Source organism: Sunxiuqinia indica (assembly GCF_009847015.1).
GTDB classification, from domain to species: domain Bacteria; phylum Bacteroidota; class Bacteroidia; order Bacteroidales; family Prolixibacteraceae; genus Sunxiuqinia; species Sunxiuqinia indica.
The window spans coordinates 57,672-115,342 of record NZ_WVEM01000013.1 but is presented as its reverse complement, the minus strand read 5'-3'; the positions used below and the strand labels follow the sequence as shown (position 1 = coordinate 115,342).

At 41.9% G+C, this 57,671-nt stretch carries 51 protein-coding genes and 1 pseudogene (2 of these 52 cut by a window edge); 27 read left to right on the top strand and 25 right to left on the bottom strand.

Features of this window, described 5'->3' with window-relative positions:
• The 7 genes from GR929_RS17485 to GR929_RS17455 form a co-directional block, all read left to right on the top strand.
• Positions 1–382, top strand: partial view of an efflux RND transporter permease subunit gene (locus tag GR929_RS17485; protein WP_159522206.1) — the 3' portion only. The gene continues 2,873 nt to the left of window position 1, outside the view; the window shows 382 of its 3,255 coding nt (coding positions 2,874–3,255); its start codon lies off the left edge, out of view; the stop codon is at positions 380–382.
• Between the two features lie 6 nt (positions 383–388).
• Complete coding sequence (locus tag GR929_RS17480; RefSeq protein ID WP_159522204.1) at positions 389–700, top strand: hypothetical protein; 312 nt, start codon at positions 389–391, stop codon at positions 698–700.
• A gap of 20 nt (positions 701–720) precedes the next feature.
• The gene (locus GR929_RS17475; RefSeq protein WP_159522202.1) at positions 721–906 is read left to right on the top strand and encodes a YgaP family membrane protein; all 186 of its coding nucleotides are present in this window, start codon (positions 721–723) and stop codon (positions 904–906) included.
• Between the two features lie 427 nt (positions 907–1,333).
• Positions 1,334–3,706, top strand: a complete 2,373-nt coding sequence (locus GR929_RS17470) for a TonB-dependent receptor (protein ID WP_159522200.1) — start codon at positions 1,334–1,336, stop codon at positions 3,704–3,706.
• A gap of 40 nt (positions 3,707–3,746) precedes the next feature.
• Complete coding sequence (locus tag GR929_RS17465; protein ID WP_159522198.1) at positions 3,747–4,982, top strand: DUF4374 domain-containing protein; 1,236 nt, start codon at positions 3,747–3,749, stop codon at positions 4,980–4,982.
• A 119-nt stretch (positions 4,983–5,101) separates the two neighbouring features.
• Positions 5,102–6,271: a PepSY-associated TM helix domain-containing protein gene (locus GR929_RS17460; RefSeq protein WP_159522196.1), complete on the top strand. Its 1,170-nt coding sequence runs from the start codon at positions 5,102–5,104 to the stop codon at positions 6,269–6,271.
• Entirely contained in the window at positions 6,268–7,845 is a 1,578-nt protein-coding gene (locus GR929_RS17455) for a flavodoxin domain-containing protein (RefSeq protein ID WP_159522194.1), read from the top strand. Before GR929_RS17460 ends, GR929_RS17455 begins: the two co-directional genes overlap by 4 nt.
• A 119-nt stretch (positions 7,846–7,964) precedes the next feature.
• Here GR929_RS17455 and polA read toward each other — a convergent pair whose 3' ends face one another.
• The 3 genes from polA to GR929_RS17440 form a co-directional block, all read right to left on the bottom strand.
• Positions 7,965–10,748, bottom strand: a complete 2,784-nt coding sequence (gene polA / locus GR929_RS17450; protein ID WP_159522192.1) for a DNA polymerase I — start codon at positions 10,746–10,748, stop codon at positions 7,965–7,967.
• An 11-nt stretch (positions 10,749–10,759) separates the two neighbouring features.
• Complete coding sequence (locus tag GR929_RS17445) at positions 10,760–11,209, bottom strand: 6-pyruvoyl trahydropterin synthase family protein (protein ID WP_159522190.1); 450 nt, start codon at positions 11,207–11,209, stop codon at positions 10,760–10,762.
• 95 nt (positions 11,210–11,304) lie between these two features.
• Positions 11,305–11,607, bottom strand: a complete 303-nt coding sequence (locus GR929_RS17440; protein ID WP_159522188.1) for an ArsR/SmtB family transcription factor — start codon at positions 11,605–11,607, stop codon at positions 11,305–11,307.
• A 211-nt stretch (positions 11,608–11,818) separates the two neighbouring features.
• Here GR929_RS17440 and GR929_RS17435 point away from each other — a divergent pair, with 211 nt between their 5' ends.
• Positions 11,819–12,793, top strand: coding sequence for a polyprenyl synthetase family protein (locus tag GR929_RS17435; RefSeq protein WP_159522186.1), 975 nt, complete (start codon positions 11,819–11,821; stop codon positions 12,791–12,793).
• A 31-nt stretch (positions 12,794–12,824) separates the two neighbouring features.
• Here the strand turns inward: GR929_RS17435 and GR929_RS17430 are convergent, their stop codons facing one another.
• Together GR929_RS17430 and GR929_RS17425 are read right to left on the bottom strand one after the other, a co-directional pair.
• Positions 12,825–13,862: a dipeptide epimerase gene (locus GR929_RS17430; protein WP_159522184.1), complete on the bottom strand. Its 1,038-nt coding sequence runs from the start codon at positions 13,860–13,862 to the stop codon at positions 12,825–12,827.
• Positions 13,863–14,027: 165 nt separating this feature from the next.
• A complete protein-coding gene (locus tag GR929_RS17425; RefSeq protein WP_159522182.1) occupies positions 14,028–15,473 on the bottom strand; it encodes a sodium:solute symporter in 1,446 nt (481 codons plus the stop codon).
• Between the two features lie 237 nt (positions 15,474–15,710).
• On the opposite strand from GR929_RS17425, the gene GR929_RS17420 reads away from it, so the two are divergent.
• Complete coding sequence (locus GR929_RS17420; RefSeq protein ID WP_159522180.1) at positions 15,711–16,553, top strand: ATPase; 843 nt, start codon at positions 15,711–15,713, stop codon at positions 16,551–16,553.
• An 11-nt stretch (positions 16,554–16,564) separates the two neighbouring features.
• The gene (murQ, locus tag GR929_RS17415) at positions 16,565–17,380 is read left to right on the top strand and encodes an N-acetylmuramic acid 6-phosphate etherase (RefSeq protein ID WP_159522178.1); all 816 of its coding nucleotides are present in this window, start codon (positions 16,565–16,567) and stop codon (positions 17,378–17,380) included.
• 14 nt (positions 17,381–17,394) lie between these two features.
• On the opposite strand, the gene deoC is transcribed toward murQ, so the two are convergent.
• From deoC to dtd, 3 genes are read right to left on the bottom strand one after another with little or no spacing between them, the layout of a single operon-like run.
• Complete coding sequence (gene deoC, locus GR929_RS17410) at positions 17,395–18,225, bottom strand: deoxyribose-phosphate aldolase (RefSeq protein ID WP_159522176.1); 831 nt, start codon at positions 18,223–18,225, stop codon at positions 17,395–17,397.
• A 6-nt stretch (positions 18,226–18,231) separates the two neighbouring features.
• Positions 18,232–18,579, bottom strand: coding sequence for a nucleotide pyrophosphohydrolase (locus GR929_RS17405; RefSeq protein WP_235934447.1), 348 nt, complete (start codon positions 18,577–18,579; stop codon positions 18,232–18,234).
• Between the two features lie 52 nt (positions 18,580–18,631).
• The gene (dtd, locus tag GR929_RS17400; RefSeq protein ID WP_159522174.1) at positions 18,632–19,087 is read right to left on the bottom strand and encodes a D-aminoacyl-tRNA deacylase; all 456 of its coding nucleotides are present in this window, start codon (positions 19,085–19,087) and stop codon (positions 18,632–18,634) included.
• A 121-nt stretch (positions 19,088–19,208) separates the two neighbouring features.
• Between dtd and GR929_RS17395 the strand changes: the two genes are divergently transcribed.
• Both GR929_RS17395 and GR929_RS17390 read left to right on the top strand, forming a co-directional pair.
• Positions 19,209–21,614 carry a TonB-dependent receptor gene (locus GR929_RS17395; RefSeq protein WP_201301048.1) on the top strand — a complete coding sequence of 802 codons (2,406 nt, stop codon included), beginning with the start codon at positions 19,209–19,211 and terminating at the stop codon, positions 21,612–21,614.
• A gap of 15 nt (positions 21,615–21,629) precedes the next feature.
• On the top strand, positions 21,630–22,610 hold the full coding sequence (locus GR929_RS17390; RefSeq protein WP_159522172.1) for a lipoate--protein ligase family protein: 981 nt from the start codon (positions 21,630–21,632) through the stop codon (positions 22,608–22,610).
• A 1-nt stretch (position 22,611) separates the two neighbouring features.
• On the opposite strand, the gene GR929_RS17385 is transcribed toward GR929_RS17390, so the two are convergent.
• Together GR929_RS17385 and GR929_RS17380 are read right to left on the bottom strand one after the other, a co-directional pair.
• Positions 22,612–25,365 carry a DUF3352 domain-containing protein gene (locus GR929_RS17385; RefSeq protein WP_159522170.1) on the bottom strand — a complete coding sequence of 918 codons (2,754 nt, stop codon included), beginning with the start codon at positions 25,363–25,365 and terminating at the stop codon, positions 22,612–22,614.
• Positions 25,366–25,478: 113 nt separating this feature from the next.
• Positions 25,479–26,738 (bottom strand): peptidase U32 family protein, encoded by a 1,260-nt coding sequence (locus GR929_RS17380; RefSeq protein ID WP_159522168.1) that lies wholly within the window; start codon positions 26,736–26,738, stop codon positions 25,479–25,481.
• Positions 26,739–26,973: 235 nt separating this feature from the next.
• Here GR929_RS17380 and GR929_RS17375 point away from each other — a divergent pair, with 235 nt between their 5' ends.
• A complete protein-coding gene (locus GR929_RS17375; RefSeq protein WP_159522166.1) occupies positions 26,974–27,411 on the top strand; it encodes a hypothetical protein in 438 nt (145 codons plus the stop codon).
• A gap of 163 nt (positions 27,412–27,574) precedes the next feature.
• Here the strand turns inward: GR929_RS17375 and sov are convergent, their stop codons facing one another.
• The 5 genes from sov to GR929_RS17350 form a co-directional block, all read right to left on the bottom strand.
• Complete coding sequence (gene sov / locus GR929_RS17370; RefSeq protein WP_235934445.1) at positions 27,575–35,098, bottom strand: T9SS outer membrane translocon Sov/SprA; 7,524 nt, start codon at positions 35,096–35,098, stop codon at positions 27,575–27,577.
• Between the two features lie 30 nt (positions 35,099–35,128).
• Positions 35,129–35,713, bottom strand: coding sequence for a Holliday junction branch migration protein RuvA (gene ruvA / locus GR929_RS17365; protein WP_159522164.1), 585 nt, complete (start codon positions 35,711–35,713; stop codon positions 35,129–35,131).
• 12 nt (positions 35,714–35,725) lie between these two features.
• Positions 35,726–36,826, bottom strand: a complete 1,101-nt coding sequence (gene pdxA, locus GR929_RS17360) for a 4-hydroxythreonine-4-phosphate dehydrogenase PdxA (protein ID WP_159522162.1) — start codon at positions 36,824–36,826, stop codon at positions 35,726–35,728.
• Positions 36,827–36,934: 108 nt separating this feature from the next.
• Positions 36,935–37,468, bottom strand: a complete 534-nt coding sequence (locus GR929_RS17355; protein WP_159522160.1) for a nitroreductase family protein — start codon at positions 37,466–37,468, stop codon at positions 36,935–36,937.
• 101 nt (positions 37,469–37,569) lie between these two features.
• On the bottom strand, positions 37,570–38,094 hold the full coding sequence (locus tag GR929_RS17350) for a hypothetical protein (RefSeq protein ID WP_159522158.1): 525 nt from the start codon (positions 38,092–38,094) through the stop codon (positions 37,570–37,572).
• Positions 38,095–38,243: 149 nt separating this feature from the next.
• Here GR929_RS17350 and GR929_RS17345 point away from each other — a divergent pair, with 149 nt between their 5' ends.
• The 3 genes from GR929_RS17345 (at position 38,244) to GR929_RS17335 (ending at position 39,936) form a co-directional block, all read left to right on the top strand.
• The gene (locus GR929_RS17345; RefSeq protein ID WP_159522156.1) at positions 38,244–38,786 is read left to right on the top strand and encodes a GNAT family N-acetyltransferase; all 543 of its coding nucleotides are present in this window, start codon (positions 38,244–38,246) and stop codon (positions 38,784–38,786) included.
• 98 nt (positions 38,787–38,884) lie between these two features.
• Positions 38,885–39,676, top strand: coding sequence for a DUF2971 domain-containing protein (locus tag GR929_RS17340; protein WP_159522154.1), 792 nt, complete (start codon positions 38,885–38,887; stop codon positions 39,674–39,676).
• A gap of 14 nt (positions 39,677–39,690) precedes the next feature.
• Positions 39,691–39,936 (top strand): hypothetical protein, encoded by a 246-nt coding sequence (locus tag GR929_RS17335; RefSeq protein ID WP_159522152.1) that lies wholly within the window; start codon positions 39,691–39,693, stop codon positions 39,934–39,936.
• A 1-nt stretch (position 39,937) separates the two neighbouring features.
• On the opposite strand, the gene rlmN is transcribed toward GR929_RS17335, so the two are convergent.
• The gene (rlmN, locus tag GR929_RS17330) at positions 39,938–40,963 is read right to left on the bottom strand and encodes a 23S rRNA (adenine(2503)-C(2))-methyltransferase RlmN (RefSeq protein WP_159522150.1); all 1,026 of its coding nucleotides are present in this window, start codon (positions 40,961–40,963) and stop codon (positions 39,938–39,940) included.
• 95 nt (positions 40,964–41,058) lie between these two features.
• On the bottom strand, positions 41,059–41,739 hold the full coding sequence (locus GR929_RS17325; RefSeq protein WP_159522148.1) for a ferredoxin--NADP reductase: 681 nt from the start codon (positions 41,737–41,739) through the stop codon (positions 41,059–41,061).
• Between the two features lie 70 nt (positions 41,740–41,809).
• Here GR929_RS17325 and GR929_RS17320 point away from each other — a divergent pair, with 70 nt between their 5' ends.
• The 6 genes from GR929_RS17320 (at position 41,810) to GR929_RS17295 (ending at position 45,890) form a co-directional block, all read left to right on the top strand.
• Positions 41,810–42,133 (top strand): hypothetical protein, encoded by a 324-nt coding sequence (locus tag GR929_RS17320; protein WP_159522146.1) that lies wholly within the window; start codon positions 41,810–41,812, stop codon positions 42,131–42,133.
• An 87-nt stretch (positions 42,134–42,220) separates the two neighbouring features.
• Positions 42,221–42,502, top strand: a complete 282-nt coding sequence (yidD, locus tag GR929_RS17315) for a membrane protein insertion efficiency factor YidD (protein ID WP_235934441.1) — start codon at positions 42,221–42,223, stop codon at positions 42,500–42,502.
• Positions 42,503–42,613: 111 nt separating this feature from the next.
• Positions 42,614–43,348 carry a sulfite exporter TauE/SafE family protein gene (locus GR929_RS17310; protein WP_159522144.1) on the top strand — a complete coding sequence of 245 codons (735 nt, stop codon included), beginning with the start codon at positions 42,614–42,616 and terminating at the stop codon, positions 43,346–43,348.
• Positions 43,349–43,445: 97 nt separating this feature from the next.
• Entirely contained in the window at positions 43,446–44,306 is an 861-nt protein-coding gene (locus GR929_RS17305) for a metal ABC transporter solute-binding protein, Zn/Mn family (RefSeq protein ID WP_159522142.1), read from the top strand.
• Entirely contained in the window at positions 44,303–45,076 is a 774-nt protein-coding gene (locus tag GR929_RS17300; protein ID WP_159522140.1) for a metal ABC transporter ATP-binding protein, read from the top strand. The genes GR929_RS17305 and GR929_RS17300 overlap by 4 nt, the downstream gene beginning before the upstream one ends.
• On the top strand, positions 45,048–45,890 hold the full coding sequence (locus GR929_RS17295; RefSeq protein WP_235934439.1) for a metal ABC transporter permease: 843 nt from the start codon (positions 45,048–45,050) through the stop codon (positions 45,888–45,890). Before GR929_RS17300 ends, GR929_RS17295 begins: the two co-directional genes overlap by 29 nt.
• A gap of 226 nt (positions 45,891–46,116) precedes the next feature.
• On the opposite strand, the gene GR929_RS17290 is transcribed toward GR929_RS17295, so the two are convergent.
• The gene (locus tag GR929_RS17290; protein ID WP_201301047.1) at positions 46,117–47,871 is read right to left on the bottom strand and encodes a S41 family peptidase; all 1,755 of its coding nucleotides are present in this window, start codon (positions 47,869–47,871) and stop codon (positions 46,117–46,119) included.
• A 309-nt stretch (positions 47,872–48,180) separates the two neighbouring features.
• On the opposite strand from GR929_RS17290, the gene GR929_RS17285 reads away from it, so the two are divergent.
• Positions 48,181–49,242, top strand: coding sequence for a hypothetical protein (locus GR929_RS17285; RefSeq protein ID WP_159522138.1), 1,062 nt, complete (start codon positions 48,181–48,183; stop codon positions 49,240–49,242).
• A 40-nt stretch (positions 49,243–49,282) separates the two neighbouring features.
• Here the strand turns inward: GR929_RS17285 and GR929_RS17280 are convergent, their stop codons facing one another.
• Positions 49,283–49,804: a DNA-3-methyladenine glycosylase gene (locus GR929_RS17280; protein ID WP_159522136.1), complete on the bottom strand. Its 522-nt coding sequence runs from the start codon at positions 49,802–49,804 to the stop codon at positions 49,283–49,285.
• 357 nt (positions 49,805–50,161) lie between these two features.
• Here GR929_RS17280 and rplM point away from each other — a divergent pair, with 357 nt between their 5' ends.
• The 4 genes and pseudogenes from rplM (at position 50,162) to tsf (ending at position 52,798) form a co-directional block, all read left to right on the top strand.
• A complete protein-coding gene (gene rplM / locus GR929_RS17275) occupies positions 50,162–50,620 on the top strand; it encodes a 50S ribosomal protein L13 (protein WP_159522134.1) in 459 nt (152 codons plus the stop codon).
• Between the two features lie 2 nt (positions 50,621–50,622).
• Positions 50,623–50,946, top strand: a pseudogene (gene rpsI / locus GR929_RS17270) (30S ribosomal protein S9); the annotation flags it as partial.
• A gap of 177 nt (positions 50,947–51,123) precedes the next feature.
• Entirely contained in the window at positions 51,124–51,936 is an 813-nt protein-coding gene (gene rpsB / locus GR929_RS17265) for a 30S ribosomal protein S2 (protein ID WP_159522130.1), read from the top strand.
• Between the two features lie 34 nt (positions 51,937–51,970).
• The gene (gene tsf, locus GR929_RS17260) at positions 51,971–52,798 is read left to right on the top strand and encodes a translation elongation factor Ts (RefSeq protein WP_159522128.1); all 828 of its coding nucleotides are present in this window, start codon (positions 51,971–51,973) and stop codon (positions 52,796–52,798) included.
• 84 nt (positions 52,799–52,882) lie between these two features.
• On the opposite strand, the gene atpG is transcribed toward tsf, so the two are convergent.
• From atpG to atpB, 6 genes are all read right to left on the bottom strand, one after another.
• Positions 52,883–53,764 (bottom strand): ATP synthase F1 subunit gamma, encoded by an 882-nt coding sequence (atpG, locus tag GR929_RS17255; protein WP_159522126.1) that lies wholly within the window; start codon positions 53,762–53,764, stop codon positions 52,883–52,885.
• Positions 53,765–53,819: 55 nt separating this feature from the next.
• Complete coding sequence (gene atpA, locus GR929_RS17250) at positions 53,820–55,397, bottom strand: F0F1 ATP synthase subunit alpha (RefSeq protein ID WP_159522124.1); 1,578 nt, start codon at positions 55,395–55,397, stop codon at positions 53,820–53,822.
• Positions 55,398–55,408: 11 nt separating this feature from the next.
• Positions 55,409–55,960 (bottom strand): ATP synthase F1 subunit delta, encoded by a 552-nt coding sequence (atpH, locus tag GR929_RS17245; RefSeq protein WP_159522122.1) that lies wholly within the window; start codon positions 55,958–55,960, stop codon positions 55,409–55,411.
• 4 nt (positions 55,961–55,964) lie between these two features.
• Complete coding sequence (locus tag GR929_RS17240; RefSeq protein WP_159522120.1) at positions 55,965–56,459, bottom strand: F0F1 ATP synthase subunit B; 495 nt, start codon at positions 56,457–56,459, stop codon at positions 55,965–55,967.
• 77 nt (positions 56,460–56,536) lie between these two features.
• Positions 56,537–56,800 carry an ATP synthase F0 subunit C gene (gene atpE / locus GR929_RS17235; protein WP_159522118.1) on the bottom strand — a complete coding sequence of 88 codons (264 nt, stop codon included), beginning with the start codon at positions 56,798–56,800 and terminating at the stop codon, positions 56,537–56,539.
• Positions 56,801–56,824: 24 nt separating this feature from the next.
• On the bottom strand, positions 56,825–57,671 hold the 3' portion of the coding sequence (gene atpB / locus GR929_RS17230; protein WP_159522116.1) for a F0F1 ATP synthase subunit A. 260 nt of this gene lie beyond the right edge of the window; 847 of the gene's 1,107 nt are visible here — the last part of the coding sequence; its start codon lies off the right edge, out of view; it ends in the stop codon at positions 56,825–56,827.

Sequence of the window (57,671 nt, the reverse complement as noted above, 5' to 3'; positions counted from 1 at the left end):
CGCAACATCCATGATTGGTGCGATTGCCCTGGCCGGGATAATGGTTCGAAACTCGATCTTGCTGATCGACTTTATCAACTTGCGGCTTAGCGATGGCGTTCCACTGAAAGAGGCGGTGATTGAAGCCGGAGCTGTGCGGACAACACCAATTTTACTGACAGCGGGAACCGTCGTTATTGGCGCTGTCGTTATTCTGTTCGACCCGATTTTTCAAGGACTGGCGATCTCGTTGATGGGGGGAACCATTGCGTCAACAGTATTAACTCTTGTCATTGTGCCGCTCATTTATTACATGACAGAGAATAAGAAATATCCCGTTGAGGAGGAAGAAGTGGTTGTTACCGAATCAGATGATGAAATTTCTAACGAACCAATAAAATAAACAAGTATGATGAAATTTGTAATTATTCAATGTGTAAAGGCCTACCACCATGAGTTGCAGCAGATTTTTAAATCGATAAAGATTAGTGCTTATAGCGAGATGGATGTGGAAGGTTTTATGGAGCAAGCCGACGGCTATACTGATTTTTCGAACTGGTTTGGCTCCCGGAAAAATCCTTACAACTATATGGTTTCATTTACCTTTTTAGCCGAAGACAAAGCGAATAAGCTGTTGGAACGAATTGATGAATTCAATCACAGTATTGACGCAATGAGCCCGATGAATGCATACATCGTAGGAGTGGAAAAGTTTGTATAATTTTTAAAAATAAAACGGATATGAGAGAACGAATAGTACGGGCTGTTGCCGGTTTTATGGTTTCGCTGAGCTTAATTTTGGCCATCACAGTTGATATCAACTGGCTATTTTTAGCGGCTTTTGTGGGGCTAAACCTGTTTCAGTCGTCGTTTACCAAATTTTGCCCGCTGGAGATGATTCTGAAAAAAGCGGGGGTGAAGGAATAGATTCATACAACTGAGATTTTAAGAAAGCGCGGATGAAAGGTCCGCGCTTTTTTTATGCCGGGGGTTTGGTGATTTGTAGTTACTTTGAGCTGAGATGGGCTCCTGGCAAGTGGCTCGCTAGTTTCTTTTATCCCCAATCATTTGGACCTTACCGATTCAATAAAACCAATCAAAATCCTTAAAAATGATGATCAGCGGCTGTAAAGGATGCTCTTACAATACAGCAATCGCTACTGCAAGATAGATTTCTCACATCTCCTCTTCGTATTTGAATCTGTATAATTAATTCATTGTGAGGTGGTAAGTGTGTATCCATCCTGATGTCCCTGTATCCTCACGCGATAAAATCCCAATTATTGGGGATTGTCGACCATCTCAGATGCCTCTATTTTTGACCCTTGAAAAACTCATCAGCAATTTGACAACTATGATCAGAGGGGGAATTCAGTTAGCCGGAATCTTATTGGCCTTATTCATCAGCAGCATGGCCTGGGCACAAAGCCAACCAGCCGTCATTCAAGGCTTCATTGCCGACAGCCATGGGGAGCCTTTGCCATATTCATCCGTGGCGGTAAAAAACCAGTCGCAGGGAGTGGCTGCCGACGAGGAAGGACGTTTTTCTCTCCGGTTACAGCAAAGTGGACGGATTACCCTGGTTATTCAAAGCATCGGCTACGAATCCAGGGAAGTGGAATTATCCCTCTCACCCGGGAAAACCTATACGGTCAATGAACAGCTCGCAGAAGACCAGGTGGCCCTGAACGAAGTGATGGTCTCCGGCAAAAGTAAAACTACCTTGCTGCGAGAACAGGCGTTTACCATTGCCGCCATTGATGCTCAACCACTGAAGATCCAAAACCTGGATGTGAACCAGGTGCTGGGTCGAATTTCCGGGGTACGCATTCGCGAGACAGGAGGCTTGGGAAGCAGCATGAGCTTTTCGCTAAATGGCTTTACTGGCAAACAAGTCAAGTTCTTTCTGGATGGTATCCCCATGGATCATTTTGGATCATCCCTTTCGCTGAACAATATTCCCGTGAACATGATTTCCGGTATTGAAGTGTACAAGGGAGTGGTCCCCATTCATTTGGGATCCGACGCCCTGGGAGGGGCCGTTAACATTACCACCCAGCAGGACGTGAAGGATTACCTCAACGCCTCCTACAGCTTTGGTTCGTTCAATACCCACCGGGCCTCCTTCCTCGGCGGTGTTCACTTTCCCAAGTCAGACTTGTTTTTAAAAACCAGCCTGTTTTTCAACTATTCCGACAACAACTATATGATGCATGATATGGAGGTGATCCGTGCCGGCAATACCACCGGCAAACCGGAACTGCTGGATGTGCGTCGTTTCCATGATGCCTACCAGTCGCAGGCCGGAACTGTTGAGTTGGGAGTCAGCGACAAAGCGTTTGCCGATCAACTATCACTGGCAATTACTTTATCATCCAACGATAATGAAATTCAGCATGGCTACAACCTGACCAAAGTTTTTGGCGAAGTGCGTGACGAAGAACAACTGGTGATGCCTGTGCTCAAATACAAAAAGCAGGACCTGTTTATTGAAGGGCTGGATGTGACGGCTAACGCCATGATGCTCAACCGACAGTTGACCAATATTGACACCGCTTCGGTGGAATACAACTGGCTGGGTGAAACCATTGAACGCATTGACGCCAACCACGGTGAATTCAGCTATTACAAAACGTCACTGACCTATGATGACTGGGTAACCCAATCGTCGGTCAATTTCAATTACGCGATTAGTCCAGTGCAATCGGTTTCGCTCAATAACAGCTATCATTATTTCAGCCGGCAGGGAGAAAATCCTTTGGTTGACCGTGAGTTTACACCGTTTTACAAACCCAATACCATCGCCAAAAACATTTCGGCGGCAGCCTATCAATTCAGCCTGTTTCAGCAAAAATTGAAAACAGTGGTTTTTTACAAGCTTTTTGCCATCCAGTACCATACCGTGATTGAAGACGAAGAAACGGAAGACTATACCCTCGAGTACGACGAGAGTCAGCTGAAAAACGGGTATGGAGTGGCTTCCACTTTTCACTTCAACGACTGGTCGCAGGTTAAGGTGTCGTACGAACACACTTACCGCCTTCCCGATGGTGAGGAGATCTTCGGTAACGGATTGACCATTAAGCCCAATACCGAATTGAAACCGGAAAGCAGCAATAATCTGAATGCTGGATTCATTGTCTCCAAAAGGTCGAATGAGCACCTTTTCCGACTGGAGGGAGGCTACCTCTACCGGACCGCTAAGGATTACATTCGGCAGGATGCATCCAATCCGGTCAATTCCAATTACATCAACGAGGAGGCGGTGAAGCTGAAGAGCGTTGAGATCAATGCGCAATATCACTACAAACAGCTGATCAACTTTTCGGGGAGCGTGACCCGCCAGCACAACACCAACAACAATAAAAACGATCATTTGTATGGCGACCAGCTACCCAATCAGCCAACCCTGTTTGCCAATGCCAACCTGGGCTTTCAGTTCGACAATGTTGGCCTGGATCGTAGTCGCCTATCCATTTCGTGGAACACCTTGTTTGTGGATGAGTTTTACTGGAAATGGCCCAGCCAGGGCAACGCCCGTTCCAAGTTCACCATTCCCCGGCAGCTATTGCACGACCTATCGGTTTCCTATCAACTGGATGACGGCCGGTATAACATTTCGCTGGCATGTACGAACTTGACTGATAACCTGGCCTACGACAATTTTAATATGCAAAAACCAGGCAGGGCCTTCAATATCAAGCTTAGCTATTTTTTAGACAAATAATAAATCAAATAAATAAATAACCTTTAAAAATTAACACAAGATGAAAATTTTAAATACACAACAAGCCATTTTAGCTTTATCGCTGCTGTTGGGAACGATGGGAATAACCTCCTGTACAGAGGATAACACGGTTGTTGATGAACCAGAGGAAGAAGAAGCAACAGGATATGTCATTGCCTTGCGAGCCAGCGATGGTGATGCTTCAGCTGATTACCTGCTAACACACGACGATTTGATGTCGGGCGTGATTTCTGCAGATGGCCAGGGTGAGGAACAATCCGGATGGTCGTATTTCACTTCAGCCGGCGATAATTATTTCTCCGTAGGCTATACGTTAAATGAGGTGATCTCCTACCAGATACAGGATGGTAACCTAATATTTGATGATAAGTTGCTGTTTGACCGACTGGACATGCTTTATCCGGTGGATGATAATCACATTGTTGGTATTGGAGCTCCCTGGGGGGGCGGTTCTTACGACTGTCAGATTCAGCTGATTGACGTTAATAATGTGGCAATTTCAAGGAATATCTCGCACCCTATTTATGAATCTTACGATGAAGAAGGTGTGCAGCTGAATGCTTGGCCAACGGCGGCCTATGTCGCGGGTGACCAATTGTACGTTTCCAGCTACTCGCTGTACGGCGACACCTGGGAAACACCCAACACAGACTCGGCCATCGTGAGTGTGTTCTCTTACCCTGAGTTTGAGTATCAGGGGTACTTTTCCGACGACCGCACCGGACCTGTTGGCTATTATGCTTCTCAACCGGCCATTCTCGAAAATGAAAACGGAGATCATTACACGCTTTCCTCCAGCTCACTGGCTGCCGGTTTCACACAAACAACCAAACCGTCAGGAATCCTGAAGATTAACCAAGGCGAGCAAGCTTTCGACAGCAATTATTTCTTCAACATCGAAGAACACGGTTACAAGGTATTGAGTGGTGTTTATGTCGGGAACAACAAGGCGGTTGTTAAAGTCGTAAGCCTGGAAAATGATGCCATTGATGCGTCGTGGGCTGCTTTTGGAAATGAACTGGTCATGGAAACAGCAGTCATCGACCTGGAAGCACAAACCTTCGAGTTGGTTGAATCGATTCCTGTCCACCGTGGTCAGTACATGACTCCTTACTATGTTGAAAATGATTTAGTTTACCTGGTTGTTGGTACAGAGAGTGAATGGTACATCTACCAGGTTAATCCAGAAACAGTAACCGCTGAGCGGGGAGCACAAATTGAAGGTATCGACGTTCAGGGAATCTTTAAATATTAAAAACACTTTTCCATATCACTACTAGTTAGAGAATTCTCATATCAATTCATACCACCCGGGAACAAATAGGGTAAGCCCTCATTGTTTCCGGGTATATGAGTCAATAAACCCAACAGATCATGGGGCAATTATTTCGAAAAATACATTTGTGGTTGGGACTCACTTCCGGTGTCCTGATTTTTCTGACTTGCATCAGCGGGGCTTTCTATGCGTTCAAGGAAGAATTGTTCCAGGCCATCCACCACGACCAACTATACAACGCGAATACCAATGAGATGGCCCAGGCGCTGCCATTGAACGAGTTGTGGGCTAACGCCCAACACAGCCTGGGAGAAGAATACCCCATCAGCTATGGGACCTGCTACAAGGATAAAAACCGCAATTGGTCGTTTAAAGCCTACCACTACGACAGCGAAGGAGTGACCTATAATCAATGGCTGAAATACGATTACATAGCCTATGTGAATCCCTACTCGGGGGAAGTCGTTGATGTAATGAATCACAAGTGGGAATTTTTTCATTTGGTCAAAATGTTTCACTGGAGCTTTTTGTTGAATACAGAATACGGTCAGCCCATCGTCGCCTTTACCGTGGTGGTCTTTTTGATTAGCCTGCTTACCGGCCTGTATTTATGGTGGCCTTTCCGCAAGGGAAAAAAAGGCTATGCCATCAATACCCGGTCGAGCCGTAAAGTACTGAATTACGACCTGCACAATGTGTTGGGATTTTACATGCTGCCGGTCAATATCATTCTCTCACTCACCGGTATGGTGTGGGCATTCAAATGGTTTATGATGCTCGTTTATGCGGTAGCAAACCTGAGCACGACACCCCCGGAAAAGGCAACTATTGCATCATCATTTAATGATCAGCAGTTTCGTCCCCAGACCTATTCTGCCGTCTATCAGCAAGTCAGGAAAAAACACCCTGAAGCGTATTCAGTCAATGTCTACCCGGCTTCGACTGACAGTACTGGTCTCATCAGTGTCTTTGTCAAAAACGAGCCCTCAGTTTATTTCCAGGCTTACCAGGAGCAATACGATAAATATTCGGGAGAGCTACTTCATTCCAAGGGTTTTGAAGATTTAAGCCGAGGGGAGAAACTCATTGCCATGAATTACGACATTCATACCGGAGCAATCCTTGGGAAAACCGGAAAAATCTTGGCTTTTATTGCTGCCCTGATTGGTGCTTCACTACCGGTCACCGGTTTCATCATCTGGTACAAGAAACGCCGCAAGAGCAAACAACAACGGTTACGTTTATCCACCCGCTTATCCAATTCATGATGCGTTTTTTAATCAAAAGAAAAAAGAAGCTATCACCAGACACGCTGCTGATCTTGTATGGAACTAAATCCGGAAATTCCAAACAGGTAGCGCAGGAGATGGAGAAACAGCTGAATCATCGACAGCTGAAGACTTACTGCAACAACCTTTCTAATGTCAGTCCGGTTGTCCTCCAGCAAGTAAGCCGGGCGCTGATTGTCATTAGTACCTACGATGATGGTGAGCCACCGGTTAGTGCCCGAAAATTCTTCAGGCAATTGCATGCTGCCGACCAACCCCGGTTATCAGAACTTCAATATTCCATCTGCGCATTGGGTGACTCCAGTTATGAGCAATACTGTGAGGCCGGTAAGATCATGGAGCGCCGGTTAAATGATCTTGGCGCCGCGGCTTTCCATCCTCGTGTCGACTGCGATGAAGCTTTTGCCGATCCCGCAGCAGGTTGGATCAAGCAGGTAACTGAGCTGGTAAGCGGGAAAAAATCCTCTTCGCAACAGGAACAGCTCGTCAGCCTGAGCCAGAAAAATGCCTACACGGGTACCATCAAACGAGCCATATTATTGTCTACCGATGCTGACGATAACCCGACCTACCACATCGAAATCGGAATGGAGGATCAACCATTGGAGTTCATGCCGGGCGACCTGGTTGAGTTGCAGCCGCAAAACCCGGTCTGGCTCGCTATGTCCATCAGCAAGCAATTGGGCACTACCGATTTTCAATCTGCGCTGGTTAATGAAAAAGAGATTTGCAGGCTGAGCATAGCAACCTTGCAGGCATATGCCCACCATACAAACCAGGCAAAGCTGTTGGCTTTTCTCGATCAAAAAGAGGAGCTTGGTCGTTACCTCCAAAAAGCCAATGTGCTGGACATGCTGATGGACTTTCCGGCAGCAATTAATGCTTCCACCTTGCTTAACCTGTTACCTCCCATTCATTACCGACAGTATTCTATTTCAAACTGCCAGTACAAGGGAACTCATCAATTGGAACTGATTGTTAAATCCGTTCGTTTTGAATTCAAAGAGCGGGTGCATGTGGGGGCCGCATCAGCTTACACCAACGAGACATTGGTAGCGGGCGATTCCATCCGGTTCAGGCATGTCAGCAATCCGGATTTCTATCTACCTCAAGACTCCCAAAAACCGTTTTTGTTTATCGGGGCAGGAACGGGGATTGCCCCTTTTCGCGCATTCTTACAACACCTACAGCAAGAAAAGTCACCGGCAAAAGTATGGATGATTTGGGGAGAACAAAACCACCACTCCGGGCATCGGTATTATCAGGAGTTTCAGACCTATGCCCGTGAGGCTGCTTGCTGTGAGGTCGATTTTGTGTCGTCACGAACCGGCGTCAATAAGAAGTATGTACAAGATGTGTTGATGGAAAAACAGCAGCAAGTGGCTGAATGGATCAACCAGGAGGCTCACATTTACGTGTGCGGTTCAAAAGTAATGGGCAAAGGGGTGCGGGAAGCTTTAAAGCAAATCCTGGCTCAAACGAGCAACCAACAACCGGAAGCGTCTTTTGAAAAACTACAATGGTCTGGTTGCTATCGCGAAAGTGTGTATTAGAGCAGTGGTTTTAGCGAGAGCGGATGAAAGAGTGCACTTTTTTTATATCTGGCTTTCAGAGATTCTGATTTGCCGATAATCTTACCTAAGTCAATAAACTTGATCCGCTGGATCCAAAATTAATGGGCTTCCATCCAATTGACTCCGGCGTCCATTTCTACGGTTAGCGGAAGACCAATCTCAACGGCATGCTCCATTTGTTGTTTGACAATTTCTTTCACCTGATCCAGTTCATTTTTAGGTACGTCGAAGTTCAATTCATCATGTACCTGTAAAATCATTTTAGCTTGTAATTTTTGTTCGTTCAGCGCGTTCCAGATGTTGATCATGGCCAGCTTGATGATGTCGGCAGCCGATCCCTGGATGGGAGCGTTGATGGCGTTTCGCTCGGCAACACCCCGAACCACCGCATTGGCCGAATTAATATCTTTCAAATATCGGCGGCGACCTTTGATGGTTTCCACATAGCCGTGATCGCGAGCCACATTAATACTTTCGTCCATGAACTCTTTCACGCGGCTGAAGTTTTCAAAATAACCATCGATCAACTCCTTGGCCTCGGTGCGTGAAATGTTAAGACGTTCAGACAAACCAAAAGCTGAAATGCCGTAGATGATTCCAAAGTTGGCAGTCTTGGCTTTTCGGCGCATATCGGAAGTCACTTCATTCAAAGCAACTTTATAGATTTTTGAAGCTGTTGTTGAGTGAATATCCTGCTTGTTATTAAAAGCCTCCAAAAGATTTTCATCTTTGCTCAATGCAGCCATAATGCGCAATTCAATTTGCGAATAGTCGGCCGACAAAAACACATGGTTTTCATCTGAAGCAGTAAACGCTTTTCTGATTTCACGACCTTCTTCGTCCCGAATTGGGATGTTTTGCAAGTTCGGATTGGTGGAGCTCAATCGTCCTGTTGCAGCAATGGCCTGGTTGTAGCTGGTGTGGATCTTTCCGGTACGGCTATTTACCAATTGTGGCAAGGCTTCAACGTAGGTTGAAAGCAGTTTTTTCAATCCACGAAATTCCAATATTTTGGGAACAATCGGATGTTTGTCAACCAATTTGCTCAGCACGTCTTCGGCAGTGGAATATTGCTTGGTCTTCGTTTTTCTGGCCTTGTTAACGATGTTTAGTTTTTCAAACAGAATGGGTCCCAGTTGTTTTGGCGAAGAGACATTAAAATCTTCGCCTGCCAAATCTTTAATGTCTTTTTCAAGGGTAATTAGCTGTTCGCGAAGCTTGTCTGCAAAAATATCTAATTCTTTGGTGTTGAGCGTTACTCCGGCCATTTCCATGTCAGCCAAAACAGGGATCAATGGCATTTCAATTTCTTCGAAAACAGAGCGAACTCCGGTTTTATCTAATTCGGGATCAATCGCTAATTTTAGTTGCAGGGTCAGGTCGGCGTCTTCGCAGGCATAATCCTTCAACTTTTCAACCGGAACTTGCCGCATGCTCTGCTGCTTTTTGCCTTTTTTGCCAATCAAGGCTTCGGTTTCTACCTTTTGGTACCCCAGGTAAGTTTCGCACAGGTAATCCAGGTTGTGACGCAATTCGGGTTGAATAAGATAATGCGCAATCATGGTGTCGTAAATCGGTCCTTTTACTTCAACGTTGTAATGCTTCAACATCAGGATATCATACTTGATGTTTTGTCCGATTTTACGAACGTTTTCATCTTCAAAAATCAAGCGGAATTCTTCAACTATTTTTTGAGCATCTTCGCGCTTTGTAGGTAAAGTTACACAGTATGCTTCTCCTTTTTTAAAGGCAAATGAAAGACAAACCAGTTCTGCTGTATGCGTGTCCAATCCTGTTGTTTCAGTGTCGAAACAAAACTCTTCCTGCACCGAAAGTTCTGCACGCAGGCTGGCACGTTGCATGGCATTTTCAACCAAAAAATAGTTATGAGGTGTGTTTTCCAAATTCACTAAATCCTTGCGAACAACTTGTTCAGATCCTTCGCTTCCGCCAAATAGTGTTCCTTGCTCAAAACTCGGTTCTGCCTTTTGCGTTGGCGCACCAAGTTTTTGTGCCAATGCCCTAAATTCAAGTTCGTTATATATATTCCGAAGTTCTTCAATGTTAGCCTCATCTTTAGTCAGTGCTTTTTCATCGAACTCAACCGGTACATTCTGAATAATTTCAACCAATTTGCGCGATAACCTGACTTGTTCCTCAAAGTTTACAAGGTTCTCTTTTTGTTTGCCTTTTAACTCATCAATATGCTCGTAAATGCCATCAACAGAGTGATAAGTAGAGATCAGCTTCATAGCAGTTTTCGGTCCTATTCCGGGGCATCCGGGGATGTTGTCCGAACTGTCGCCCATCAAGCCTAAAATATCGATGACTTGCTCCGGACGTTCGATTTCAAATTTCTTTTTCACCTCTTCCACTCCCCACACTTCCACGTCGTTTCCGGCGCGGCCCGGCTTGTACATGAAAATATTTTCCGAAACCAACTGGGCATAGTCTTTGTCGGGAGTCATCATGTAAGTTTTGTAGCCTTCTTTCTCGGCTCTTTTAGCCAATGTTCCAATGACATCATCAGCTTCAAAGCCTTCTTTTTCGAGGATTGGGATGTTGTAAGCTTCAATAATTTTTCGCACCCATGGAATGGCTGTCCGAATATCTTCCGGCATCTCATCTCGGGTACCTTTGTATTCGGCGTACATTTCGTGCCTGAAAGTGGGGGCATGCACATCAAACACAACGGCGATGTGTGTTGGGTTTTCTTTATTGAGCAACATCTCCAGCGAATTGACGAACCCCATCATGGTGGAAGTATTTAATCCTTTGGAGTTAAATCGTGGGTTTTTGATAAACGCGAAATACGAACGATAGATCAAGGCATAGGCGTCGAGCAGAAAAAGGCGATGGTTATTGTCGTTTTGTTCAGGCATAATGTTCTGTTTTACAGGTTGTCGGAAGCAAACCACTCGGCAAATGAATTGGTGGTTTCATAAAGTCGAACGCTAAATAATTCAAGATGTTCAGGCAATAGTTTTTTTAGCTTCTCGGCTATAAAAATAACCATATTTTCGGTCGTTGGTTGAAAGTTGACCAGGTGCTGACGTTCGTACATTTCGCCCAGCTCAATCAGCTTTTCGTGTGCTGAAAGATTATTAATCATGAGTGAATGATCAAAGGGTTCCACAATGTACTTTTTAACCAGCTTTTTCAAGATACTAAAATCGATGACCATTCCGTCCTTTGGATCTCCTTCTTCATTAAGCGGTTCTCCGATGAGCGTAATTTGTAATTTATAGGAATGCCCGTGAATATTACGACATAAGCCATCGTAATTGGATAACGCATGAGACATTTCGAATCCAAATTGCTTGGTAACTCTGATTTTTGCCATGATTCAAATTTGAGAGGGTGAAATTAAGAACTTCCCTCCAATAAATAAAAAAACCGACAAAAAGCCGGTTTTTCAGAATATGTTGTTTGTTGCAATTATTCTCCACAGGTACAGCGTTCCAGACAGTCAACAACCTGACTTAGAACATCGTGCTTCAAATAGTAAAAGGTATTCTTACCTTCGCGGCGTGAGCATAAAACTCCTTTATCTTTTAAAATACCCAAATGATGCGACGTCGTTGACTGCTCAATCCCTAAAAGTTCATGGATTTGGGTAACGGTTAATTTTTTACCCCCTTCAAGATGCTTGAGTATAGCTATACGCATCGGATGCGCAATCGCTTTTAGCATATTGGCAGCGGTATCAAGCCGATCAGCATCTAGTTCTTTAAACTGCATTGTATTATTTATTAATTACAAATGCAAATATATAAATATTTAATTTCTTCTAAAATAAAAATTTAGGTCGTTTTATTTTTAGAATGAATACAAACACTTGATAGCTAACTTTCCGATGAACAAAGAGCTTCTTATTTTGTGTATGACTTTAATATATTAGCCGAAAACCTAATTAATTTGCTATTTTTGAACGGTTCAAAACACGGAACAAATGACCTCTTTGGATATCATTCAGAAACCCATAAAAGATGAATTGGATCAATTTGAAGACTACTTCAAAAAGACTATTCAAAGTGATATCCCCTTGTTGTCATTGATTATCAATTATATTCTGCGGAAGAAAGGGAAGCAAATGCGACCGATGTTTGTTTTTCTTTCGGCTAAAATGACTGGTGAATTTAACGATTCAACCTACATGGCTGCCTCTTCTATCGAGTTGCTGCACACGGCTACTTTGGTCCACGATGATGTCGTCGACGAATCGTATGAACGTCGCGGTAGTTTTTCTATTAATGCTCTTTGGAAAAATAAGCTGGCAGTTTTGGTGGGCGATTATATTTTGGCGAAGGGAATGTTGTTGAATATTGATAATGAGAACTACAATTTCCTGAAGCTGATCAGCCGGTCTGTGAAAGACATGAGTGAGGGGGAAATACTGCAATTGCGCAAAAGTCGCAAACTAGACATTGATTACGATACTTATTTCGAAATTATTGAGAAAAAAACAGCTTCGCTAATTGCAACAAGCATGGCAATGGGAGCAGCATCGGTATCGGATGACGAATTGTTGGTTGAAAAATTGTTTCGGATTGGGATTGACGCGGGAATTGCTTTTCAGATTAAGGATGATATTTTTGATTATCAGGCGAAAGGATTGCTGGGAAAACCAACCGGGAATGACATCAAGGAAAAGAAGATTACGCTGCCTTTACTATATGTGTTGAGCAATTCCGAAGAAAAAGAAAAGCGTCGTATTTTACGGGAAGTAAAGCGTAAAAACAAGAATACCTCAAAAGTGCAGGAACTGGTTAATCTTGTTGTTGAGCGCGGAGGACTGGAATATGCCACCGAGCAAATGAATTTTTACCGCGACCGGGCGATATCCGAAATCAACAACTTCCCGGAAACCGATTCTCGAAATGCGATGATTGAGCTGATCAATTACGTGACGACCCGCAAAAAATAACTTGTGCTGTATTGGTGTGTTTAGGTTTTTATTAAGTCCGCTTTTTTACTCCAATCCCGGGTTTATTTAGCAGGATTACTTTGCCATCGTTAACTTTTACGCCGGTAAACGGATCGTTGTTGATCAACAAGTTCCCATCCAGATCAGCCCAATCAGCTTTTGGCGATAATTGAGCTGCTGCTGAAATGCCACATGATGTTTCGGTCATGCAGCCAATCATTACTTTCATGTTCAATTCCCGGGCGAGCGTTATCATTTTGTGTGCTTCGCGCATGCCCGTAGATTTCATCAATTTGATGTTGATTCCGGAATAAATACCCTTTATCTTCTTTAGGTCATCTAATCGTTGTACGGCTTCGTCGGCAATAATTGGCAATGGGCTGTTTTGGCTGAGCCAGGCTGTTTCTTCCAACGCTTTTTTTGGCATTGGCTGTTCAATAAAAATAACCCCTTTTTCTTTTAACCAGTGGGTCATGTCCAGCGCTTGATGCTTATCTTTCCAACCCTGATTGGCATCAACGCAAATTGGAACACTGCTCATGGAGCGGATCGCTTCAATGATTTCCTTGTCATTATCGAGGCCCAGTTTTATTTTCAGAATCTTAAATCCAGCAGCCTCCTTTAGCTTTTGCTTAATGACTTTCGGTGTATCAATACCTATTGTGAATGACGTATCGGGAGCATCTTTGGGATTGAATCCCCAGATTTTGTAACATGGTTGATCCCTCATTTTTCCAATCAGGTCGTGCAAAGCAATATCGATGGAGGCCTTGGCGGCATAATTACCTTCAGCTATTTGGTCTACATAGCTTAAAATATCGTCTAGCTGAAAAGGATCTTTAAACTGATCCAATTTTAGAGATTGCAGAAACCTGGTTGCTGTATCATGGTTTTCACCTAAGTAAGGAGGCATGGAAGCTTCTCCATATCCCACCATTCCATTGTAGCCTATTTCCGTTAACATGGTTGGTGTGGACACGCGCGTACTTTTAGCAAGTGTAAACGTATGTTTTAACTGGAGATGATATGGCTTAAACCGAAGTTGTAGACATTTGTCTTGTTTGCTCATTGCTACACATTGTATTTTGCATCGATCTTCGTCAGGATAAAGAGAAACTGCACGAATATAATTCTTTTTGTTGAGGAGGTCTTCAGTTCTGCCTCCGGAGATTGTTTTAATCAAATATTTCCACGAGACTCTGTCTCAAAGTTCCATATTCTCTTCTCTGAAAATTCATTCGTCATTCTTTAAATTTGAAAAAATTAGCATCCCCAGAAATGTGAGTGCTCCATTGAGCCAGAGTAGTTCAAATCCAAATTGATAACCATTAAACCAAGCCTCTGAATTGATGTTGATGAAATAAGTTATTAGTGGAGAGGCTATTCCGATAGCAGGAACTAGCCGGTCGTATACTTTCCGTTTCGTTAAAATACCGAAGGCAAAAAGCCCCAGCAATGGACCATAAGTATATCCTGCAACACGGAAAACAGCCGTTACCACACTGTCGTTATTGATGATTCTGAAAAGAACAATAACGACAAACATTAACAACGAAAAGCCAATATGAACAAAGAATCTTGTTTTTTTACTTTTTGGTTCTTTGGCATCAATATTTAAAAAGTCGATGCAAAAAGATGTGGTTAAGGCAGTCAGCGCTGAATCGGCGCTTGAGTATGCTGCCGCCAAAATGCCAAGAAGGAATAAGGCACCAGCAAAAGTTCCAAAATGCTGTAAAGCCAAAAAGGGAAATAAATCGTCGCTACGATCAGGAATAGCAATGCCTTTTTGTTGAGCAAAGGCGTAAAGCATTACGCCCAGACTGAGGAAAAATATGTTGGCAATGATGAAGGCAAAACTAAACCAAAAAACGTTTTTCTGTGCATCTTTTTGTGTCTTACAAGTGAGGTTTTTTTGCATCATGTTTTGATCCAGTCCGTTCATCACCAATACAATGCCTAGTCCGGCAAAAAACTGCTTAAAGAAATTTGTTTTCGATTGCCAGTCCAAATCAAATATTCGGCTATATGGGTGATGCACGACAGTATCTACCAGCTCCTTCGAACTGAGATCAAGTTGCTTTGAAATCATGAAAATTGTAATTCCAACGGCGCCTAAAATAAAAAGAGTTTGGAGTGTATCGGTCCAGACAACTGTTTTTATTCCGGCTTTGTAGGTGTAAATCCAAATCAAAAATAAAGTCATTAATACGGTGAGCCAGAATGGAATTCCAAGCGCTTCGAGAAAGCCAATTTGCAAAACCCCCGCTGCAAGATAAAGCCTAAACGATGCTCCGATTGTTTGCGACAATAGGAAAAAGAAAGCTCCGGTTTTGTATGAGCGGACACCAAAACGCTGATCAAGATAGGTGTAGATTGAAACCAGGTTTAGTTTGTAGTAAAGCGGAATCAAAACCAACGCGATGAGCCAATATCCGAAGAAGTTTCCAATTAAAAACTGCAGATAAGTCCACGCGCTGTTCCCAACTTCTCCTGGCACAGATATAAAAGTAACACCTGAAATGGTGGAGCCAATCATTCCAAAAGCAACAAGATACCAGGGTGAGCGCCGATTTCCGGTAAAGAACGTGTCGTTTGTTGCATGGCGCGATGAGAAATATGAAATAGCCATCAGCAGGGCAAAAAACAACAGGATGATAATAGAAATCAAGGTGGTACTCATGGTTTGGTCTCTGTTTGTTTTCCGTGTGTTTCTTTTATTTTAGATCCAACGTACGAAATCCAATTCGATTTATCTTTTTTCAGCTGCAAATTGAATGTTCGCCGCTAAGATACATTTTTGACGGAAAAAATTTTGGTGTTTAATTCGTATTTGCAGCTATTTGAAAAGAATCAAAATCGATCATACATGTTTTATTTGATTGATAGCATGTGCAGTAAAATTACTTACATTTGTTATATGACTCTATTAATAGCAGATAGCGGATCAACAAAGACCTCCTGGCTCCTTATAAGTGGTAAAAACGGGGAGTCTTCTTCCATTCAGACTACTGGGATTAATCCATTTTTCCGATCAGCTGAAGACATTTATTCAGAGCTTAAAACGGATTTATTGCCAAATGTTTCTGGCAAGGTCAATGCGATATATTTTTACGGAGCAGGTATCATTAACCACGAGCGAGGGAAGGTGATTGAAGATGCGCTTCAGAAATTATTTCCGGAGAGTTCGGTTGAAATGAGTAGCGACTTTGTTGGAGCTGCCCGTGCTTTGTTTGGAAACGATGCAGGAATCACCTGTATTCTGGGAACCGGATCAGGCTCGTGTTTGTACGATGGTAATGAGATCATTGCCCGGGTTCCATCTCTTGGTTTTATTTTAGGTGACGAATGCAGTGGAGCATTTTTGGGTAAAAAGTTGTTAAGCGATTATTTTAAGAATACCATGCCACTAGATGTTCAAAACTTGTTTGAACAAGAATTCGACTTTACAGAATCTGAAGTTTTGAGGCGCGTTTATAAACAGGAACGGCCGAATAAATATTTGGCTGAATTTGCTCCATTTTTATCGAAATATATCGACAAGGAGTATTGCCACCAGTCGGTGATGACAAGCATGGAAGAATTTTTCGAACGCAATGTGATTCAATTACCAGAATATTCTGAGTTTCCGATTGGGTTTGTTGGTTCAGTAGCTTGGGGCTTTCGAATGTTTATTAGCGAACTGGCCGAACAATACGGTTTTGACAAGCCTGTAATTCTAAAAGATCCTATCGAAATGTTGAAGAAATTTCATACGAGCTAAATATAGGAGTAATGAGTTCAGACAGTATTACCGAATCAGAATCATTATACGACGACCTGGAACAAATGTCGGTTCGCCAGTTACTCGAAAGTATTCATGCCGAAGACCAAAAAATACTTCCGGCAGTGGAGAAAACCATTCCGCAAATTCAGCGGTTGGTTGAGCAGGTTGTCGAGCGCATGCAAAAAGGTGGTCGGTTATTTTACATCGGAGCAGGTACCAGTGGTCGACTTGGAATTCTGGATGCTTCGGAGATTCCTCCAACTTATGGGGTAGGCGATGATATGGTAATTGGCATGATTGCGGGTGGTGATCAGGCCATCCGGAAAGCTGTAGAAAAAGCTGAGGATAATGCAGCGTTGGGGTGGCAGGATTTGCAAACCTACAATATTAACAAGTTAGATACGGTGGTTGGCATTGCTGCTTCGGGACGTACGCCGTATGTAATTGGAGCTGTGAAGAAGGCTCGTGAGAATGGTATCCTGACTGGTTGTATCGTCAACAATCCAGAGAGCGAATTGGCCAAACATGTGGATGTTGCTATTGAGGCTATCGTCGGACCTGAGTTTGTTTCGGGCAGTACGCGCATGAAATCGGGCACAGCTCAAAAACTGATCTTGAATATGATTACCACTTCGCTGATGATTAAACTGGGGAAAGTAAAAGGCAACAAGATGGTCAATATGCAGTTGACCAACCAAAAATTGATTGCCCGCGGTACTCAGATGATTGTGGATGAGCTTGGTTTTGAGGAAGCTATTGCCCGCCGATTATTGCTATTGCATGGCTCTGTTAGTAAGGTGTTTGAAGTGGAAAAAAGGAAATAGCCCGGTACATCGGGCTAGAAATACTTCACCTCTTCATCCAAAAGATCGCTCAATAAATTATTCGCCAAACGGCTGGCTCCAATTCGAAATAGGGAAGGAGTCATCCATTTTTCACCCAAGATTTCTTTAACAATAGTCAAGTATAGGATGGCATCTTCTGAAGTTGAAATGCCCCCTGCCGGTTTAAATCCAATTTTCTTACCTGTTTTCTTATAAAAATCTTTAATGGCCAGGCACATTTCCATGGCGGCTTCAGGTGTTGCTGCTGGGCTAGTTTTTCCGGTTGAAGTTTTTATAAAATCAGCACCTGCTTCCATGGCTAAAAACGAAGCATGACGAATTTGCCCCGGTTCGGCAATGGCACCGGTTTCCAATATCACTTTCAAGTGTGCGTCTCCAATGGCTTGTTTGATGGTTGTTACTTCTTCCCGACAAATCAGATCATTGCCATCCATAAACGCCCAGAGTGGCAGCACAATGTCAATCTCATCAGCACCGTATTCAACAGCCATTCGGGCTTCTTTCACTTTCACTTCAATAAAACTCATTGACCCGGGAAACCCACCGGCCACAGCGGCTATATTTACATTGTTATCGTTGAGGTTTTCCTTAACGGTGCGCACCATGTTTGGGTAAACACAAATAGCAGCCACATTGGAAAGGCTCGGATAGTCATTCTCAAAATCATTCACCCGCTCAGTAAAAGCCTTTACATGGCTAACAGTGTCTGTCGAGTTTAATGTCGTTAAGTCAATGCAAGAAAATGCCAGCTCTTGCCAGTCTGAATTGGAATTGTTTTGTGCTGCGACTTTGATCTCTGCTAAGCTTCGGTGGATTGTTTCCATTGGAGACTATTTTAGTTTCGGATTATTTTGATGGCGGTTTTCATCCCGCTTGGTTTTCTTTTCTACGTTGTTTATGAATGCTTTGTTTAGGTCAACCCCGGTTTGATTGGCCAGGCAAATTAAAACCCACAGCACATCGGCCATTTCATCAGCCATTTCATATTTTTCATCACTCTTTTTAAACGATTGGTCGCCGTATTTTCGTGCCATAATACGGGCTAATTCTCCAACTTCTTCCGTTAAAATAGCCATATTGGTTAATTCGCTGAAGTATCGGACGCCTATGGTTTTAATCCATTGGTCAACCATTTCCTGAGCTACAGGTAAACTTATGGCTTCGGGTTTTGTGCTCATGTTAGTTATCATTGATCATATATTAGAAACAAACGCCCGCTGCTTTTTATTGTTAAAACTGCTTGTTTTTTGAGTCGATGATGAGGGTTACCGGACCATCGTTGAGCAAGTCTACTTTCATATCGGCTCCAAACTCACCGGTTTTCACTTCTTGCTGAAGAGTTGCCGATAGTGCATCTACGAATTGCTCGTACAATGGAATGGCAATGGGCGGTTTTGAGGCACGAATGTAGGATGGTCGATTGCCTTTTTTGGTGCTGGCGTGCAGTGTAAACTGACTCACAACCAGCACTTCTCCGTTTACATCCAGCAGCGACTTGTTCATCACACCATCTTCGTCATCAAAAATGCGCAACTGGCTGACTTTTTTCACCAGGTAACTAATATCTTCGCAGGTGTCGGCATCTTCAATTCCGATTAATAGAAGTAATCCGTGTCCAATTTTTGATTTTATTTCTTGGTTAATAGTAACTGAGGCCTTGGAAACCCGCTGTATTACAATTCGCATATTCGTGCGCTATTTTATTAAAAACATTGTTCAATCGAACAAGCTTTCGTTATTTTTGTTTAACTAATTCAGCGATCATTTCAACAGATTTTGCTGAATAAGAACTGAAACATCAAAGGTAATGATTCAAAAACCGATCAGAAACAAATTTTTCTACATCCTCATATTAATATTGTTATTCATTGGGAATGGAGTATTTGCGCAGCGGGCTGTAGTTCATGGGCGTATTTATGATGCCGACAGTAACGAAGGATTACCCTTTGTAAATGTGGTGGTTTCGGGAACAACCATTGGCACAGTTTCCAAAGAGGATGGAAGCTATCATATTACCGGGTTGAAGCCGGGATTCGTGCGGTTGGAAGTATCGTTTGTTGGGTATGAAAATACGATTTCACCCGAAGTAGAGGTGAGCAACTCAAAACCGGTTGATTTAGATATCGCACTCGAAAAAAGCAATACTGAGTTGAATGAGGTGACTGTTTCCGCTTCACTTTTTCGAAAGACAGAGGAGAGTCCACTATCGTTGAAAAATATTGGGATATCTGAGATAGAAAACAGCCCCGGAGCCAACCGCGATATCAGCAAGGTAATCCAGTCGTTTCCGGGTGTGCAGTCAACACCTTCGTTTCGCAACGATATTATTATCCGCGGTGGTGGACCTGCAGAAAGCCGCTTTTTTTTGGATGGTGTTGAAGTGCCCAATATTAATCACTTTGCTACTCAGGGGGCTTCAGGGGGACCGGTAGGAATTATAAATGCTGATTTGTTGCGTGAGGTCAACTATTATTCGGGAGCTTTTCCTGCCGATCGGGGGAACGCATTAAGCGGAGTTTTCGAATTTTATCAGGTTGATGGGAATACCGACAAGTTACGGGCGCAATTTTCAGTTGGAGCCTCAGAAGTTAGCGGCACTTTTGATGGCCCGATTGGCGAAAATACGACTTATATTTTTTCAGCCCGGCGTTCGTATTTGCAGTTGCTGTTTAGCTTATTTGAACTGCCATTTTTGCCAACCTTTAACGATTTTCAATTTAAAGTAAAAACCAAGCTCGATCGGAAGAACGAAATCTCGTTTATTGGACTAGGAGCAATTGATAAGTTTGACTTGAACCTGGATCTTGAAAATCCGGATGCCCAACAGCGGTATATTTTGTCAACAATACCCGAAAATGAGCAATGGAGTTATACGGTAGGCGCAGTTTACAAGCATTATCGCGAAAATGGTTTTCAAACCATTGTTTTTAGCCGTAGCCACCTGAATAATTCGGCTGTGAAATATTTGGATAATGATTACAGCTCTGAGGAAAATAAAACGCTTGACTACATTTCGGAAGAGATTGAAAATAAGTTGCGCTATGAGAATTCAACACGGGTTGGTAATGTCAAGATTAACTATGGCGCGAATGCTGATTTTGTGACTTACACGAATTCAACCCAGCAAAGGCGTTATTATTCGGATGGTATTTTGGATGTTAACTTTGATACCGATTTGAACCTCATAAAGTGGGGTTTTTTTGGGCAGGCGAGTAATAAAATTTTGGATGAACGGTTAACATTGTCGTTGGGTATCCGGCTTGATGCCAACAACTATTCTTCGAGTATGCTGTCGCCCTTTGACCAGCTTTCGCCACGGCTCTCAGCTTCGTATCAGCTATCGCCAAAATGGAGCTTGAATTTTAATACCGGTCGCTATTTCCAGCTGCCACCATATACTGCACTTGGTTATAAAGAAAATGGCGTATTGGTGAATAAGGAGAACGACTTAAAATATATTCAGGCTGACCATTTGATCGCTGGTATTGAGTTTCAGCCACAGCAAAATGTTGTTTTTTCGGGCGAGGCGTTTTATAAAAAATACAGCGACTACCCGTTTTCGGTTAATGATTCGGTAAGCTTGGCTAATCTGGGTGCTGATTTTGGAGTGATTGGAAACGAAGAAGTCCGATCAATTTCGGAGGGACGTGCCTACGGTATTGAGTTACAAACACGAATTGCGTCGTCCAATAAATTCAACCTGAATTTGTCGTATACCTGGGTGCGGAGCGAATTTCAGGACAAAGATAACAACTACATCGTTTCGAGCTGGGATAGCCGACACTTGCTGGTGCTTACCTCGACCAAAAAGTTAAAGCGCAATTGGCGTGTGGGAGCTCGTTGGCGGTTTGTTGGTGGTTTACCGTACACGCCTTACGATTTGGAAAAGTCGGCTTTGGTTGAGGCCTGGAATGTAAATAACGGCCCATATTTGAATACCGACCAGTGGAATACCAAACGATTTGATGCTTTTCATCAACTGGATTTGCGGATTGATAAAGCTTACTATTTGGATAAGATCACAGCCAAATTTTACATCGACATTCAGAATTTCTACAATTTCCAAAATGAAGATCAGGACATTCTTGTTCGGAAACAAAATGAAAATGGCAATTATGTGACTACCGATGGAGGATCCAGGTATGTGCTCGATCGGGTTGAAAATACTTCGGGAACAACGCTTCCTACCATCGGGATCATTCTGGAGTTTTAATTACTTTTGTGGTCTATGACTGTACTTTGCATTCAACAAGAAGGGCTGGATCCATATTTTCACCTGGCAGCCGAAGAATATTTGCTGAAGAATTTCGACGAAGATGTTTTCATGCTTTGGCAAGGTGAAAGTTCCATTGTGGTTGGGAAACACCAAAATGCGCTCGCCGAAATTAATCATCGTTATGTGGCCGAAAATGGAATAAAAATCGCCCGCCGGCTATCGGGTGGGGGCACAGTTTTTCACGATCCCGGAAATTTGAATTTCACCTTTATTAAAACCGTTGAACGGATTGATCAGGTTAACTTCAAGGTGTTTACGCAGCCTATTGTTGAAGTGTTGAAGAAGTTGGGTTTGGATGCTTATACCACTGGCCGCAACGACTTGATGCTGGATGGGAAAAAGATATCGGGCAATGCTGAGCATGTTTTTAAAAAACGGGTGCTGCACCACGGAACATTACTCTACAATAGCGAGTTAGAAAAGTTAAAAAACGCGTTGAAAGTTGATCTGTCGCGTTTCGAGGATAAGGCTGTGCAGTCGAACCGAAGCGAGGTAACCAACATTGTGAATTACCTGGATCGGGAGATGAGTGTGAACGATTTCTCTGACTTTATTTTTGAGGGGATTCGGACCAGTTATCCGGAGCCGAAGGTTTTTCAATTTTCGGAGAACGATATTGAAAGAATTCAAAAGTTGAGGGATGAGAAATATGCAACCTGGGACTGGATTTACGGCTATTCTCCAAAATATAAGTACAGCAACCAGGTTGATGATCTGGAAGGCAATTCTATCCAGTTCACATTGGAGGTAGCCAAAGGTGTTATACACACAATTGATCTTCTCGGTAAAATATCCAATGAACAAGCTATTTTACTAACAAATGCGCTGCTGGACGCTCGACATGATTATCAGGAGTTGACGCAACGACTCAAGAAAATTGAGATTGCGATCAGGCCAATTTCGGTGGAAAGACTATTGACTGTTTTGGTTTAGATTATTCCACCTGATAGTTGTAAAAGCTATTGTCTTGGTTACCAACCACCAAGTTGAAAAAGGGATTTGAGTGATTAAAAAAGCCAATGGTAAAGTCGGTGTTTCCATGCAGCGGAAACCCGTCATAAACAGAACCATCGGAATTGATTAAATAGACCCGGTTTTCAGCTCCACAAACAACACCAATTTTCCGGTCTTTGTTTGAAAACATGTAGCTGTTGGGCTTGCTGGTAATCGGACTGTCAAACTGTCGATCAAAAATCTGCTTTCCCCGATCAGTATATGCAATCAGCTGTTTTTCGTCAGCGAGTATAAAATCAGATTTTCCATCCGCATTTATATCTTCGGCTTCGAAAAAATGGTTTTTACTCAAGCTGGTTGTTTTCACACTTTCTTCTTGGCCGTTAAAGTATTGTAAATGAACAACACCATTCACATCGGTTGAAGCGATCGCCTGCTGTTTGCCGGTTACCAGATAAAATTCATTGTCAGAATGCTCAAAACCGGCCTTCGTATTCACACGTGTATTTCCTCTCCGGTCAAGAATGTAGGTTTTATACTGATCGGCACAAACGATGTAATCTTTTCCGGCTACACGGAAATGTTTTACGGGTGAAGTCACTTTCCCGTCAGTACCTTTAAAATCCCAGCCACGAACCAGGTTGCCTTCGTTGTCGTAGGCATAAACTTCTTTATTTTCGCAGGCAATGAAAAAACGATATTTGCGGTTATTATCGTAGTCGAAAACAGCCAGTCCATTGCTTGCCGGGGCTCGCAAATTGATTGGGTAGCGAGCAACATTATTTCCTTCTCGGTCAATTAAGTGAAGCTGGTTCTTCGTGTTAAACAGGTATTGCAGTTTCCCGTTTCTGTAATAGTCAATCTGGTAAATTTTGCCCATGATTTGACCGGGGAGTTTCACTTTCCAAAGGCTCACCCCTTCTTTGTTAATCAGGTACAGGTTGTTCTTGTTATCCTGAATGATGACCTCTTTGTTGGCTTTGTCGTTGTGGTTGATTACCAGCTGTGGCTTGATCGCAACCGTTGAGTCCAACTTACTTTGCCAAACCGTTTGCGGCTCTTCTTTCAAAACCGGATCAAATTTCAGGTAAACACTATTTAGAAATTGTTCGTTGCTCGGTGAGATTTGCCATCCCAGAGCCTGAAATTTCCGAACGGAAAGTTCATTTTCCCTGATCGATTTTGAGATGTCTTCGTCTAAATAATAGTTGCTTAAATAGAATGATTTTGAAAAATTAAGGTAGAAATAAATACTTGACCTACTCGTTAACTGACTATTAAAATCTTGAAATTGAGTATCATTTTCCAAGGTTTCAGAAAGCACCAGGTCATGGATGTAATTTTTCAGTGCCGTGGAGTTGTCCGCAAAAATCAGGTAGTTGTCGTAAAAGCACATGAAGTTACTTTCGACACCTGAAAAAGCTTGGCCAAATAGTAATTCAGGCAATTTTTTAAACGGAAATTGATAGATGGAGAACGAACGGTCATTTTGAATTTGATAGTCGGATCGCATTGCTTCAAGCGTTGTTTTTTGCGCTTTAGCATAGTTCTGAAGTACTGGCAATAATTTTTCGCGGGCAACCGACTGCCCTTTGATTTGGGTAATGAAAAAGCGATTTTGTGTTGGATTGTTTTGGGTAATAGTGCCAAAGGCTACGGCAAATTCATTTTTTGCAATCTCCTGAAATAGTTTTGTAAAAGGTACTTTGCTGTACCGCTGAATTTTTGATAATTCAGTTTCGCGAGAGTAATACAATCCCTGCTTTTTCAGGTACTCCTCATAGTCAGTATTGAATCGTTCCAGATTTTCGATGGATAAATTGAGAAACAAACTGGTGTTGGCCGAAAGCACTTCGGGAATAGTGACCCGCTCCGCTTTTTGTCTGCGGAAAACATTGAAGTAGTTGTTGTTTGAATCGTTGGAAAAGCTAAATCCGTTCAACAATAATTCCGAGTTTTTGATGTTCACATCCAGTTCCGTCCAGTCAGACAAACTGCCCAGCAACTTGATCTGTTTGCGGAAATCGCGTGGAATAGCTTTTGAAATAAAGCTTGGAAAATGATTATGCTGGACGTAAATGTTGAACTCCGAACCTCCGCTGGCAGTTTTGTGCAGTTCGGTAAGTTGTTGGTCGCCCGTTAAGTTTTCAGCTGAGATTTGACGGATGGCCTCATCAACAAAAAGCGGATAACGGCTGAACAGCAAAATACCTTCTTTAAATGCAATGCTGAACTGCGAGTTGCCTGATTTTAACTGATAAATATCTGTGTTATCGTATTTTCTGGAGCCCAGTTCAATTTGATTATTGGTTGCGAGTGAATTGAAATAATCAGTCAACGCAGACCTTTCTTTGCGATTGTCTAAACTGGTCGCAAAAAGACAACCGATGTTATTTTTACCTTCGGGGTTGAAGGCGACTAAAACGGTTTTGTCCGCAATGACTTCGCGCAGCAACTCATGTGCTTTTAGCTGTTCCTTCAAGTCCCGAATGTCCGTAAAAAAAGAATTCAGACCCTTGATTTGTTTCAGTTCGTTAACAAGTGGATTCTGACTGTCGAGCTCGTCGAGAAGTGATTCCAATTCCGGCACTTCAATGAAGAGGGGAGTTTTTACAGGAATTGCCCGAAAAGCCGAATTTTCGGAGTAGCCTTGGGTTTGTCCGGCAAAGAAAAAGAAGGCAGCTCCGGCAATCACAATCGAAACGAGTACAAGAGGAAGTATTAGCTTGCGCATAAGTTGAATTTTTATCAAAAATAAGAAGAAAGTCAAGCTACTGCTAAATAAATCGAACTTGAATTTAGAATGACTTATTAACGATGCATTCTTAATTTCCTGCTCGATGTCGTTTATTTTCGCTGATGCACCTCATCGGAATTGACAATTTTGTACAATTTATCAGATCGGCGAATGGTTTGATCGAGCTTGATGGAGAACCGCTCCCCTTTTTGGGTCTCATCCACCGGTTTCAGATCGACACGTATTTCGTCTACTTCGGCTTCCACCACTCCGGTTGTTGGTCCGGTAATCAATATTTTATCGCCCACCTGAAGTTTGCCGGTTTCCATTTTAAATTCGGCTACTCCGATTTTTCCGAAATAGTTCATTCCTTTTCCAATGTATAGCTTCCTTTTGGTAGCAACCGAACCGTAGTTTTTGCTCCATTCGCCCAAACGCTGTCCAAGGTAGTAGCCATCCCAGAATCCACGGTTGAAAACGGTTTTCAATCGTTCGTCCCAAGCTGCTATTTTTTCATCGGTGAAATCACCATTAAAATGAGCATCGGCAGCTTCGCGATAGCATTCAACTACCGTTTTTACATACTCGGGAGAACGTGCTCTTCCTTCAATTTTAAGGACTGTTATGCCCGAATCAAGCACTTTATTTAAAAAGTGAATGGTTTTTAAATCTTTGGGCGACATGATGTATTCGTTGTCGATATCCAGCTCCGCTTTCGTTTCGTTATCGATAACCGTATAGGAACGACGACAGGTTTGCATGCAGCTTCCCCGATTGGCTGACGAGTTCATTTCGTGCAAACTCAGGTAGCACTTGCCCGATACGGCCATGCATAAGGCACCGTGCACAAACATCTCGAGTTGAATTAGTTTACCGTTGGGGCCGGTTATGTTTTGCTCTTGAATTTGCTTGCTGATTTCCCAAACGCGACCCATGTTCATTTCACGGGCCAGAACCATTACGTCGGCAAATTGGGCATAGAACTTTACCGCTTCAATATTGGTAATATTTACCTGAGTCGAAATATGAACTTCTACACCGATGCTACGGGCGTAGGCGATAGCCGAAATATCACTGGCAATAATAGCCGAAATACCGGCTGCTTTTGCGGCATCAATCACCTCGTGCAATTTGTCCAGCTCATTATCAAAAATGATGGTGTTGACGGTGAGGTAAGTTTTCACTCCGTGGGCTGATGCTTTTTCTGCAATCTTTTTTAAATCGTCGAGCGTAAAGTTGTTTGACGAGCGGGCACGCATGTTGAGCTGCTCAACTCCAAAATAAACCGATCCTGCTCCTCCTTGAATAGCAGCTGCCAGCGATTCGTATGAACCAACAGGTGCCATAATTTCGATATCTCTTCTTTCCATTTCGGCATTCAAATTAATGGGGCAAAAGTACTAAAAATTAGCTTCTGAAGAAGGAGGGTTCAAACATGCGACCGAATTTTCAAGACTCGTTTCCGATTTTCAGGTAAAGGATGAACCTGGAGCCTGTTACGATCAATAAACTGTGAAATAAAAATAGTTAATATTTTGTCATGTACATAAGAAAATAAATTGTAATTTTAGAACCATCCTAATAGTAACCTAAATCAATATTATTATGAAACTTAAATCACTCATTTTATTAGCAGTCGTTTTTACTCTTTTTGGTTTTTCAGGCAGTAAATCAAAATTAAACGGAACCTGGAAACTCATTAGCCAGGATTTAGTTAGAAATGGAAAAAGCAATGTGGCCATTTTGGATGAAGCAAATGGCGGACAGCTTAAAACCTGGTCGGATGAATATTTTATGTTTGTTGGCAGTAGTTTCCAGGGGAATCAACTGCAGCACTCTTTTGGAGGCGGAACCTATGATTTGAAAAAAAATGTTTATAGTGAAGAAGTTCAATATCACAGTGTCGCATCCTTTCGGGGAAGAGAAGTCCAACAATTTCTTGAAATAAAAGGAGATACGCTGTATCAAATTTATCCATTTGGCGGCATTGAAAATTACGATAAAAATAACTGTAACATTGAAAAATACATTCGCGTGGATTGAACGGAAACTTCTTGCCCAGACCTTGGTTTAGTGCAGTGGCCAATGGCGGTTACGTTGGCTAACGATCAAACACACACCGTTATTCGTGAGCAAGCCCCTTTCCCCTCTTTGTTTAAGGAGGGGAAAGGGGCTTTTAGTTTTTTCGTTGCGGCCAAGTTCCAAACTACTGTGCCAGTGTAAAGCGGAAGCTCAACCCAAAGTTGGAATTGGACGTTGGATAAGACAAAGAGGTGAATGGCTTGTTAATCACCTTGTCGTAATATGCCCTCAATTGAAAACGATCGCTTAGCATATAATCAGCTGTTGTTTTAATGGTAATGGCATTTTGTCCTGCAGTCAACTGGTCATTACCTTCAACTAATTTTCGGATGAAGGTTTTGTTTTTACGGAATGAAACATCAGCGCGGATATTTAAATCATTTGAATATGCTTTTTGCGAGCCTTTGGTTTTAATGATCAGATCCATGCGTTCGAAGCGATAACCCAATCCGAAAGTATACTCGTTGGTCAACACTTCGGTTAGTTGGTTATTGGCAAAGTTTAATGTCAGGTTCCGGCTTCGGCTAATTTCAGCAGTTGTCGTTAAATCATTCAGCCAGGTGACGTCCATATTGATCAGCGGGTTGAATTGCTCATTAATGCTCACCGCGTTAATATCGTACCTGCTCACAAAGTTTCCGCTCAGCTCATTCATAACATAGCTGAATCCGTCACCAAATTCCCTTTCGTTATATCTTAAATTGGTGATATAAGATCCAACGTTATAGCTCGAACGGTAGGAATGGCTGATGTTCAGCGTTTTCAAATATTTGTTCAAGCCCTCAATTTTCGAAACAATACCGTCGTAGGTAACTCGCCAGTTAGGGCGCATGTATTTGATTGACGGGAACGGCTCTAATGATACTTTATCAGCCGATTGGCCGGTGTAGGCGGCAATAAAAGCAGGAACCAATACTTGTTGCGAATTTGGACCGTATCCTGTGGGGTAACCTTCAACTTCACTGTGAGCACCATTCGTCGGATTATAACCAATATCCGGATTAGCTATACGTTGACCTGCCAATCTCCATGCAATTGTGCGTCGGTTATCCAACATGTTTTGGAAAGCTGATGATTCCGGCACTTCGGCTTCCCCCATTTTTGAGAATGCCGTGCTCCAGGTATTTATCGACATGGTAAAGTTTCCTTGCAGGGTTTTTCCTGAAGTATCAAAATTACCTGATTCACTATCGTAAATGTAATATTCTTTCATGTTCTCCGAAAAGGAGCGGTTAGCGTTTAAATCAATTCGCAAGAATGGAATTGGTTCAACACTCGCACGGACGCTGAACGTTTCATTGTGGTTCATCTGGTAAGCTGCATTTAGCGCAGTATCTTTCGTGTACCACCCTTTGCTAATAGCCTTGCGGGCAAAAGTTTCATCCTGCCACCCAAAAAGGAATGGAAATCCCGGAGCATTGCTGCTGGCGATGTTTCCAAACATAGCCGGGTCGGGATTGTATGAGCCGGAACCAAAGATGGTAGGCTCAGGCATGAATCCTGGCATAATGGTTCCATCGGAGCTGGAATAGGAGAGTGATACATTTTTTACACTCATGAGCGTTCGGGCCGTGTATTGGGCAATTTTCAGAAAAATATTATCTCCAACTTCGCGCTTACCGGTAACCGTAATTATTGCCTGACGAACATTGTTTGGTACCGATACCATAATCCGGTTTTCATTTACGACTTCAACTTCACCTTCGATTTTTTCTCCTCCCGAATTCACAATGTTGACATCTACACTTTCCGTTTTCAACTTGTGGTTGATTGATTTGTTCGTATTTGCTTTCAGGTTGGTCGGTGAGCTTTCGTAGGTAACCGTTTTATATTTTGGTTCGCTGGCTTTTGTGTTCGAACGGGAAACTGCTCGTGCCCGGCTACTCGAACTTCGTGCTGAGCGGGTGCTTGCACCATATTTGCGGTTCACTTCTTTTAGGAAAGGAACTTTATTGTATAAATTGAGCAAATTCAATTGGCTGTTTACCTGAGCTACGCGAGCATTTTCAATGGTGTTTCCAAGTACGATTGATTCGTCGGTAATTGCCCCGGCATACCAGTCGTATTGTGCCTGGTAGCGTCCGGTCATGCTTACCCAGTTTAGTAGTGGTATTTTGTTGATCGGAGCAATGTACGAAGCATTAAAGGTGTGATGATAAAGAATTGGCCGACCTAAATTAAATAGATTGGTCAGGATCGAATCACGCTTCATTTCATAGTCGTCATCTGATCGGTTAATTCGACCTGCCGGTTCATCAATTCGTGACGTTCCTTTTGATGAGAAATCGAGTTTCAGCGATCGGGTCAGGTTATAGTTGAGATCAAAATATTTGTTCCAGATGAAGTCTTTATCAAAGGTTCGCGGTATGATCATGTTTGGGTTGGTCAGGTTACGCGTTTGAACCTCTTTGTAATGCCTATACAAATCAGTTCGGTAAGAGATTTGAGTTGGCAAAAGGTAGAAGTTGAAATCCTTTACAAGTCGCAAAGCTTTTCCGTTAACAAAGTTGACCTTTTTTAAAGGCTCTATTAATTTTGGACGGTTGTTGTAATTATAACTAAACAAACCACGGTAGTTTTTCTCGAGGCTGTATTCCGTATTTACATTTCTTCTTTTCAGTTCGTTGTATGAATAGGTTAATGAGAAGTTTGTCGGATCCCATGGTTTTGGCTTTCCTGACTTACTCATCTTGTCAACTTTCACATTGGTCAGGTTGATGCTTTTGCGGCTCATATAATCCTGAGCCAGGTTTTTCAGAGAGTCTCGCTCCGACTTTGTTTCCAAATTATCCAGCGCTTCGTCCATTTCAATATCCGCATCGAGCGGATTGTATTTCGGATTGCTGATGCTTTTGGACACACCAACATACAACGGGATGCGTACATTGGCTTTCTCGGGGAAGAACTTGCCCAGCTCAAAGTTTGACGAAATATCGTATTCAACTAAATCATCCAACGCCCGCTCGTTCATAGTTTGGTCAACACTTCCGAAGCCTGAAGAGCGTGTACGCCCGGCAACAACGACTGAGCCAAAATCGGCTAAACGTGCCGACACTCTTGCGTTGGCGGCCCAGCCCCCACTTTCATCAAAATCGGTCAATCGAAGTTCATTGGCCCAAACTTCAACCGACAATGGTCCGGGGTTGAAGTTTCCTTGCTTTTTATGACGAATCCCCATCAATACAAGATCAACCTCAGCAAGGTTTGGAGTTCCTTTTACCTTGACCAGATTCTTATTGCTATTCCATCCGTCGTGTGGTAATTCGTAAATGTCGTTGGTTGAAACGCTTGATCCGGCTTGGCGAATCAGAGCGTTGCGTGCCAGTTTCGCATCCGTAAATAAGTCTAGTGGAATATCAATTCGGTTATCATCGGGCCAAACCAAATATCGTTGGCTTTCAATATCTCCATTGTAATTTCCATAGTCGGTTAAGCTGAGTGGGACCTCATACTCGTAATAGTTATTTTCATCGGTTCCCAAACGCACGAAGAAGTGCAGTTGATCATCGCTTAATGGGTAGCCCTCAATCTCCTCGGCATGAACCTCCAATTTCAACCTTTTGTAGCGACGAAGATCCATCCCCAGCGTTTTATAAGCTGCCCGGGCATCACTCTGCTGCAAATCGATGGTTCTTAGAACCAGAGATTGTTCGTTTAGTTGCAGCAACTGTGGATTGGCAGGGTCAATTACCCGGTCGATTCCGGGAGGAAGAACATAGTTGACTGGTTCTCTCCGGCTGTTTTCTTCAATGTTAACAGCCGAAATTTCAAACTCAGTTTGATTGCTTGGAGCAACATCTGTTTCATCAATGTTGTCGGTAAATTTGCGCCAGTCAGAGCGAACAAGATCAAGTGTCGCAAACCGTAAAATCGTCGTATCTTCAAAGCCCTTCAGGAACATCCGCATAAAACGAATGGAAGTGAAATCTTCAATGTCAAATTTTTCTTTGTAGTCGGAAATCGGAATTTTAAACTGGTACCAGTTAACTTCCTGAATACCTCCCTGCCCATTGTCACTCGGTCCAACACGGATATCGGTAATGTAGTTTTGCCCCAGCTTCATCTCATCAGGACTAAGTTTAACCTGGTATTGATAGTACCGTTCGTACTCGTTCAGGGTATTATCGCCGTTGATATCTTCCATGTTTGGAATAGTGGTAGCTGTTGTTGAATACGAATTGCCGGATGCTTCGGCCGGAGCTGAGTTTCCCTCGGGTCCGTTATAGTTTTTATACCGTTCTAAAATAGTTGCTTCGGCTTGATCCAGGTCCCCTCCCCGGTAATAATGGTAGTTATCACCCGATGGGTCATTCAAAAATTCCTCCAGTACATTTTGATTCAGGATATTTTGCAGCGCCTGTGTGTAGCTACTATAAAATGACTGTTCGTCGGTGTCCGCCAGTCCGTCGAACCCAATATCCTGGAATTGACGAGAAGTGGCATCGTTGGCAAAGGCATCAACTACCGATTGTTTGGTTGAAACCCGCCCCCAGATTGTAGTATCAACATTTTGAACAAGCTCTGTTTCCGGAAGTCCGTTTTCAAAAGATTTCCGGGAATCTTTCAGAACATCTTCCGAAATATCTCCCAGATTGAAGTAGAGACTTCCTCCGTCAACAGGATTCCCATTTTCCTTGTCGTAAACAAATGGATCCATCATCCAGAATTCAATATATTCGATATTGGCTGCTTCGAAATTCGAAGTTTCTATTTTACGCATAATACCTGCCCAGCGCGATTCCGGATCGTTTAGTTTACCATCAGAATTAAGTCCTGCTGAATAAGTCGAAGGATTCGTATCGAAGTTATATGGTCCTCTTTCTGATGGGTAATAAGCCAAATCGAGAACGGAAATATTTGTTGGTTGCCCTGTGGCAGTTTCCTTGTCAGGGAAGATCTCTTGCTGAAAAACTTCACGCATGAAATGGTTGTGCTGCTGAGCACTATTCTTAATATGAGCGGGAGTTTGCGAGGTATTCCTCAAAAATAAGGGGTCGATGATATACCAAGCTAATTTTGCCCGGTTGTAGCCATACGCTAGGTCTCCATTTAGATTTCCTTCGGGGAATAAGTTCTCTTGGTTTTGCGGTGTACTTGCCAAAACCCAGGCTTGTCGGGCTTTCAGGCTTATTGAAGTTTTAGTAGCTTCAAAATCATCGATGTATACCGTACCTTCCTTGTCAATTACACTGGAATGTCCGGGTACAAGTTGCGCAAATTCAGCTTCCATTGAAACGGAGGAGCGCTCTTTGGTTTCAATAAAAGGCAGCTTGTCAACCAATGTTGTTAGCAAGTTTGACTCGGTGCTATAATTGGCATCAAGCCCCCAGATGGTATTTGAGATCGGATCTTCGCCGTAGCTTACCTTTTGAGTTAAAGGGCGTTCGCTCATGTGCAGAACAGTTGCTCCAAGGTTGAAATTATCGGAGAATGCGTAGTTTGCATGCGCCCCCATCAGGGTTTTGCGTTGTACACTAAACAGGTCTTCACTTTCGGTACTGATCTGGATTGGCGTGCCGGATTCCAGCAACGCATCATTAATAATCTTTACCCGTCCTAGTGTGTAGTCTACCGTGTAATCGATATACTCTTGCAATTCCCGGCCTCCGGCTGTTACTCGAACTGATCCCTGAGCTACATTTAATGTTCCCAGTGAAATTTCAGAACTTGAAGACCCTTCGTAACTCCCTTTCAGAATAAATTTGTTATGCTTGGTGTCCCGCTCGGCATCCGTTTTTGTGGAATCGTATAATGATTGGTAGGCATATTTTTCAGCTAAAGCCGGATCGCTAATGGAGTCTGTCAGGTTGCTTCCAAAAGGTTCCAATACCGGGAAAATAATTCGCCCGCTTGACGGGAGAACAGTTACGCCTGATATGTAGTCGTAAACTCCGTCGCTTCCCGGGTCTAATTGTGAGTTCAGGTTGTCGACGTTCAGTACATTGAGCAGAATATGTCCTTCAATGTTCGATTCAGGTAAATAGTTGATATCCGTTCCTGAGTCGTTTTGATACATGACATCCAGAATAAAATTTTCGTTCGAAAGCTGGTAGGCATTCAAACTGTAAACGTTTTTCATCATCAAGTCCCAGGTTGGGTAGCGGGTTGAGAGGTTGGTTCCTTTCAACAACTTCATGATCAGCGTTGCCGGGGCTTGCACTCCGTCGGTGGAAAACTCACCAACCTGATAGGTGTTTCCATTTGCCGTGTAATTGTAGGCAACCATCAACACTTCGTCGGTGTTTAACGATGAGTTGAGGGAGATGTATCCCAGGTTTTCGTGCACCGTGTATTCTGAAGAATTTAATTTGCGGGCCTGCTCAACTTTCTCAAAATCCTGACCTCCTTTGAAGTTTTGTGACGAAAGCGGTTGAAGTGTCTCATTAATTTGATTGACCTCGCGAATGGCATTATACGAAGTGGTTAACTCGTTGTAGAGGGCGTTAGCCTCATTAAACGGGTAAACGCTTTCCGGGTAGCTCCAGGACGAATTTTCCTGAAAGGCAGGAATGGTGTTGTATATGTTTGGTTGATGCTCACCAAGATCCATAAAAGCAATAATATTCCTTGATTCATCGGTTGAGTTGGATTTGTTGGTTACCCAAACTTCAATTTTATTAATGGTTACGGAGGAGTTAATTACAGGAAGATTCGCTAGCGCATCGTTGTAATGGTCTCGAAAATACTGCGCCAAAAAGAAGTGACGGTTGGCATCGTAGTCCAGTGCTTCAATTTCGAAAGTTGATTTCTGGGCTCCTCCCTCGGTTTCAATCACTTGGGTTTCTCCTTTGTTTTGTGAGAAAACCGTGGTTAAGTTTAGTTTTCCGAATTGCATTTCGGCTTTTACACCAAATAAGTTTGTTCCGCCGGTAATCAAAGAACCATTCAACGGAAGTGAAACGTTACCGGCCTCAATCTTTTTCAGAATTTCATCTTCATCGCCTGTGTAGTCGATGTTCATTTTATTTTCGTAATCGAAAGTGGCTTCGGTGTTATAGTTCACCCGCATCTTCATTTTTTCGCCAATATTACCCATCACATTCATCTGGATCTTTTGGTCAAAATCGAAATTGGTGGTTTTCCGAAGACGCTCAGGAATAGCCGGGTTTTCTGTTTTATTGACTTGTGCGCCGAAGCTTACTTCAACATATCCTTGCGGACGAATATCAATGGTGTTGCCTCCGAAAATTCGATTAAAAGCTTCTCCTCCAACGGTCAAACTCGGGATGAATGATCCCTGGTTTTCAAAATCCAATTGATTGCCACGCACCCGCCAATAGTTGCGGACCGAATTTTTAAAGTCATAATCGACGTACTCTTCGAGCGACATTGTTTTTGGCAGCCTGTAATTTAGATTGCCAATTTTTTCATAAAAAATATATTCGCCGGTTACCGGGTCATACTCAATTTCGGTATTGATATTGGATGGGCGGCCCAGAAATAACTCAGAGCTGTCCTTGGAATCGGGGTAGCTAAACTCTTGCTCATCGTTAAAGGGATAGGGGAGAACACCTACCGTATCAATTTCCAGTGAGTCATTTGTTGAGATGTAATTTATTTCGGGATTTGCTACTTTCTGACCTGGAATGGTCATCCACCCCATGCTTAGTAATCCCGGAAAAACAACTGTGATAAGGATATTTTTCAAGCTTTTTTTCAATGCCAGTCTTTTTCTGCGTTATAGCCCTTTCAAGGCCTTTTTTATGGTTTCTTCTACCGTTAGGTCAGGATTTGCCTTTATCAGTTTATCCAATTCTTTTTCAATGCTCTTCTTGGCAAATCCCAGCATTACTAATGCTGATAACGCTTCATCTCGGATAGTATTGTCTGCTGACGACATTAAAATTTGATCGCTGGCAGCTGTCTTTCCAATTTTATCTTTCAGATCGATAATGACCCGCTGAGCTGTCTTTGCTCCAATTCCTTTGATGCTTTTTAAAAGCGTAACATTCTCTTCCAGAATCGCTTTTCGAATTTCATCGGGCGAAAGTGACGAAAGCATCATCAGTGCGGTATTGGAACCAATTCCGTTGACTGAGATCAGCAAGCGGAAGAGTTCTCTTTCGGCTGCTTCAGCAAAGCCATAAAGCAAGTGTGCGTCATCTCTGACTACCTGATGAAGGAACAGTTTTGCATGCTCTTTTCCATTAATCAGAGAATAGGTGTTGAGCGAAATGTTGATGAAATATCCTATTGATGCGGCTTCTATAACTGCATAGGTCGGGGTGAGACCGGTTATTTTGCCATGAATATATTCGTACATGATAGCCTGTCGTTAAATTTCCGGATCGTCGTTCGATTGTAAATCAATCGTTTCATCAACCTGATTGGGGTTGATTTCGAATTTCTTCAATGGATTTTTACTGATTTCCTTATATAGCTCACGACTTTTATGAACATCAATAGCGAGGTACAGCGCTTGACGCAATGAGTCGGGAGATGCTTTATCTTCTCCGGCAATATCAAAAGCAGTACCGTGTGCGGGCGATGTGCGAATAAAAGGTAAGCCGGCGGTGTAATTAACTCCTTTGTCGAAAGATGCCAATTTAAACGGAGTTAATCCCTGGTCGTGATACATAGCCAATATGGCATCAAATTTTACGTAGTCGCCTGAGCCAAAGAATCCATCGCTAGGATAGGGTCCCAATGCCAAAATACCTTCATTTTTAGCTTGTTCAATGGCCGGAATAATAATTTCTTTTTCTTCGCTGCCAAGCAAGCCACCATCTCCGGCATGTGGGTTTAATCCAAGAACTGCGATGCGTGGTTTTTTGATACTGAAATCCTGCTCCAGTGAACTGGAAATAATGCGAAGCTTGCTGAGAATTGCCTTTTTCGTAATACCCGCTGAAACTTCAGAAAGAGGAATGTGTGTGGTAACCACTCCAATTTTCATCATCTCGCTCACCATTAACATCAGGTAGTTATCCGTCTCAAATTGTTGAGCCAGAAATTCGGTATGTCCCGGGAAATTAAATTTGTCAGACTGAATATTGTCTTTGTTGATTGGAGCTGTAACCAATGCATCAATTTCTCCGGCTTTTAAATCATTCACCGCTCTTTCCAACGCCATGTATGATGCTTCACCTGCAATTCCTGAGGATTTACCCAGTTCAACGCGAATATTGTCGTCAATACAATTGATGATGTTGGCCCGGCGAGTATCAGCTTCGTTGGCGTTTTGAATGTTGTTGAAGTTGAAGTTGTTTAAATTGAGCGCTTTTCGATGATAGGCAGCTACTTTGGGTGAACCATAAACCACCGGAGTGCACATTTCCAGTATTCGTGCATCCATTAAGGTTTTCATGATCACTTCGTAGCCAATGCCATTGATATCACCATGCGATATCCCAATTCTTATCTTGTGTTTACTCATCTCTTCAGTCTGTTTAATGGTAGTGAGAAATTAATGAAAATCTCTTGTTCACAGTTATTTTCTGCGACTGGCAAAGTTAATTCTTTATCTGAACTTTATCAAAACAGATTAGGATTCACGTTGATTGAAATTATTCCAATGAATTTTGTCCCGCTGCAATTCCTCAAAAGGCTTTCCTGTGCGATCTTTTGCCGGATATCCCATTGCAATAATACTCAGCACCCGGAGGTTTTCCGGAAGGTTAAAGAGTTCGCGAATATATTGTTCTGCGGTTTGGTTTTCATCGTGCGGGCGTTTTCTAATCTGCACCCAGCAGCTCCCCAATCCGAGCGATTGAGCTGTAAGCTGAAGCAGAGTGCTTGAAATAGAGCAATCTTCAACCCACACGTCACCTTTATTTTCGTCGGCCAAAACAACTACGGCTAAAGGAGCGTTTGCCAAAAAAGCTGCACCATGTGGTTTTGATTGACTTAGTTTTTCAATGATGGCCGGATCGTCAACAAAAAGAAACTCCCACGGATTTCCATTTTTTGATGAAGGAGAGCGTAAGGCTGCTTCTTCCAAAAGGTTAATTTTTTCTTGTTCAACTTTTTGCTCTGTAAATTTTCGGATGCTTCTTCTCGAGCGAAGTAAATTGATCATGATTCTCTTTTTTAGGGTATTCATTCAATATTGAAACGGAATTCGAACGTTTAGATTATGAAAGTCCGAAAAGGCAAGCAAAAATAACAAACGAAAAGAAATTAAATAATAACCACCAGAACAATGAGCAGCAACAGAAGCATAAAAAGAATTAATTGATTGCGAATAAAAAGTCCCATCAATATTAAGATCTCCAACTCTTCGGTGTCGCTTGAGTAAATTTCAATCTGCCCTTTGTCTTTCGATAAGAGTTCGTTGCTTTGGAAGATGACGATTTCCTGTCCATTGAATTTCCAGGCCCATCGGGATTGCCAGAAATTTTTAATTTCCAGTTCAAAACGCTTTCCATTAATTACGACGTCACTTTTGGGATTGAAAAGGTTAATCATGATGGAAGCCAATAACGATTGATTATTGGCATCTGAAATTTCCAATTTTGATAAAAAGAAGTCGCGGTTTAAAATAAATCGTCGTCCTTTTAACGTGGCAAGTGCTTCGGAACTGAACATGCTTTTCCATTCAATAGTCCCAATTTGTTCTTTGTTTCGGGTAATTTGCAATTGGTTTTTGAAGACCCCTTTTGTCCAGAGCAGTTTTTCCATAACAGTAGAAAATAGTCCTTGCAAGTTAGAAAATTTAGATCAGAAAACTAAGTGGAGCATCGTCAATTTCGATTGAGTATTTGCGGTAAAGTTTGAAATTGGTTGAACTTGTCGATGCAATGATCATCAAGCTCTTTTTTTTTCTTGTAACTTGCATAAAAAACAACAACAAGATGAAACGTTCAACAGCCCGACTATTGCTGGAAGAAATTACTAAAGACGATTTGCAGTTGGTCCACGAATTACATTGCATTCCCGAACTAGATGAATTTAATACACTTGGTATTCCTAAAGATTTGGAAGAAACAAAAAAAGTCATTCAATCGGGAATTGACGATCAGAGTAATAATCCTCGCTCGGAGTTTGCCTGGAAAATTAGTTTGAAAGAATCCGGACAAGTAATCGGACTGGCTGGCATGTTTCCGTCCAATGATCGCTTTCGGTTGGCTGAAATTTACTATAAAATTCATCCTGACTTTTGGGGGCAGGGTTTTGCTACCGAAGTTGCCCGAGAACTTGTTCGATTTGGATTTGATGAGCTAAAACTGCACAAAGTGGAAGCCGGCGTTGCCAGCGAAAATACCCGCTCAATTCGTGTATTAGAAAAAATTGGAATGACCAAAGAAGGACTGCGCCGTAAAATTCTTCCCATCAGAGGAGAGTGGAAAGACAACTACCATTTTGCCATTGTGGAGGATGATCCGAGGGATTATTGAGGACTTGATGCTGAATTTTTGATCAATTGATACTAAATACCCCAATTGAGCATTGATTTTATTATTTGTAATTTAGTCATAGCAAAATTGATTTTTCGATGAAAGAGTATCTTTATCATTACACGAGTTTAGCAACATGTATCGAATACATTCTTCCAAACAGAGAGCTAAAATTTAATAAAATTAAAGAATCAAATGACCCACCTGAATATATAAGGAATTTGTCTGATTTTAATTTTAAAAAAGGTTCTAAAGAGTTTCGTAAGGGGTTTCAAAATACTGAATTCGTATCCTTTTGCCAAGGACTTAAAAATGACCCTGAAAAGTTTGGTTTTCTTAACTATCCAATGTGGGCACATTATGGAGATGGGCATAAAGGTGTTTGTTTGGTCTTTGACAAAGAAAAGCTTGTTACTGAGCTGATAGATCAACACGATGACTGTAAATCCGGAGATTACATTCGTTATTGTCCAGCGATGCCGAATGTAAAAGACACAGGTGAAAGCATATTTGAGCGAATAAATAATAGCGATATTGATTTATTCTTCACAAAAACCGATGGCTGGAGTTATGAAAATGAGTTTAGACTTATTGTTCCTCCAAGAAAAAAAGATGCTAAGAAGTCAAATCGTTTTTTGAATATAGAAGAATCCTTAAAAGGAATTATTATCGGCTATAAAGTCAACGTGGTTTATAATGACTTGTTTTTAACTCTTGGAGCAGCGTTCCAAGGTGTGCGGCTATTTAAATTATCTCTTAGCAATGGTCAGTTCAAAGTTGAAGAACCTAACGAATTCTTTTCTGAAGGGTGTAATCTTGATCAAATTAACTTTGAACCTGAAGTCTTCAATTATTCAATTTCGAAATCGAAGAAGAATCCAAATTTATAAAATCACAAAATAGAATGACAACAAATGAATTTCAAGGGTATTGGCAATGTGAGGCATCTGAGAAAGTACTGAAGATTGAGGAGACTGGCTTGCAGTATCAATACAAATTTACAAAAGTAAAAGATGAAAACGGAAATGAACAAGAGAACTATCTTTATACTAAATCCCTAGATGTTATGGATTGGACTCCAAATCCGGTTATTGTGATTAATTCTACTAAGATCAATATTGGTGGTGAAATTTATAATAAACAAAAATGACCTAGTTTTTCACCAATGCCTTTGTAGACAGCAACCCACAAGCGGCATAAATATCTTGTCCGCGGGAGGCGCGGATGGTGGTGGTGATGCCTTTTTTCTCCAGGCCTTCTTTGAATTCGACTAAGGTTGCTTCGTCGGTTCCTTTCAGTGGGGTATTTGGAATCGGATGGAAACGGATCAGGTTGATGCGGCATTTGATGCCATCCAGGAGTTTTGCCATTTCCCGGACATGTGCCGGGGTGTCATTCAACCCATGGAATACAATGTATTCGAACGATACGCGACGTTGGCGACCAAAATCCCAGTTGCGAATTTCTTCGATCACATCTTCAAGCGGGTAGGCAATTTCTACAGGCATTAACTGTTGGCGTTCCTCATGAAAAGGAGTGTGTAAGCTAATCGCCAGATGAGCCTCGCTTTCGTTTAAAAAACGCACGAGTCCCGGGACAATGCCAATAGACGAAACTGTAATTCGGCGCGGACTCATGGCGAATCCCCATTCCGAAGTCATGATTTCGGTGCTTTTCAGCACTTCATCCAAATTATCAAACGGTTCGCCCATGCCCATGTAGACAATGTTGGTCACCTCCTGCCATTCGGGAATGTTTCGGATTTGGTTGACAATTTCACCAGCTGTTAGCTGCCCTTGAAACCCTTGCTTGCCGGTCATACAAAACAGGCAGCCCATTTTACATCCCACTTGCGACGATACGCAAACTGTTTTGCGGTCTTTGTCTGGGATCATGGCTGTTTCAACAAATTTTTCATTCCCGGTTGGGAACAGGTATTTTTTCGTGCCATCGGTACTTTCCTGCACCTTGGTGGAGTTGATTAATCCAAACGAATATTTTTCAGTTAGCAGCTGGCGAGCTTTTTTCGACAGGTTCGTCATTTCTTCAATCGAAGTCACTTCTTTTTTATACAGCCAGTCAGTCAGTTGTTTGGCAGTGAATTTGGGCAATCCCAATTCCAAAACCAACTCTTGCAGTTCGTTCAGTGTTTTTCCAAAAAGTGCTTCTTTGACCATCGTGTAAATTTTCTGCAAAGTTATAAAAGAGAATTAGATCCGAAAACAGTTGAAGACAATGGAGAGCAGTTTAAAACAATCGTTTCCATTGTCGGCTAAAAGTAAATTTCGGCAACAATGTTTTCGTACGGAACGCCTTTTTCAATCAGTAAATCGCGCGCTTCAACAACCATTAAAGCTTTTCCGCAGAGGTAATATTTTTGGTCTGCCGGGAGCTCGGTCAACGTTTTCAGGTAGTCGGTTACCCGTCCGGGGAAAACATCACACGACTGTTCCTGTGAACAGCACCGGATATAATTTTTACCCAAGGCCCATTCCAAATCATCTTCAAAATAAAACTGGTTTAAATGGCGTGCGCCATGAATCAGCGTTTTGTTCTCGAATTGCCCCGATTGAAACATACTGTAATAGGGGGCAATGCCGGTTCCGGTAGCAATCCAGTAAGCAGGTTGATCGGTACCCAGGAAACTACCATAAGGTTTTGATACAAGCAGGCTGTCGCCGGGAATCACTGTTGCCAACTTTGGTGTTAGGAAGCCATCTTCTTTGATGTTGAAAAGTACTCGAATTTCATTTTCGTGGTTGCCACTGCAAATACTGTAAATGCGTGGAGGCTGCGTTTGGTTAATTGCGATTTTTACGACTTGCCCCGGGATAAAATCATGCTTGCGGGGATACGAAATAACAAACACTCCGGGTGAAATTTCTTCATTGCCGGTGATTGTTTCCTTGTAGAGCTGAATGTCCTTTTTTTGATATTCTTCTGCTTTGGGCATTTTGGGTTTGTTTATTCAATCAATTAACGCAACCAATTGCATTTGGTTTTCGTCAGATTAAGAAAAAACCATGAAAAACCGGATTCTCATTTTATTACTTCTTGGTTTGTTAATGGTCACTTGCAAAAAGGAAGAGGCGCAGACAGAGTTTCCTGTCTGGCTGCAAACAAAAATTGATGAAGTGACTTCTAATGAAAATATGTGTGATATTTGCCATGTGACCATTTCCGAGTTTGAAGGGAAGTTGTACTATAACTTATATTGCGATTTATGGTCATGTGCCTATTGCCACTTTTATGACGAAGACGGGAGTGCTCCCGACTGGGACGCCGACAAATGGAACCGATATTTTGCTGATAAAAAGGAAGTTTCGACTGTTCCTGCTTGCCCTTAGCTCAAACGCTTGGAATTCAAATCTTGTTTGTTATTAATAGTAGGTGCTTTTTAATTAATTTTGTTCCCACCAAAGGGGATTGTTTTTATGCGTGATTTTAGGAAATGGATATTGAAAGCCTTGGGCTGGTTGCTATTGCTGCCAGTCTATTTCTATAAATATGCCATTTCGCCATTTACCTCGGCTTCTTGTCGCCATGTTCCTACCTGTTCTCAATATGCTGTTGAAGCCATAAAAATTCATGGACCATTTAAAGGTTTTTGGTTGACTGTCAAACGAATTTCCAAATGCCATCCTTGGGGAACGCATGGATATGATCCGGTTCCGAAGAAAGATCATGTAAAAACGGAGAAGCTGAATCTTAAATAATCGTAAATAGTTGTCCTTGTCGAAATCTTTTTCGCGAATTATTTGTATAGGTTTATGTGCGTACAGGGCGTACGTATTTATACTTATGTCTTCACCCTCAAATAAATTACGATGGAATGGTTAATTAGTGCAGTAGTCGTTTTAATGGCAGCCTTATTAAAAGGAATGACGGGTTTTGGCTTTGCTCTGTTGGCTGTTCCGTTGCTTTCTTTAATTTTTCCGATTCAGTCGTTAATCCCGGCCATGACAATTTTCAATTTGCTCACGTCGGTTTATATCTTAGCATCCATTAAGTTGAAGGTAAAAGCAAAGTATTTTTTACCAATGTTGTTAGCTAGTTTTGTTGGCATTCCGATTGGTGTTTACATTTTGACATATTTCCCCGAGAAAACTCTGGAATTAGCAGCCGGGATATCTATCTTTTCTATTTCCATGGTGTTTTTGTTGGGTGCCAAGCATCCTATTCCGGAAAGTAGAAGGAGAAAACCTATTGTTTTTGCGGGCTTTTTAAGTGGACTGTTAACATCCAGTATGTCAATTGGAGGTCCGCCAATCGCATTGGCAATGAACCGAAAAGGCTACTCCAAAGAGTCGTTTCGTAAAATATTTGCCTTAGTGAGTGTGATTAATGCCGCTCTTAGTTTCATCTTGTATATCATACATGGAGTTACATTGGGATTTTCGCTGAAGTTTGCTTTATATCTTTTTCCGGCCATTGTTATTGGGTCGAAAATTGGAGACATGCTTTCAAAAAAAGTAGACCAACTCTTTTTCAAAAAAGTCGTTCTGTACATCAATCTTTTTCTCGGGCTTTTTATTATTGTGCACACCCTTGTGGCATATTAATTTCGCTTCTGTCAACAAAAGGTATTCACCTTTGGTTACTTCTTAAGTTGTAGTGAAGTTTAATTATCTTTGGCAAAAGATACAGATTATACATGTTATGAAGCGATTATTATTCTTGTTACTTATCCTTGGTGCGGCGTGTTCCTCTCCTAAAAAAACAAAACAGAATCTGATTACCGTGAGTGTACTGCCTCAAAAATATTTTGTGGAGAAAATTGCAGGTGATTTGGTTGAGGTTCAGGTGTTGGTTCCGCCCGGTGCAAGCCCGGCTACCTATTCTTTGTTGCCTTCTCAAATGAAAGATCTGTCGGATTCGCGTGCGTGGTTGCGTATTGGAAAGATTGGGTTCGAAAATGCCTGGCATGAAAAGATACAACAAAGCAATCCAAAGCTGGAGATTTTCGATACCTCCGATTCAACGCAGTGGATTTATGGAGAGGAAGAGGTGCACGGCGATCATGTCCATCAACACGGAGTTGATCCGCACAATTGGATGTCGCCGACCGAAGTGGTAAAAATAGCGGAACTGACCTTTCAGGCTTTGATTGATCTATTCCCGGAACACGCTCAGGCGTTTGACACAAACTTTAAAGTTTTCCGGTCGGAGATTGAGCAGCTGGATCAGGAGTTAACTGTTAAGTTTGCTCGCTTGGCGAACCGAAAGTTTTTGATTTTTCACCCGGCTTTGACTTATTTTGCTCGAGATTATGATTTAGTGCAGTTGCCAATGGAAGTTGAAGGGAAAGAACCCTCTCCGAAATACATGAGCGAACTGGTGAAGCATTCGCGGAAAGACAGTATTCGCGTGGTTTTTATTCAGAAGGAGTTTGATTTGGAAAATGCACAGCAATTGGCAAAAGAATTGGATGGAGAAGTGGTTCAGATTGATCCGCTTAGTGAGCATTGGGAAGCACAAATTAGGGAGATCGCAGATAAAATAGTAGCAGCATCAGAATGAACAACAAGCTGGTTGAAATAAAAAACCTGTCGGTTAGTTATGACCAAAATACGGTTTTGGAACAAGCTAATTTGGATATCCTACCCAATGATTTTCTGGGAGTGATTGGTCCGAATGGAGGCGGTAAAACCACCCTTATCAAAGCATTGCTTGGGTTGGTGAAACCGGAGTCCGGATCGGTTAAATTTCATATTCCGCTGAAAAAGGTGGGCTATCTGCCCCAAATCAATCAAATAGATAAACGCTTTCCAATTACAGTGATTGATGTCGTTCGGTCAGGAAAAACAGGGAGTCAATCATTCAGTTTGTTTTCGAAAAAGCAAGATGATATCAAATATGCGGAACAGTTAATTGAAGAGATGGGCATTTCAGGGATAAAAAACAAGGCCATTGGCGAATTGTCCGGCGGGCAAATGCAGCGTGTATTTTTATGTCGTTCGCTGATGAACAACCCGCAATTATTAATCTTGGATGAACCGGGGACATATGTTGACAGCCAGTTTGAAAGCGAGCTATACGAAAAACTGAAAGAGCTGAATAACCAAATGGCCATTTTGCTGGTTTCGCACGATGTGGGGACTATTTCCTATTACGTGAAGACGATAGCCTGTGTGAATCGGCAGGTGCACTATCATCCCAGTAATGTGATCAGCACGGAGCAGCTGACTTCTTATAATTGTCCGCTTCAGATTATAACACACGGAGACATTCCTCATACGGTGCTGAGTCAGCACGAAAATCATGATCATCACCATGGCCACACTCATTGAGCTGTTTTCATACGACTTTTTTATGCATGCCTTTTGGGCATCGCTTTTCGCTGCTATTAGTTGTGGCATTGTGGGAACATATATTGTATCGCGGCGCATTGTTTTTGTAAGCGGAGGGATTACCCACGCTTCGTTTGGAGGGATTGGTATTGGCTATTTTCTTGGTTGGAATCCGTTGGTTGGAGCAGCGATATTTGCCGTCCTTTCCGGTCTGGGCATTCAGCTGTTCACTCAAAAGGCTAAGGTTCGCGAAGATTCATCCATTGCTATTTGGTGGTCTTTGGGAATGGCCATTGGCATTATTTTTATATACCTCACGCCAGGTTATGCACCCAACTTAATGAGCTACTTGTTTGGCAGCGTGTTGACGGTTTCCGTTACCGAGCTCTGGTTAATGGGTACATTGTCGCTGGTGCTAACTCTGTTTTTCATTCTATTTTATCGGTTGATATTGTATGTGGCTTTTGACGAAGAGTTTGCCAAAACGACAGGTCTGCCGGTCAACCTGATTAATTATTTGCTGATTAGTTTAATTGCAATTACGATTGTTCTAAATATTCGGGTAGTGGGCATTATTCTCATTCTTTCACTGCTTACTTTGCCTCAAGCTACTGCCAATCTGTTCACCAGAGATTTTAAGCGGATGATGCCGCTGTCGGTGCTGTTTGCTTTTATTGGTTCGTTTGTTGGCTTGCTGTTCTCCTTTTATGTCGACATCCCTTCGGGTGCATCTATCATTTTCACCCTTGTTTTACTTTTTGGTTTGATGAAGCTGGCTTTTTTTATTCGACAAAATTTAACTACCCGTGGCTGATCAAGGCAACCAGATAACTTGCAACAGTTGTGGCAATTCATACTCAAAGGATGACTTGCAGCGTGATTGCAGCAACTGCTTTGCCTGTACAGGCTGCGAGATTTATACTTGCCCCAGTTGCCTTTGCGAAATTGTGGTGAAGCCGGTGAAGAGGCCGGATATAAAATAAAGCCTCTGCAATATAGAATTGCGGAGGCTTTATTGTCACAGAATATTATTTTTCAAATCAAGCACCAGCGTATTCGCTAGAAAAAGATTCGGTTATTGAATGGCTTCTCGTTTTTAGTGTTTTCCAATTCATTGAAATGATTTTCCCTTTGGTAAATACGGTACTAAAAGCTTGCGGATTTTTTAAGGTCTCTTTTGCTTTCTCAAGCCCCTTGTCGTCTTTTAAAGCCGACTTGATGGCTCCTTTCTGGTAGTAGTAACGGGTAACAATTTCGTCGGTCAGCATTTCCTTGATTTCTTCTTTGAATGATTCCAGATCCTTGTTCAGCTCATGTCCAATTTTGACTTTCAAAGCTTCGAATTGTTCCTCAGCTACATCGTAATATTTTTCGCTTTTGGCAGTTTCCAATAACTCACTGAAAACCTCTTCGGTTTCTGATTGATACGAGAATTTTTGCTCTTTGACAAAGGTTTTGAAATCATCGAATATCTCATCGGAAATCTCAAATTCTTCGGGAGAAGGAATAGATTCGTTTTCATTCGCAAATTTAGTCGCATAATCAAAAATCATAAAGTCGCGAACAAGGTTAATGCTCAAGCTACTCAATCGATCCAGATCAATTTTCAGATCCGGAACAATTCCTCCGCCGTCATACACTTTTCTACCTTTCTTCGTTGTGAATTCGGTGATTAATGAATCCGGGATAGTGCCCACACTGCCATCTTCATTTCGGTGGGCGTAATCCAATGCCTGAATGCAACGTCCGCTGGGAATGTAGTATTTGGCGGTGGTTACTTTTAATTTTGTATTGTAGCTCAAGTCGCGGGTTGTTTGTACCAAACCTTTCCCAAACGTGCGGCTACCAATAATTACAGCCCGGTCAAGATCTTGCAGCGCGCCTGAAACAATCTCGGATGCAGAAGCTGATCCGCGATTAACAAGTACAGCCATTGGCATGATGGTGTCTATCGGGTTTTCAGTTGCCTTGTAGGTTTTATCCCACTGTTTCACTTTCCCTTTTGTGCTAACGACTTCCGATCCTTTGGGTACAAACAGGTTAACGATTTTTACGGCTTCAATTAGCAGACCGCCGGGATTCGACCGTAAATCCAAAACCAGCGATTTGGCTCCTTTCTGCTTTTTCAGTTCGGTGAACGCTTTTTTAACTTCATCGCCGCAGTTTTGGGTGAAGTTGGAAAGTCGAATGTAGCCGATTTCATCGTCAATCATTCCATAATAAGGAACAGCATCAATCTGTATCTTTTCACGAACGATGTCTATTTCAAGATTCTTTTTTTGTCCCGGACGGTCGATTTTTACGGAAACCACTTTATTGGCAGGGCCTTTTAATAAGTTACTCACATCTTCGGTAGACATCTTTTCAGTCTCTTTTCCGGCAACCTCAATAAGAATATCGCCTGCTTTCAGCCCTGACTTCTGAGCCGGAAATCCTTCGTAAGGCTCAGCGATTATTACCTGATCACCATGTTTGCTAATCATCGCCCCAATTCCGGCATACTCTCCGGTAGTCATAAACCGGAAATCCTCCATGTCCGATTCAGGAATATAGTTGGTATAGGGATCCAGCGATCCAAGCATTTCGTCGATACTGGTTTTAACTAAATCGGTCGGGTTAATTTCATCGACATAAAACAAATTGAGTTCGCGAACCAGTGTGTAATAAATATCGAGGTTTTTATCAACAAGAAATAGTTTTTCATCCCGGTTAAACCCGGTCATTACGATCGACGCCACCAGAAAAAGGCCTGCTATTGAAAGTCCTATCTTCGTTTTTCTATTTTGTTTCATCATTAACTGTTTTTATTGACAATCGACAAAAATAGTAAAGCTTTGTTTAAAAGCTGTTGTCATTTTCAAGATATTAGTTAAATATTCTTAATTGACATTACAGTAAAACAATTACTATTCTTCAATATTTTACGAATTTCTTAGCATTTCTTGGACACAGGTATTGAATTTTTCTAATGAATTTGGTTAATAGAAACAGATAAAAAGATGTGAAATAGCTAGTTATTCCGTAACTTAGTGTCTGTATGTGACTGATGATGAAATGATTAATCGCGATTAGTAAGCCTATGTTCATTTTTAATTTTTAAGGTTATGATATTAAAATTGTCTCTCAGGCCATTTTATTTTATGCTTTTGATGTTATTATTGGGATTGGTAATGAACCTGAAAGCTCAGCATGGTTCAGATTCGCTCGCTCGTTTGATGTTATTAAATGACAGTTTGCAGGGGCAGATCAGTAGGTTGGAAATGGTTATTGATGAAGGTTCTTATACCAGAATACCCAACGAGGATTTTGAGGAAATATTAAATGCAAAGATTCAAACATCGATGCGCGAGATTGCCAATTGGTGGTTGTTTGTAATTGCAGCTTTGATTTCGCTGCTTGGGTTTCTGGTAAACCGATATGCGCGAAGCTATCTGCAAACGACCATCGAAGGAAAGGTAAACCAGTTGAAAACAGAAAACGAGGACCGGATAAAAGAAATCAGTAATCAGTACTTTTCCAGTGTGATCAATAGTTTGCTTGATTTCAAAATAGACACCATTAAGAAAAACAAACACCGTGTAAAAGAAGAAGAAGTTGACGACCTGAAAAGCTACCTGAATGATGAGACCGTGACCATTCCCGAGCATAAAAACGTAACGCTTATTGATACGATCATGCGTTGTTATTACTATAGCAGCTTCCCGCAACGATTGGAGAAGATGATTGGGTTGATTAAAGAATATGAAGAAAGATATATATTACTGCATACAACTTACGCAAATTCAGCCATTGCATTTAACGACATGTATCACCTCTATGGGGCAAAGCATTATTTAGATGATGCGATCGAGAACTGCGACAAATCGATTAAGATACTTCCTGACTACGGGTTAGCGTTTGCGTTAAAACTGGAGCTTTATATTATGGGAATAAGCAAAGCTTTTGACGAGGAAGAGAGAGAAACTTATGAAAAGGACCTGATGAAAGTATTTAACGATATTGAAAACAATAAAAGCAGCTATTTGTGCAAAGAGCTCATTAAGCGGTTTGAAGTGGACATGAAAAACTTTATGCGACCATACTTAGAGAAGTTGTATGCCGAATACCCCAATGAGATTGAGAAAATACGAAATAGAGCATCTGCCGAAACACCGCCAGCTAATTGATGAAGTGTCAGAGGCGGGCACAGTTCAATGCAGCCTGTATTTAGTCAGCTTTAAAGCGCCATAATTTGCTGACCCAAGGTTCGCCGGCATAATGAATCCCAACCCGTGGATGTTCTGAAATCTGATTTACAGGGTTGGCATCTTCCAGCCAAATGCGGGTGGAGCTTTCCAGATTTTCACCATAAAAGGATTTGTCTAGTTTAAGTTCGCGGCCAAGTCTGCCTGGGCCGTTGTGCCTTTTCAAGCCTCGGATTAGAACTGCGGATCCACTTCCTTCCTGTTCGGTTACAAAATTCAATAGCCAATACTGACCGTAAATTAAGTAGACATATACCAATCCTCCGGCTTCAAACATCACTTGTGTTCGCTTGGTGAGCCCTTTACTGGTGTGGCAAGCCAGATCGCTTTGTCCACAGTAGGCTTCTGTTTCAGTAATTACATAGCGGCGCATTGTTCCATCATCAAAAACCCGAATAAGTGTTTTGCCAATTAACTCCCTCGCAACCACAACGGTGTCGCGTCTGAAGAAATCAGCTAAAAGCCTATCGTTTTTCAACTCCATGCAACAAATATATAAAAGACGAGGAAGTTTAAAGAGGGAGGAAGACTAGAACGCCTGAATTTGAAGTAGTGACTTCATCATTTCTGCACATTCTCGCTATCCCTGTGTTTCGTTCCTGCTTGTAAATCTTTGTGTTAATTTTGTTTTTGCTGTCATTTTCTGTTTGCTTTTTAAGAAAAAAGAAATACTTTTGCAGTCCCGATTATTGTCCGTACTTGCAGTTCTTATAAATGATTGAATATGTTGATGGTAGAAAGCTTATTAACATGCCCGGTGTTAATAACGTGGAAAGCCACGCAACCAATTGAAATGTAAGTTTTTGCAACTTTTAGTGTTAATTTTAAAAATTAAAGGCAAGTGGATACTTTATCTTACAAGACCGTTTCGGCCAACAGTGCCACGGCAAATAAGGAATGGGTTGTTGTTGATGCAGCAGATATGATCGTTGGTCGTTTGGCCAGCGCTGTCGCAAAAATCCTTAGAGGAAAACATAAACCCAACTTTACACCTCACGCAGATTGTGGGGATAATGTAATTGTGATCAATGCAGAGAAAGTTCGTTTCTCAGGTAAAAAAATGACCGACAAGATTTACTTGCGTCATACCGGATATCCAGGTGGACAACGTTCACAGAATCCGGCAGACGTATTTGCTAAATATCCAGAGCGTGTTGTTGAGTCAGCTGTTAGAGGTATGCTTCCAAAAAACCGTTTAGGACGCAAGGTTTTTGGAAACATGAAAGTGTATGTTGGTGCTGAGCACAAGCAAGAAGCTCAAAACCCAAAAGTAATTGATTTAAAAAAGATTAAATTGTAACAATGGAAGTAGTAAATACCCTAGGACGTAGAAAATCTGCCGTTGCTCGTACATACATAAGCGAAGGCAAAGGAAATGTTACCATTAACAAAAGGGATTTAAAAGAGTATTTCCCAAATGGAACACTACAATATGTTGTTATGCAACCATTAAACTTGCTTGGTGTAGCTGATCAGTATGATGTGAAAGTTAATCTTGACGGAGGTGGTATTAAAGGTCAGGCTGAAGCATTGCGTTTAGCGATCTCTAGAGCTTTGATTGAAATTGATCCGGAAGCAAGAGCAGTATTGAAGGAAGCAGGCTTTCTGACTCGTGATCCGCGTGAGGTGGAGCGTAAGAAACCAGGACAGCCAAAAGCAAGAAAGCGTTTCCAGTTCTCAAAACGTTAATCGAAATTTTCAAACTAAATATGACTGTGGATCTGAAATCACTGAGACTCCCGGCTTTGGGTTAGGGGCTACTCAGGGGTTGCTTTTCAGCAAATTATTTAAAAAAGTCAAAAGATGCCAAGAACAAATTTTCAAGAATTATTGGATGCAGGTGTACACTTTGGTCACCTGAAAAGAAAGTGGAATCCAAACATGGCTCCATACATTTTTATGGAGAAAAATGGAATCCACATCATCGATCTACAAAAAACAGTAGTGAAAATCGATGAGGCCGCTGCCGCCTTGAAACAAATTGCCAAATCGGGTCGCAAAATACTATTCGTAGCAACGAAGAAACAAGCGAAAGATATCGTTGCTGATGCTGTAAGTGCAGTAAATATGCCTTACGTAGTTGAGCGTTGGCCAGGAGGTATGCTAACAAATTTCCCAACGATCCGCAAAGCGGTGAAAAAAATGATTTCCATCGATAAGATGACGAAGGATAGCAGTTGGGATAACTTGTCAAAACGCGAAAAGTTGCAAATTACACGTCAACGTGCCAAGCTGGAGAAAATTTTAGGTAGTATTGCTGACCTGACTCGTCTTCCTGCCGCACTTTTTGTAGTTGATGTGATGAAAGAGAAAATCGCAGTACGCGAAGCTCAAAAATTGGGAATTCCTGTATTTGCAATGGTTGATACCAATTCGAATCCAGAAGGACTTGACTTTATCATTCCATCGAATGATGATGCTTCTCAGTCAGTTCGCCTAATCGTTCGATTAATGTGCGATGCTGTTGGAGAAGGATTGAATGAGCGTAAAGTTGAGCGTGAAAACGACGGTGCAGACGAGAAACCTAAAAGAGCAAAAAGTAAAAAGTCAGCTGCTAAAGCTGATGTAAAAGCTGAAAAGGTTGACGTTGAAAGTAACGATACAGACAAAGAATAATTGCTCAAATAATAATTCAAAAAAACACACAATCATGGCAATTTCTGCTGCAGATGTAATGAAGTTGCGTAAAGCAACTGGTGCCGGCATGATGGACTGTAAAAACGCCCTTGCCGACGCAAATGGCGACTTTGATGCCGCTGTACAAATTATCCGCGAAAAAGGTAAATTAGTAGCCAATAAACGTTCTGATCGTGAAGCATCTGAAGGTGCTGCACTGGCTGGCGTAAGTGAAAATGGTAAATTTGGAGCAATTGTAGTTCTTAACTGCGAAACTGATTTTGTTGCAAAAAACGAAGATTTCGTTAAGAAAACAAAGTCGTTTTTGGATGCTGCTATCGCAAACAAACCTGCTGATCTGGATGCTTTGAAAGCATTGGAGCTTGATGGTCGTTCAATTGAATCACACGTAACTGAGCAAACCGGAGTAATTGGCGAAAAAATCGAGATATCATTCTATGGTAAAATCGAAGCAGAATCAGTTGTTCCTTATATTCACCCAGGTAATAAACTAGCTACTCTGGTTGGTTTCAACAAAGGTGGTATTGATACTCAGGTGATGAGAGATGTAGCGATGCAAGTAGCTGCAATGAACCCTGTTGCCGTAGATAAAAGTGATGTTTCTCAGGAAGTAATTGATAAGGAATTAGAAATTGCAAAGGAAAAATTCCGTCAGGAAGGAAAACCGGAAGCGATGCTTGATAAAATTGCTCAAGGTTCTTTAAACAAATTCTTCAAAGAAAACACGCTATTGAATCAGGCGTTTGTTAAAGACAACAAACAAACTGTGAAAGATTACCTAAAATCAGTTGATGGTGATTTGACAGTAACTGAGTTTATTCGTTTTACACTTGCGGAGTAAGCAAAAGTAATTTACGAGATATAAGCAAAAAGGGGTTTCAAATTTGAAACCCCTTTTTTATGTGTTTTAATGTGATATTTTCTTTTAACCATTCAAGGCTTCAGCGCCATTTGTTACCTCTAAAATAGCATTGGTAATGGCAGCCTGGCGGGCTTTGTTAAATGTCAGCGTTAGGTCGTGAATCAAATCGGTAGCGTTGTCCGTTGCTTTGTGCATAGCGGTCATCCGGGCTCCATGTTCAGCGGCATTCGAATCCAACAGAGCCTTGAAGATTTGAACCTTCAACGATTTTGGTATTAATTCTTCAACGATCTGCTCCTTAGATGGCTCGTAAATGAAATTACTGTTTTTTGCAGACATATCGTCCTCCTCCGAGATTTCAACCGGTAGGAACTGCTCCTTGGTGCAGATTTGAACAGCCGCATTCTTAAACTGATTATACACCAATTCAATTCGATCGTATTTTCCGGAGACGAAGTCATTCATTAAGTTAGTCGCCAGATTAGAACAATTATCATAGGTGAGTGAGTCTAAAATTTCGTCGGCTTGATCACTAACCGGAATTTTTCGTGACTTGAGGTATTTTTGCCCTTGCTTCCCAACAGTAAAGAAATCCAATTGGCCTGAGTTAAATTGTCTGGCATATTTACTTGAAGCTAACTCATAAGCAGTTTTTGCAATGTTTGAGTTAAATGCGCCACATAATCCCCGGTTTGAGCTAATCAGGACTATGAGAACTTTCTCGGGCGCGCGCTGCCGGGTGTAAACCGATTCTTCACTATTTTCGAGACTAGCACTAAGCGACGCAAGGATGTCGTGCAGCTTGTCAGCGTACGGTCTTATTTGTAATATGGCATTCTGAGCCTTTTTCAGCTTTGCCGCCGACACCATTTTCATGGCACTGGTTACCTGCCGTGTGGTTTTAACGGATGAAATTCGTGTGCGTATTTCTTTTAAACTGGCCATATTTTATAGTCATTGAATGATTAAATGAATGGAAAATCGCTCATTTACCATTCGATTAATTGAAGCGTTCGGCCACTTCTTTAGCAACTTTCTCCAACACTCCGGTGATTTCGTCGTTCAAAATTCCTTTACGTAATTCATCCAAGATTGGGCGGTACTGCATCTCCATTAGTTCTATGAAATCTTTCTCGAAATCTTTTACTTTTGCAATTGGTACGCTTCTTAGTAATTCCTTTGTACCGCAATAGATAATGGCAATTTGGTGCTCGATTTTAATTGGAGCATACTGTCCCTGTTTCAGAATTTCGACGTTCTTACTCCCTTTATCTAACACACGCATAGTTGCAGCGTCAAGATCAGATCCGAACTTTGAGAAGGCTTCCAGTTCGCGGAACTGTGCCTGGTCAAGTTTTAATGTACCGGCGATTTTCTTCATTGCTTTTACCTGGGCGTTACCACCCACACGCGATACGGAGATCCCCACGTTAATTGCCGGACGAACTCCTGAGTTAAACAAGTTAGATTCCAGAAAGATCTGTCCATCAGTAATCGAGATTACGTTGGTTGGAATATAGGCTGAAACGTCACTTGCTTGAGTTTCAATGATTGGCAAGGCGGTTAAAGAACCTCCTCCTTTAACTTTATCTTTTAAACATTCGGGCAGATCATTCATTTGAGCTGCAATCTTATCCGAATTGATGATTTTTGCAGCACGTTCCAGCAAGCGAGAGTGCAGGTAAAATACGTCTCCAGGGTAGGCTTCACGACCTGGTGGACGACGGAGAAGTAGTGACACTTCACGATAAGACACCGCCTGCTTCGACAGGTCATCGAAGATAATTAATGCATCGCGACCGGTATCACGAAAATATTCTCCAATTGTAGCACCGGCATAAGGTGCATAATATTGTAATGCTGCCGGATCTGAAGCTGTTGACGATACAATGACAGTATAGTCCATGGCTCCATATTTTTCCAGGGTGGCGGCTATGTTTGCAACTGTTGATCCTTTTTGGCCAATAGCAACATAAATACAATAGACCGGATTACCTTCTTCAAAATTTTCGCGTTGATTGATGATTGTGTCGATGGCAACAGCTGTTTTACCAGTCTGCCTGTCGCCAATGATCAACTCACGTTGTCCACGACCAATAGGGATCATGGCATCAATCGCTTTAATGCCTGTTTGCAATGGCTGGGTTACCGGTTGGCGATAAATAACACCTGGTGCTTTTCTCTCGAGCGGAAGTTCAAATGTTTCACCCTGAACAGGTCCTTTACCGTCAATTGTTTCACCAATGGTGTTGACTACGCGACCTAAAAGTCCTTCGCCCACATTAATCGAGGCGATACGCTGTAGTCGTTTTACTGTGTCACCTTCCTTAATGTTTGATGAAGAACCTAAAAGCACTGCTCCAACATTGTCCTCTTCAAGGTTTAAAACAATTCCTTTTACGCCGTCTTCAAACTCAATCATTTCGTTTGCTTCGACGTTTGATAGCCCATAAATGCGGGCGATACCATCGCCAACCTGGAGTACTGTTCCTACTTCTTCCAGTTCGGCCTCCGATTGAAAGCCTTCGAGCTGTTGTTTTAAAATTGCGGATACTTCTGCGGGTCTAATATCAGCCATTGTCTATATTTTTACTTGTTGATTTCTGTTTGTAATAGGTTCTCTTTAACCTTGCGCAATTGCGTGGCAACGCTTGCATCAATTTGACGGTCGTCTACTCTTAAGACAAATCCACCAATAAGGTCGCTATTTACTCGTTCTCCCAATTCAATTTTTGTGTCGAATTCAGTTTCGAGTTTCTTTTGTATTTGCGAGATAATACCCTTACGCAATGAAATTGCGCTAGTAATTGTTGCTGTCTTAATACCCTGTTCCTTGCGATATAGCTCCATAAAATTGCGACAAATACCGGGAACATGTGCTTCTCGTTTATTTTCAGCAATAAGAACTAGAAAATTCAGGGTTTGCTCGTTGACCTTTTTTTCGAAAATTGTCTTCAACAATTTTACTTTTTGTGAAGTTTTGATGACAGGACTTCCCAATAGCAAAAGAAATTCACTACTGTCTTTAGTCAACTGGGCAATTACACTCACATCTATTTTCAGTTCATCAAGGAGTTTTTTCTCTTTGGCCAAACTAAAAAATGCTTTTGCATAACGAACTGCTATTTTGCTATGATTCATAAGCTTACTTCAATTTCAGATCTTTCAGAAGATCTTCAACCATGCCTTCTTGAGTATCCTTATTTTTTAATTCCTTTTGAATTATTTTCTCGGCTACTAAAACTGATAAATCAACGATTTGCTTTTTCATCTCGCTAATTGCAGCGTTCTTCTCTATCTCAATTTGTTGCCGGGCAGCTTCAATTATTTTTTGTCCTTCGCTGGCGGCCTGCTCTTTTGCTTCGACTAATAATTTATCTTTTACTTCCTTTGCTTCTTTCAGGATCGCACTTTTCTCTCTTTTCGCTTCAGCAATTATTTTTTCGTGATCAGCTTTCAGGTCTTTCACTTCTTCACGTGCCTTATCAGCTGAAGACAGTGCATTGGCTATCGAGTTTTCACGATCTTTTAAAGCACTAAGAATCGGCTTCCAGGCAAATTTTTTCAGAATGAATAATACAATTCCGAAAACAATGAGCATCCAAAATAGGGTTCCGTAATCCGGAGTAACAAATCCCATAATTTTTGTGTTTTTAATTTTTAAGTCATCCAGCCTCCCGGCAATCCCGGGAGCGGACGACTAATCAATACATTCCTTTAAACAAAAAGGACCAAAGCACAGGTGATTACAGCAAAGAACGCAACCCCTTCAATCAGGGCAGCAGATACGATCAAGTTTGACCGAATATCGCCGCTTGCTTCTGGTTGGCGTGCAATTGCTTCCATAGCACTAGCACCGATACGGCCAATTCCCATACCTGCACCAATTGCAGCTATACCTGCACCTAAGGCAGCACCCATTTTACCGATACTTGCACCGGCGGCTGCTTGTAAAATCACAGTTAAAATTGTTGATAGCATAAGATTGAATTTATTATGATTAAACTAGTGATGTTCTGATGTTGCCATGCCAAAATACAGGGCGGACAGTAAGGTAAATACATAAGCTTGAATAAAGGATACCAACAGATCCAGCATAAGTATGAATACTGAAAACGCGACAGATACCGGACTAATAGCAGCGCCGGCAGCAGGTCCCATTAAATTAGCAAATATGAATATTAAGCTGATGAATACCATCACAATCAGGTGTCCGGCCATCATGTTGGCAAATAAACGAACCATTAGTACAAATGGTTTTGTAATTACTCCTGATAATTCAACAATTGGCATCAGAGGGATGGGAAACTTCAGCCACCAGGGAACGTCAGGATTATATATTTCTTTCCAGTAATGTTTATTTCCGTTGATTGTTGTAACAACAAAAGTGAATAATGCCAATGCCATGGTTACTGCAATATTACCGGTTACATTGGCTCCAAAGGGGAAAATCGGGATCAACCCCATGAAATTGTTCACGAGTATGAAAAAGAACAAAGACAATAAAAAGGGCATGAACTTCTCATATTTTTTTTCTCCAATTGCAGGTTTTGCTACTTCGTCTCTTAAAAAGAGGATGATCGGTTCAATGAGGTTTTGAAGTCCTTTGGGAGCTTGATTGGCATTTCGTTTTGCTGATTTTGCAACCGACAGAAATATCCACAGAAGTAGTATCACACTAAAAATGACACCGGCAACAGCCTTCGTGATTGATAAATCAATCGGTAATCCGACAACTTCGCCATGCTCGTCAAGTTCAACAATTTTCCCGGAGTTCTCGCCCTGGTGTGCAATCTCGAAATTTTTGTAGACAACTTTGCCATGGTGAAATTTTGAAGACCAGAAAAAGTGC

Excerpts from the sequence above, each read along its gene's own strand:
- GR929_RS17480 (WP_159522204.1), top strand. The coding sequence starts at position 389 with ATGATGAAATTTGTAATTATTCAATGTGTAAAGGCCTACCACCATGAG.
- GR929_RS17475 (WP_159522202.1), top strand. The coding sequence starts at position 721 with ATGAGAGAACGAATAGTACGGGCTGTTGCCGGTTTTATGGTTTCGCTG.
- GR929_RS17470 (WP_159522200.1), top strand. The coding sequence starts at position 1,334 with ATGATCAGAGGGGGAATTCAGTTAGCCGGAATCTTATTGGCCTTATTC.
- GR929_RS17465 (WP_159522198.1), top strand. The coding sequence starts at position 3,747 with ATGAAAATTTTAAATACACAACAAGCCATTTTAGCTTTATCGCTGCTG.
- GR929_RS17460 (WP_159522196.1), top strand. The coding sequence starts at position 5,102 with ATGGGGCAATTATTTCGAAAAATACATTTGTGGTTGGGACTCACTTCC.
- GR929_RS17455 (WP_159522194.1), top strand. The coding sequence starts at position 6,268 with ATGATGCGTTTTTTAATCAAAAGAAAAAAGAAGCTATCACCAGACACG.
- polA (WP_159522192.1), bottom strand. The coding sequence starts at position 10,748 with ATGCCTGAACAAAACGACAATAACCATCGCCTTTTTCTGCTCGACGCC.
- GR929_RS17445 (WP_159522190.1), bottom strand. The coding sequence starts at position 11,209 with ATGGCAAAAATCAGAGTTACCAAGCAATTTGGATTCGAAATGTCTCAT.
- GR929_RS17440 (WP_159522188.1), bottom strand. The coding sequence starts at position 11,607 with ATGCAGTTTAAAGAACTAGATGCTGATCGGCTTGATACCGCTGCCAAT.
- GR929_RS17435 (WP_159522186.1), top strand. The coding sequence starts at position 11,819 with ATGACCTCTTTGGATATCATTCAGAAACCCATAAAAGATGAATTGGAT.
- GR929_RS17430 (WP_159522184.1), bottom strand. The coding sequence starts at position 13,862 with ATGAGCAAACAAGACAAATGTCTACAACTTCGGTTTAAGCCATATCAT.
- GR929_RS17425 (WP_159522182.1), bottom strand. The coding sequence starts at position 15,473 with ATGAGTACCACCTTGATTTCTATTATCATCCTGTTGTTTTTTGCCCTG.
- GR929_RS17420 (WP_159522180.1), top strand. The coding sequence starts at position 15,711 with ATGACTCTATTAATAGCAGATAGCGGATCAACAAAGACCTCCTGGCTC.
- murQ (WP_159522178.1), top strand. The coding sequence starts at position 16,565 with ATGAGTTCAGACAGTATTACCGAATCAGAATCATTATACGACGACCTG.
- deoC (WP_159522176.1), bottom strand. The coding sequence starts at position 18,225 with ATGGAAACAATCCACCGAAGCTTAGCAGAGATCAAAGTCGCAGCACAA.
- GR929_RS17405 (WP_235934447.1), bottom strand. The coding sequence starts at position 18,579 with ATGAGCACAAAACCCGAAGCCATAAGTTTACCTGTAGCTCAGGAAATG.
- dtd (WP_159522174.1), bottom strand. The coding sequence starts at position 19,087 with ATGCGAATTGTAATACAGCGGGTTTCCAAGGCCTCAGTTACTATTAAC.
- GR929_RS17395 (WP_201301048.1), top strand. The coding sequence starts at position 19,209 with ATGATTCAAAAACCGATCAGAAACAAATTTTTCTACATCCTCATATTA.
- GR929_RS17390 (WP_159522172.1), top strand. The coding sequence starts at position 21,630 with ATGACTGTACTTTGCATTCAACAAGAAGGGCTGGATCCATATTTTCAC.
- GR929_RS17385 (WP_159522170.1), bottom strand. The coding sequence starts at position 25,365 with ATGCGCAAGCTAATACTTCCTCTTGTACTCGTTTCGATTGTGATTGCC.
- GR929_RS17380 (WP_159522168.1), bottom strand. The coding sequence starts at position 26,738 with ATGGAAAGAAGAGATATCGAAATTATGGCACCTGTTGGTTCATACGAA.
- GR929_RS17375 (WP_159522166.1), top strand. The coding sequence starts at position 26,974 with ATGAAACTTAAATCACTCATTTTATTAGCAGTCGTTTTTACTCTTTTT.
- ruvA (WP_159522164.1), bottom strand. The coding sequence starts at position 35,713 with ATGTACGAATATATTCATGGCAAAATAACCGGTCTCACCCCGACCTAT.
- pdxA (WP_159522162.1), bottom strand. The coding sequence starts at position 36,826 with ATGAGTAAACACAAGATAAGAATTGGGATATCGCATGGTGATATCAAT.
- GR929_RS17355 (WP_159522160.1), bottom strand. The coding sequence starts at position 37,468 with ATGATCAATTTACTTCGCTCGAGAAGAAGCATCCGAAAATTTACAGAG.
- GR929_RS17345 (WP_159522156.1), top strand. The coding sequence starts at position 38,244 with ATGAAACGTTCAACAGCCCGACTATTGCTGGAAGAAATTACTAAAGAC.
- GR929_RS17340 (WP_159522154.1), top strand. The coding sequence starts at position 38,885 with ATGAAAGAGTATCTTTATCATTACACGAGTTTAGCAACATGTATCGAA.
- GR929_RS17335 (WP_159522152.1), top strand. The coding sequence starts at position 39,691 with ATGACAACAAATGAATTTCAAGGGTATTGGCAATGTGAGGCATCTGAG.
- rlmN (WP_159522150.1), bottom strand. The coding sequence starts at position 40,963 with ATGGTCAAAGAAGCACTTTTTGGAAAAACACTGAACGAACTGCAAGAG.
- GR929_RS17325 (WP_159522148.1), bottom strand. The coding sequence starts at position 41,739 with ATGCCCAAAGCAGAAGAATATCAAAAAAAGGACATTCAGCTCTACAAG.
- GR929_RS17320 (WP_159522146.1), top strand. The coding sequence starts at position 41,810 with ATGAAAAACCGGATTCTCATTTTATTACTTCTTGGTTTGTTAATGGTC.
- yidD (WP_235934441.1), top strand. The coding sequence starts at position 42,221 with ATGCGTGATTTTAGGAAATGGATATTGAAAGCCTTGGGCTGGTTGCTA.
- GR929_RS17310 (WP_159522144.1), top strand. The coding sequence starts at position 42,614 with ATGGAATGGTTAATTAGTGCAGTAGTCGTTTTAATGGCAGCCTTATTA.
- GR929_RS17305 (WP_159522142.1), top strand. The coding sequence starts at position 43,446 with ATGAAGCGATTATTATTCTTGTTACTTATCCTTGGTGCGGCGTGTTCC.
- GR929_RS17300 (WP_159522140.1), top strand. The coding sequence starts at position 44,303 with ATGAACAACAAGCTGGTTGAAATAAAAAACCTGTCGGTTAGTTATGAC.
- GR929_RS17295 (WP_235934439.1), top strand. The coding sequence starts at position 45,048 with ATGATCATCACCATGGCCACACTCATTGAGCTGTTTTCATACGACTTT.
- GR929_RS17290 (WP_201301047.1), bottom strand. The coding sequence starts at position 47,871 with ATGATGAAACAAAATAGAAAAACGAAGATAGGACTTTCAATAGCAGGC.
- GR929_RS17285 (WP_159522138.1), top strand. The coding sequence starts at position 48,181 with ATGATATTAAAATTGTCTCTCAGGCCATTTTATTTTATGCTTTTGATG.
- GR929_RS17280 (WP_159522136.1), bottom strand. The coding sequence starts at position 49,804 with ATGGAGTTGAAAAACGATAGGCTTTTAGCTGATTTCTTCAGACGCGAC.
- rpsB (WP_159522130.1), top strand. The coding sequence starts at position 51,124 with ATGCCAAGAACAAATTTTCAAGAATTATTGGATGCAGGTGTACACTTT.
- tsf (WP_159522128.1), top strand. The coding sequence starts at position 51,971 with ATGGCAATTTCTGCTGCAGATGTAATGAAGTTGCGTAAAGCAACTGGT.
- atpG (WP_159522126.1), bottom strand. The coding sequence starts at position 53,764 with ATGGCCAGTTTAAAAGAAATACGCACACGAATTTCATCCGTTAAAACC.
- atpA (WP_159522124.1), bottom strand. The coding sequence starts at position 55,397 with ATGGCTGATATTAGACCCGCAGAAGTATCCGCAATTTTAAAACAACAG.
- atpH (WP_159522122.1), bottom strand. The coding sequence starts at position 55,960 with ATGAATCATAGCAAAATAGCAGTTCGTTATGCAAAAGCATTTTTTAGT.
- GR929_RS17240 (WP_159522120.1), bottom strand. The coding sequence starts at position 56,459 with ATGGGATTTGTTACTCCGGATTACGGAACCCTATTTTGGATGCTCATT.
- atpE (WP_159522118.1), bottom strand. The coding sequence starts at position 56,800 with ATGCTATCAACAATTTTAACTGTGATTTTACAAGCAGCCGCCGGTGCA.